Genomic DNA, 56,110 nt, shown 5'->3' on the forward strand with positions numbered 1-56,110 from the left:
AATACAACTCTGAGTTTGATCGTCAGAGCCTCCAGCGGGCCTGGAAATGGCAACAATGCCTCGATTGGGGTAACCGTTAGGTTGCCCGCTGGAACGGTGCCGTGTTTCGTGAAAGGGACATTGATTGAAACTGAAAGTGGCTGTCGCGCTGTTGAGGAACTCGCTGTTGGTGACAAAGTGCGTGCTTCCAGTGGTGAACTGCTACGCATCGAGTGGATCGGAGAGAAGACCCTGCAGGCAGAAGCTTTGAAGCGAAACCCCCAGTTACGTCCGGTTTGCATTCAGAAAGGTGCATTCGGAAAAGGACTGCCTGACCGAGATTTGTACGTTTCTCCACAACATAGGATTGTCGTGGAGGGTTGGCGCGCAGAGTTGCTGTTTGGAGAGCCAAAAGTTTTCGCCGCGGCAGTTCATCTCGTTAACGATCATACAATTCGCCAAGTAAATACTTATGATCCCGTTACATACTACCATATTGCTTGCTGTCGCCACGCGATACTGTTGTCGAATGGTTTGCCAACTGAAAGTTTGTTTTTAGGTGAAATGGCGGTGATGTCCTTCGATCGGGAAGATGCCGAGGAACTCCGTGAGCTATTTCCCGAACTGCGAAACGCGGCACCCGCTTTTGAGCAAACGCGCGTACGTTGCCTAAAACGCCCCGAAGCTGCTGCGTTACGCGATACGTTCGCGCACTGAACCCACTACCTAAAATTCCGGCTGTCCTTGATCTGGTCCCAGGCCCAGACAACCTCTTGCAGCTGCTCTTCCTGCGACCGGTCGCCGCCGTTCATATCGGGGTGCAACACCTTGATCAGCTTTTTATAGGTCTTTCGGATTTCGGCCTTGGACCAGCTGTCATTGGCTTCCAGAATCTCGATAGCGCGACGTTCGGTTGGGGGCAGGCGGCGGCCGCCTCCGCCTGTAGTGCGCCCTTTGTTCTGGGTACTGTTCGCGCCCAGCACCTGGTGCGGGTCTTCGATTCCCAAACGGGCCCAGGCACGTGCCTCGGGATCGCCCATGGGTTTGGTTTCACGCTCCCAGACTTTGTCCTTAGACTGTTGAGCATTCATTTCGGCCTCGGTCGTGCCGTCGAAGAAATTCCATTTCTGGTTATACTCGCGCACATGCTGCTGGCAGAACCAGAAGAAATCATCCAAAACATCCGGTGCTTTCGGGGCCCGAAATTTACCAGGCTCTTCACAGCCCTCATGGTCACAGATTCGCACCGAAGTTTCAGACGCGCCAGACATACCACGCCGTCCACGCGGGTTTTTTTTCTTCGCGCTGGAGACGGACATATCGAATCCAAATGGGTCTGATTTCGTCATGCTATGATCCTTAAGAACGCATCTTCTCGACTCGGAGGCAGCAGTTTAGTCTAAGCAGCCGAAAGTAGAAGAGGGGGGGCGGTAATATTTTTGCCGCTGAGCGTAAAAATGACCGTGACCGAAGAAATGCGAAGCCGCCTGCAATCGGCGTTTGATCCACATGAGCTTGAAATCGTTGACGACAGCGAAAGCCACCGCGGGCATGCCGGATTCCAAGAAGGTGGTGAAAGCCATTTCAACATCCGAATCCGCGCGGCTGCATTCGAGGGGCAATCTCGCGTTGCCCGCCACCGCGCAGTGCACAAGGCGCTTGGAGATATCGTGCCGCGGATCCATGCTTTGGCATTGGATATCGGTGTTTAGGCAGGCTTTTGTCACGCGGCCCGGAACGGTCGCACCCCTGCAGCGAAGACAATTCGCGGGTTTTGCCGTGATCGTTCAGAGATTGGCACAGGGTCGCGGGTTGGATAGGTGAAAGCCGGCCGGTAATTTTTCGGTGTTTTGGTGATTTCGACCGGTTTCTTGCAGTGATTGCAACAAATCAGGAAATTCAGTCTGAATGTGAAAACATTCCATGCATAACAGTTGCTCGAACGCGGGCCCTAATCTACCCTCCATTGACGGGATGTTTTTCAGGTATTTGGTTTTGAGAGTTCTTTTTGTGCAGGCTGGATTTGGGCCTGGGGGGGCAGAGAAAGTAATAGCCATGCTTTCAGGGCATTTTGCCCGGCGCGGTTGTGCTGTTCACGTTACCGGTTTTCAGATGCCGACCGATGGTCCCTATTTCCCGATGCATCTCAATGTTGAACTCAGCGTTGCAGAAAAGGTGACGGGACAGGCGTCACGTATTGCGCATATCCGCTCTGTCATAAAGAAATTTCGACCGGACGTTGTAATCTCATTCCTGACCAAGGTGAATGTTCAGACTCTTCTGGCCAGCGTTGGAACCGGGATTCCCGTTATCATTTCTGAACGCAATAATCCGCTGCGACAGGACGCACATCCCCTTTGGGCACCGCTTCAGGGGATTGCGGGGATAAAGGCAGCAAAGGTTGTCGGGCTGACACATCGCGGATTGGCGGATCTTCCCTTCACTTTGCGCAAGAAGGGGATGGTTATTCCGAACCCGATCCTCCCCTTTGAGCGAGTTGAATCCTCTGGCACGAGGCGGGGTGTGCAACTGGTCGCGGTTGGCCGCCTCGTTCGGCAAAAGGGGTTCGATATGCTGCTGCAGGCGATGCAGCGCATTCATTCCCAAGCTCCAGATACCAGGCTGATTATCTATGGTGAGGGCAGCGAGCGGGAAAATCTGCAGAAACTGCGCGATGATCTGGGGCTACAGTCGGTTGCTCGGCTGCCCGGCAATACGATCGAGGTCGGGGAATGGGCGCAGCGTGCGGACATTCTGGTAGCCACCTCGCGGTTCGAAGGGTTTCACAATGTCGTCGCTGAGGCGGCGGTCAGCGGGATACCGGTCGTGTCTTTCGATTGCGATTACGGTCCGTCAGAGTTCATTCAAAACGGACGGAACGGATATCTGGTTCCCGTCAACGATGTCAGTGGTTTGGAACAGGCAGTGCTGAAGCTGATCCATGAACCCGACCTCAGGGCGCAGATGTCCAAGGTGTCACCTACGCTAAAGGCCGATCTGTCCCCGGATCAGGTCTTTGCCCAATGGGACACGCTAATTCGCGACGTCACGAGCTGAGATTCAAAACGCTACTCCTGACAGCTGTTTTTGACAGATCCGGTTGGGGCAATCAGATTTTTTGACCTTCAGTCTCTGCAGTTTCGTCTTCCGATTTTTCTGTTTCAGCACCTTTCAGCGACAAAGGCGGCTCTTTGGCCTGTTCCGCAATGGGGGCCGGGGCCTGAACGGTATCGGGACCAGGAACAGGTTGAGCAAGAGCAACGCCATCCTTCGTTTCGGTCGGGCCAGGTGTCGGGGCAACAGGCACATCAATTTCACGGCGAAATATCAGCACATTGCGCCAGTTCACGGTGCTGCCAGTCAGGCCGGAGCGTTCCTCGCTGGGCAACAACTCGGCGCGTTGATATTCCCAGCCATCCTGCCCCATCTGGTTTAGCACTTGTTCAATAGAAGCAGCGAAACGTCCCTCGGCTGACTTTTCACCCTTGGTCTTGGCAGACTTTTGGGGGGAAGGGACAACTTTGTATTCGTAGCGGGGCATCGGAATTCCTACCTGTAAGTTCCGGGTAATCTAGCAGGTTGATCACAATGGGAAAGTCATCATAGCGCGGCGGGCGAATTCCGGCACATCTGCTGGTGCGGGCCTGGTGCCACAAATGACAAGCGGCGGGACTTTGCGCAAAGGCTAAAGTCCCGCCGCCGAAATCAGTAAAACCGAAAGATCTACGATCCCAGTTTCTTGGCAATCAGCTCGTTGACGGCCTTGGGATTTGCCTTGCCGCCAGTCGCCTTCATTACCTGACCAACGAACCAGCCGGCCAGTTTCGGGTTTACCTTGGCCTTCTCGACCTGTGCCGGATTGGCGGCGATGATCTCGTCCAAAGCGGCCTCGATCGCGCCAGTGTCGGTCACCTGCTTCATGCCGCGGTCTTCGACGATCTGCGCCGGATCTCCGCCTTCGGTATAGACGATTTCGAACAGGTCCTTGGCAATCTTGCCCGAGATCGCGTCCGAGGAAATCAGGTCGATGATACCGCCAAGCTGTGCAGGTGAAACCGGCGAGTCGGTGATCTCGTGATCTTCCTTTTTCAGGCGGCCAAACAGTTCGTTAATGACCCAGTTTGCAGCCAGTTTGCCATTGCGACCCTGCGCGACCTCTTCGAAATAGGCAGCCGATTCAACATCAGCAGTCAGCACCGATGCGTCATAGTCCGTCAGTCCGAACGTGCTGATAAAACGCGCTTTTTTATCGTCAGGCAGCTCGGGAAGGTTGGCGGCGATGTCGTCAACCCAGGCCTGCTCGATCTCTAGCGGCAGCAGGTCAGGGTCAGGGAAGTAGCGATAGTCATGCGCTTCTTCCTTGGACCGCATCGAACGCGTCTCGCCCTTGTCCGGGTCATACAGGCGGGTTTCCTGATCGACCTTGCCACCACCTTCGACGATGGCGATCTGGCGACGGGCCTCGACCTCAATGGCTTGCTGGATGAAGCGCATCGAGTTCATGTTCTTGATCTCACAACGGGTGCCAAGATGCGAGAAATCCTGTGTTTCCTGATACTTTTCATAGGCCCCCGGCAAACAGATCGAGACGTTCACGTCTGCCCGCAAATTGCCGTTCTGCATGTTGCCATCACAGGTGCCCAGATAGCGCAGGATCTGACGCAACTTGGCGATATAGGCGGCGGCCTCTTCCGGGCCGCGAATGTCGGGGCGGCTGACGATCTCCATCAGGCAAACACCGGTTCGGTTCAGGTCGACGAAGGACATATGCGGGTCCATGTCGTGGATCGACTTGCCCGCGTCCTGTTCCATGTGGATGCGTTCGATCCGCACCATGCGCGCGGTGCCGTCGCCCATCTCGACCAAAACTTCACCTTCGCCGACAATAGGCTGATAAAGCTGGGAAATCTGATAACCCTGCGGAAGGTCGGGGTAGAAATAATTCTTGCGGTCAAAAGCCGATTTCAGGTTGATATCGGCTTTCAGGCCCAACCCGGTGCGCACGGCCTGTTCGACGCAATATTCGTTGATCACCGGCAGCATCCCCGGCATTGCCGCGTCCACAAAGGCCACGTTCGAGTTCGGCTCGGCCCCGAATTGGGTCGATGCGCCCGAGAACAGCTTGGCATTGGACGAGACCTGCGCATGCACCTCCATCCCGATGACCAGTTCCCAATCGTGCTTGGCCCCGGCAATGGTTTTGGGCTTAGGCATTTCGTATGTCAAGTCGAGCATGGCGCGCCTCATTTCCGCAGAAGTCTAAGCCTGCGTATTAGGCTCGGCGCGCCAAAGGGGCAAGGGGGAATCAGTGTCCGGACAGGTGCAACCCTGTCGGAGTAAAGGTCACATCCATGCCGCTGCGCAGTTCCTCGCGAAACAGGTCGCCGATTGCCCGCAACGCATCGCGGTGCCCGCGGGCTGCAAACCGTTCGGGCGAGTTGATGCGGACCGAGTTATTGAACCCTTGTGCCGCATGGGCCCAGATCAGCGGATGCAGTTCGGTCAGGTGATCACGGATCAGCCAGTTGGCCGCGTCGTGGATCTGAGCGCGCACCGCGTCGGCCTTTTCATTCCCCCCAGGGCCGTTCTGGATGGTTATCGCACAATAGGCAGCCAGCATATTGACCATCTGCTGGTCGGGGCGGTTGCGCAGTATATCGTGCAAACCCTGCAGGAAGTATTCGATATCCAGCCGTGCGCAGGCTTCGTCGTCTAGGGCGATGGCATCAAACTGGACCCAAGTGTAGCCACCGGCGCCCCAAAGGTCATGGGTACGGGCTGCATTGCGCAGGGCCTGAACCTCAAGCTCTTCATAGCTGCCGAACCAGCGTGGCAGCAGATGAGTGCCCATTGCACGCATATGGCGTTGGTTATGCGGGTCCAACGTAATCAACTGTTCATACTGATCAGCCACGCGCAGATTGGACTTGCGCTGACCTGCCAGCAGAGCACAGCCAACAGCCGCAACCAGCACATTGTTGGGCGCGGCTTCGCGGCATTTTGGCAGGATATCGGCCGCGCGGTCGAAATGGGCGGTGCAGCGAGACCGGTGTAAGGGGGGAAGAACTGCGTTTGTCGCAGTGCCACGCCACGCCCAGGCCAGGTCAATATGCGCCATAGCCACAACAAGGGCGATCATCGGATCATCCTCATGCGCCCGCATTTCATCCTCTAGCTCAGAAATTCCGCCAAGAAGATCATAGTCTGACAATGCCCGATAATCGGACAGAGCGTGTTCGGCCGCCAGCACCACATCGGACCGAGCGCCGAATGCCAGCAAATCCGCGATTGGCATCCCATCGGGCGCAGTTTCGCGTGCGTCATCGGCGGCACGCATCTTTGCAGAAAGGTCTGCCCACCGATCCTGACGGGCCAGATCGCGGCCAAGTTCGATGACGTCCTGACCGATCAGTTCATCGGCCGAGACATTTGCGACGGGGATATTTACCGAACCCTGATCTGGCAGAGCAGCGGCCAGCACTGCATCGGCCGCGTCGAAATCTGACGCAATTTTCAAGGATGGATGTGGAACGCGGGCCTTTTGGGCCATCAGAAACCGGAACATGCTTACACTCGAAACAAAAAAAATCGTAACCTAGCTTTAAAGACTGGCCTCTATTTGGCTCAAATTCAAGCTACAACCGTCTTATTGTCGCTTTGTTCCGGTCAATGTGCCCTGAGGTTCGGGATCGTTTCAAAATGGGCCGAAATGATGCCGTTCAACCTTTAGACCAGCCTCTTTCAGGCGGGACTCGAGTTCCTTATGCGGAGGGGTCGACTCATCGGGCAGGCGAATCTGCTTTTCCGAGGTCAGCACCAGCGACATGCGCACCGAGAAATCCCAGCGTGTATCCAGACGCACATGGTCGATTTCGCTCAATCTTACGCCAGCCTCGCGCCGCCCCGAGAACCACCGCAGCCCATCCTGATCCAGCCGGAGCCCCGAACGGGTGTTTTGTGCAAAGTCCCATAATGCGGGCAGGGTGAACAGGGCCAGCAGGCCAATCAGCCACCAGACGGCATCAAAGGCGATGACCAACACAGCCAGCGCGGCATAGACCGACAGTAGAATTGCGATGACCTGCGGTGACCTGTTATGCCGTGTATAGGAATAGGGGGTCATGCGTTCAGGATGCGCGTCACCATTTCGGTCGTGTCCCGTGAAAGGTCTGGCGTTTCGGCGATGCGGGTCAGCTGGTTGCGGATAAGGGCCTGGCGATCTGCGTCATAGCGCTTCCACGTCTGGAATGCCGAACACATCCGCGCCGTGGTCTGCGGATTGACCGGATCCAGTTTGATCAGCCAGTCCGCCAGCAGAGAATAACCAGCTCCATCAGCACGGTGGAAACCGGCGTGATTCGTCGCCAATGCCCCTAGAACAGCCCGGAAACGGTTCGGGTTCTTCCAGTTGAAATCCAGATGCCCGGTCAGGTGGCTTACGATATCTGCAGTCTCTGCCGGGGCTGACATCGCCACCTGCAGGCCGAACCATTTGTCCATCACCAGCCGGTCATCTTGCCACCGGTCATAAAACGCGTTCAGTTCCTGTTCCCCTTTGCCCGCACGCAACAGGCAGGACAAAGCCGAAAGCTGAAGGGTCATGTTATCGGCGCGCTGATAATCCTCGGCCGCTTTTGCACCCCCGTCCAGCCGTGAGGTCAACGCCAGTGCGGCCCCACCCAGAGCCCGCTGGCCAGCTTGTTCTGCGTCCGGGCTAAAGGGGGCTTCGATGCTGGTTTCGCTGTGCAGGCGGGGCAGCAGATCCTGAACGTGCTGGGCCGTTACCTGCCTCAGCGTTTCAACAGCGGTCCAAATGGCCATCGGGTCGGGCGTGACACCCTGTTCATGCATCATCGCAGCAAGTTCAGATTGGGACGGCAACCCCAGCATCAAGGCGCGATAAGACGGGTCAAGATCGCTGTCGCGCAATACGGCGAGGATGCCATCGAGATAATCCGTTTCCGGTGCCGCATCCGTCAAGATCATCTTGATCAGCGTGTCTTCGGCTAAAGATCGCCCCGCCTGCCAGCGGTTGAACGGGTCGCTGTCATGAGCCAGCAAAAAGGCCCGCTCAGCGCTGCTCTGGTCATGTTCCAGAATCACAGGGGCCGAGAAATCGCGCAGGATTGAGGCCGTGGGTTTGGGCGGATTGGCACCGGACACGCGTTCCGGTCCTTCGCAACCCTGCAAGCGCCAGCCTTCTACTGTGTATTCGAAAGCAAAGCTTTGGATTTCCTGCGTGAACTCCAGAATGGTTGTGGGCATGGTTTCATCCCCGTTCGCGCCGATCAGCCCGACCGCAACGGGGATAACCTGCGGCAGTTTTTCTGTCTGTCCGGGGGTCGGGTCGGTGCGCTGTCTCAGCGTCAAGGTGTAGATGCCATCAGTCCATTCTTCGGTCACCGATACGCGCGGGGTGCCAGACTGGCTGTACCAGCGTTTGAACTGGGTCAGGTCGCGACCTGTGGTGTCTTCAAACACCTTGATCCAGTCCTCGATGGTGCAGGCCTGACCGTCATGCCGATCAAAATACAGCTCCAGCGCCTGCGCATAGGCCTCGTCACCTACCAGACGTTTCAGCATGCCGATCACCTCGGCGCCTTTTTCGTAGACCGTCGCGGTGTAGAAGTTGTTGATCTCCTGAAAGCTCTCTGGCCTCACCGGATGTGAAAGCGGGCCGTTATCCTCGGCGAACTGGCGCGCCCGCAGGTCTATGGCATCGTGGATGCGCTTCACCGGGGCTGAACGCATGTCCGAGGTGAACTGCGCATCGCGGTACACCGTCAGACCCTCTTTCAAGCACAGTTGAAACCAGTCGCGGCAGGTGATGCGGTTGCCAGTCCAGTTGTGGAAATACTCATGCGCGATGATCGCCTCGATCCGTTCGAAATTCATATCGGTGGATGTCTCAGGGCTGGCCAGCACGGCGGACGAGTTGAAAATGTTCAGACCCTTGTTTTCCATCGCCCCCATGTTGAAATCATCGACGGCGACGATGTTAAAGACATCCAGGTCGTATTCGCGGCCATAGACGTCCTCGTCCCATTTCATCGACTTCTTCAGCGCCTCCATACCGAAGGCGCATTTTCCCTCATCGCCCGGGCGCACCCACAGGTTCAGTTCAACCTTGCGGCCCGATTTGGTTGTGAACTGACCGGGATGTGTAATCAGGTCGCCTGCGACAAGGGCGAACAGATAGGCGGGTTTGGGCCAGGGGTCATTCCATTCGGCCCAGCCATCCCCCTTGCCGGTCGGGTTGCCGTTCGAGAGCAGAACCGGCAACGCGCCATTAATGCGTACGGTGAAGATCGACATCACGTCGGGCCGGTCGGGATAGAAGGTGATCTTGCGAAACCCCTCGGCCTCGCATTGGGTGCAATACATGCCGTTCGACATGTAGAGCCCCTCAAGCGCAGTGTTGTTGCCTGGGTCGATTTCGACCTCGGCTTCCCAGACAAATGCCGCGTCGGGAACAACCGCTGTCAGGCCGGTCTCTGTGACGTCTGGAGTGATCTCAACCCCGTCAACAGTAGCACGGATCAGTTTCAGTTGCTCACCATGCAGGAAAAACTGACGGTCTAAGGCATCAGGATTGGGCCGGAAGGCGATGCGCGAAGTCACTCGGGTCGCATTTGGGGCCAGATCAAAGGTCAGATGTACGCTGTCCACCAGATAACCAAACGGTGTGTAGTCTTTCAGAAAGATCGTCGTGGGGGCTGCGTCGCGCATCGGTGGCCTCGAATGGGTTGGTATCAGGCGCGACGTTATGGGTTGCTGCGATGGGCTGCAAGCGGTGCAAGTAAGCTTGCTCAATAGGCGATAAGCATCTGTCGATGTCGAAGTGGCCTGACGACCAAAGACCCAAACTGACCAAGACATGTTGCCTATCGGAAATATCCGCCCTAATTGGGGCCTGTATACAACGGCGTACATACGAGGGAATGTGGCATGAGCAGCAGACGGATGCGGAGCGGACTCAAGGTCGACGGGATTCTGACCGAATTCATAGAAGGGCATGCTCTGTCTGGAACAGGCGTTGCGGCTGACACCTTCTGGAACGGGCTTGCGCAGATGGTTCACGAGTTGGGCCCAAAGAACCGTACACTTTTGGCAAAGCGGGCCGATATCCAGGCGCGCGTCGATGCCTGGCATCTGGAAAACAATGGCCAGCCGCATAATGCTGCCGCCTATCAGGATTTCCTGCGCGAGATCGGCTATTTGGTGGCTGAAGGCGGGGATTTTCAGATCGAAACTGACAATGTGGATCCCGAGATCGCGTTGATTCCCGGTCCTCAGCTGGTGGTTCCTATTACCAATGCGCGTTTTGCACTGAACGCTGCGAATGCGCGCTGGGGCAGCTTGTATGACGCGCTTTATGGCACCGACGCGATGGGCGATCTTCCCGTCGGTGGTGGTTATGATGATGCGCGCGGAGCACGCGTGATTGCTTGGGCCAAAGCGTTTCTGGACGATGCCGCCCCGCTGGCCAGCGGATCGTGGGCTGAAATGTCAGAACTGCGCGTTGAAAATGGGGTTCTGGTGCCCGCGCTGGCAGATGCAGCGCAGTTTGTGGGTTTTGGCGGTGCCGCTGAAAACCCGGACTTTGTTCTGCTGAAGAACAACGGTCTGCATGTCAAAGTCGTGATTGACACCTCTAGCACCATTGGCGCCACCGACCCGGCCGGTATTGCTGACGTGCATCTTGAATCGGCGCTGTCGACGATCATGGACTGCGAAGATTCAGTCGCCTGTGTGGATGCCGAGGACAAGGTGGTTGCCTATGGCAACTGGCTGGGCCTGATGAAGGGTGATCTGACCGAAGAGGTCAGCAAAGGCGGCACGACTTTTTCACGCAAACTGGCCGATGACCTGACCTTTACCGCGGCGGACGGTGGCGCTGGTGTTCTTAAGGGCCGGTCGCTGATGCTGGTCCGCAATGTGGGGCACCTGATGACCAACCCCGCCGTTCTGGATGCCGAAGGGCGCGAGATCGGCGAAGGTCTGATGGACGCGCTGTGCACCACTCTCATTGCGATGCACGACCTGCAGCGCGATGGCGGCAACTCGGTCACTGGTTCGGTCTACGTGGTAAAGCCTAAGATGCACGGACCTGAAGAGGTTGCCTTTGCCGTCGAAATTTTCGATATGGTTGAAGACATCCTCGGCCTGCCGCGCAACACCGTAAAGCTCGGTATTATGGATGAAGAGCGCCGCACCTCGGCGAACCTCAAGGAATGTATCCGCGCCGCCAAATCGCGCGTGGCCTTCATCAACACCGGCTTTCTGGACCGGACCGGGGATGAAATCCACACTTCGATGGAGGCAGGACCAATGCTGCCCAAGGGCGACATCAAGAACACGCCGTGGATTGCGTCTTATGAAGATCGCAATGTTGATATCGGTCTGGCATGTGGCTTGAAGGGCAAGGCACAGATTGGCAAAGGCATGTGGGCGATGCCCGACCGTATGGGTGACATGCTGGACGCCAAGATCGGTCACCCGAAATCGGGTGCAACTTGCGCCTGGGTGCCGTCGCCGACTGCCGCGACTCTGCATGCAACACATTATCATAAGGTCAACGTCCTAGAGCGCCAGGACGAATTGGCTGCCGGTGGCGCACGTGGTACGCTGGATGATCTGCTGACCGTGCCTTTGCTGGGCGACCGCAACCTCAGCGATGATGAGATTGCGCGTGAGATCGAAAACAACGCGCAAGGCATCCTGGGCTATGTGGTTCGCTGGGTCGATCAAGGCGTTGGCTGTTCGAAAGTGCCGGACATCAATGATGTTGGCCTGATGGAAGACCGTGCCACCTGCCGGATTTCGTCTCAGGCCTTGGCCAACTGGCTGCATCATGGCACTGTCGATGAGGCGCAAGTCATGGCCGCGATGCGGAAAATGGCCGTAGTGGTCGATCGGCAGAATGATAGCGATCCGGCGTATCGCCCAATGGCTCCCGGTTTCGACGGCATCGCCTTCCAGGCGGCCTGTGATTTGGTTTTCAAAGGCCGTGTTCAGCCTTCGGGTTATACCGAACCTGTCCTGCACGCCCGCCGACTGGAGATGAAAGCCAGCCTTTAACCCAACAGAAATGACTGGATCGAATATGGTAATTTCTTTGCGCAAAGCCCGTACCCTTATCCGCAAAGCCCTTGAAAAAGGGCGCGAGTTGGGGCTGAAACCCCTCTCGGTCATCGTTCTTGATGCTGGTGGCCACGTCATCGCGTTTGAGCGTGAAGACGGTGCTGCCCCTGGTCGTTTTGCGATTGCGCAGGGCAAGGCCTATGGCTCGGTCATGCTGGGGATGGCGGGCACAGCCCAGATGCAACGCGCCGAGGCGCAGGCCTATTTCATGGCCGCCGTAAACGGTGTTTATGGCGGTCAGGTCGTGCCGGTTCCGGGTGGTGTTCTGCTACGTGACCGAAAAGGTGCCGTAATCGGCGCAGTCGGTGTGACCGGCGACACGTCGGATAACGACGCCATCGCTGCCATGGCCGGGATCGAAGCGGCCGGGCTGACTGGCGAAGTTTGACCTTTGGTGAACTCGGAGAGCCGGCAAAGGCTCTCCGATCTTTACGAGGCACAAGCGGCGCGCAAAGCGAATAGGGCCAATTCGGCGGTGGTCCGATCAGGCCCCTTGTTGTGCAGGGGTGAACAGAGACTTGCGCTGACACACAGGCTATGTGCTATTGCGCGCCTGTGACCCTGTCGATACCTTTCCCGGAACGTACGGAAAGAACTAGGAAAGAATAATGGCTCGACCTGTCGTCGGTATCATCGGCAATTCATATTTGATGAACGATCAATATCCGACTCATGCCGGCGGCACGATGAACTCGGACGCCGTGGCCAATGTCTCGGGTTGCTTGCCGATGCTGATCCCTGCCGACCCGCGGTATGTCTGTGTCGAGGAACTGCTTGAGGTCTGTGATGGTTTCCTGCTGACAGGGGGGCGTCCCAATGTTCACCCCGAGGAATATGGCGAACCTGCGACCGACGCGCATGGCGATTTCGACCGGGCGCGCGATGCGATCACGTTACCCTTGGTGCGGGCCTGTGTCGAAAGAGGGCAGCCCTTTTTCGGCATCTGCCGCGGCTTTCAGGAGGTCAACGTGGCCATGGGCGGAACGCTTTATCCAGAAATCCGCGATCTGCCGGGGCGCATGAACCATCGGATGCCCCCCGACGGCACCTTGGAAGAGAAATTTGCCCTACGCCATGTGGTCAACCTGACCGAGGGGGGCGTGTTTCATCGGTTGATGGGCGCTGCCGAGGTGATGACCAACACGCTGCACGGGCAGGGGATCAAAACTGTTGGACATCGCATTGTGATTGACGGCGCTGCACCAGACGGCACGCCCGAGGCGATTTATGTGCAGGACGCGCCCGGTTTCACCCTGTCGGTGCAATGGCACCCGGAATGGGACGCGGTCAATGACCCTGTCTCGCGGCCGCTTTTTGAGGCGTTTGGCGATGCGGCACGCGACTGGTCCGCAGGAGTGCGATCGGGATTGGTTAAACAAACCGCCTGAGTCCCTCCGCCGGCCCTGATTGAAGGGACCGGCGCTTTGCTATCAAACCAGCAGATTGAATTGATTGATCAACGGCAAGCTGCGGGCGCGCTTGCCGGTAAGGTCGAACAGGGCGTTGCCAAGTGCTGGCATCGACGGAGGCGTGCCCGGTTCACCCACACCACCCAGATGGCGATTGGTTTCCAGAATACGAACCTCGGTCACCGGGGCGTTATGCATCCGCAGCGCGTCATAGTCGGGGAAGTTATATTGCTCGACCTCACCGTCGGCGAAGGTGATCTCGCCCATCACGGCTGCTGACAGGCCATAGATCATGCCACCGAACATCTGCGCCTCGACCGTTCCGGGATCCAGCGCCAGACCCACATCGCAGGCGATCCACGCCTTTGCGATGCGAATGGTGCCGTCCTCATCGACCACTTCGACCACCTGCGCCACAGGCGTGCCAAAGCTGTAGGTCATTGCCACGCCACGACCAACACCGGCGGGCGTTTCACCCGTCCAGCCTGACATTTCCTTGACGGCTTGCAGGACAGCTGCCGACGGTGCGTGCTCGGTTTGGGCCAGCTCAAGACGGAACTCCAGCGGGTCACGACCGGCGGCCAGGGCCAGCTCGTCCATGAATGTCTCGTGGAAGAACCCGTTATGGCTATTGCCGACCGAACGCCAGAACCCGACAGGTACATGCAGATCGGCGATGTGGCCGCTGACGCGGTAGTTCGGCACGGCATAGGGCTGGTTAAAAAGACCTTCGACCAGGACCTTGTCGGGGCCAGCGCCGGGCAGGCCCGATATGCGTTCCACGGCCTGTTGCGTGCAGGATTGCGATGCAACCTTGGCGTCGATCAGAACTGCCTTGCCGTCTTTGACCGCGCCGCGCATCCGCGCCAGCGCGCCGGGGCGGTAGAAATCGTGGCGCATGTCCTCTTCACGGCTCCAGGTGGTCTGGACCGGAGTATTGGGCATGGCCATGGCGACCTTGGTTGCGATTTCGATGAAATCCAGCTCTCCGCGACGACCAAATCCGCCACCAAGATAGGTGGTGTGAATCTCGACCACTTCTTTATCCAGATTCGCCGTATTTGCAGCGCGGGTCAGAAGGAAGGTCGGCGCCTGGTTGCCACACCACAGCTTGAGCTTGGAACCGGTGAACAGCGCGGTGGCGTTCATCGGTTCCATCGTGGAATGTGCCAGATAGGGTACCTGATATTCAGCGGTAATTTCGGTGGCCCCGTCGGGCAGCGTGTCTACATCCCCATCATCGCGCATGGTCGAATTTGGCGAGTCGTCAAACGCCTCGGCAATCTTGGCGAAAATACCGTCGGTATCCGGCGGGTAGGGGGCGTCGGCCCAATCGACCTCTATGGCCTCAACCGCTTGAATGGCCAGCCAGGTGTTATTGGCAATAATCGCTACGCCGTTGCCCAGATCGACCACCTTCTCTACGCCGGGCATGGATTCCGCAGCGCTGGCGTCAAAGCCGTTCATCGCACCGCCTAGTTTCGGGTTCATCCGAACCGAGGCGAATTTCAGACCCTCGGGGCGCACGTCGATGCCGAACTCAGCCGTGCCCGTGGATTTTCCAACCATGTCGACTCGTGGCAGGTTCTGTCCCAGCAAACGCCAATCTGAGGGATCGCGCAGCTCGACCTGCATGGGCTCGATCTGTCCGGCGGCCTCAGCCAGTTCGGTATAGGGAATGCGCGTCCCGTCCGGCGCGATCACGGCGCCGTTTTCGGTCTTCAACTGGTCACGCTCCACGCCCAGACGATCAGCAGCGGCTTGTTTCAGTGTTTCGCGGGCGGTGGCCCCTGCCTCGCGCATACGTTCGAACCCGTCGCGCATCGAGGTCGATCCGCCGGTGACCTGCAGGCTGACAACCTTGCCCAGAACGCCTAGCGATTGTGCCAGATTGTGCTGGAAGTTCGAGATGTCATATCCCTTGTTCGGCAGGCTCTCACCCAAAATGGCCGAGTTGTAATAGGCGGCTGCCGCAGGCCCGTGAAGGACCCGGATATCGTCCAATTCGACGTCCAGCTCTTCGGCAATCAGGGCTACCCAAGTGGTCATTACGCCCTGTCCCATCTCGGCACGTGGCGCGAACAGGGTTACGCCCTGCTGATCAATCAGGATGAACGGGCTAAGCGCGGTTTCCCCATCGCCAGGCTTCAGCGGGTTGGCTGCCGGGCGGCTGACATAATAGGCGCCAAACGCGACGCCGCCAACAATGGCGGCTGAGCCGATGAGAAACGTGCGGCGAAGAATTTTTCCTACGGAGGCCATCGCTTATGCCTCCTTCAGTCTGGAGGCTGCGTCATGGATCGCGGCACGGATACGGGGATAGGTGCCGCAGCGGCACAGATTGCCCTGCATCGCATCGTCTATGTCCTGATCCGTGGGGCTGGGGTTCTCGGCCAATAGCGCGGCGGCCTGCATGACCTGACCCGACTGGCAATAACCGCATTGCGCAACCTGATGGTCAACCCAGGCCTGCTGTATCTTGGCCATCGCGTCCGGGCTGCCCAGACCTTCGATTGTGGTGACGTCACCCCAGACATCGGACAAGGCAACCTGGCAAGAGCGCACGGCTTCTCCGTCTATATGAACGGTACAGGCGCCGCATGCCGCAACCCCGCAGCCAAACTTGGTGCCGGTCAGTCCGATCTCGTCGCGCAGAACCCATAAAAGGGGGACATCCTCGGGTAGATCGACCTCATATGACGTCCCATTTATCTTTAAGCTGGCCGTCATAGCTGCGTCTCCCTCTTGGCATTTAGTGACGTTCTGACATAAATGGGTGTGAGTGTCAGAGTGTCAACTGACAAATTGAGTGAAAAGTGTCAAAAGGTACAGATGAGAGATTTCGTGCTAGACGCAAAGTGCCTTGCCATACTGGATTCGGCGCGTAAGGCATTCGCGGCTTACGGATTTAAAAAGACGTCGATGGATGAAATCGCAAAGGGCGTGGGGATCTCGCGCCCGGCATTGTATCTGTATTTCGACAACAAAGAGGCGATCCTGCGCAGACTCACCGAGTTGCACTATGAGGAGAAGATCGAAGCCGTTACGAAAGCCCTTCATGCAGACGGCTCGGTTTCGCAGATCATCGGCCAGGCAATCCACGTGCAGACCGATGGTATGGCTCAGATCATGTCCTCTCCACACGGGATGGAACTGTTGGATGCAGGAAAGTCGCTGGCCTCGGATATCATCACGCAGGGCGAGGCCCGGCTGCAATCTTTATATACCGGGTGGCTACAGAAAGAAGCGTCGAATGATCGTGTCCGTTTGTTTGATGGCGCAAGAGAGACTGCGGAGACCATTGCCTCTGCGCTGCGGGGAAACAAAATCAGCGCGACGGATTTTCAAGAATTTGACCGGATGAACTCGAACCTTGCCGCCATGATTGGTGCAGCGTTGGAAATCAGGTAACCCGCTGTCTGACTTTGTATTCCGGTGCGTCCCATAACCGGTTGGTCATGATGTCGGCCAGAATGTCCACCGCGCCGTTTACATCCTGCTCGTCGATATAAAGCGGGGTGAACCCAAAGCGCATGATGTCCGGAGCGCGGAAATCACCGATCACGCCGCGCGCGATCAAGGCCTGCATTGCGGCATAGCCATCGGCGAAACGGAATGAAACCTGACTGCCACGCTGCGCAGGGTCGCGGGGGCTGGCCAGTTTCAGGTCAGGGCAGGTGGCCTCGACGCCCGAAATAAACAGCTCGGTCAGTTCGATTGACTTGGCGCGCACGTCCATGATGTAGGCCATGTCCCAGATGTCCATCGCCGCAGACAGCGCGGTCATCTGGATGATCGGAGGTGTGCCGACACGCATCCGCTCGATACCCTGTCCGGGGCGGTAATCCAGATCGAACGTGAACGGGGCTTCATGGCCCAGCCACCCGGATAATGCAGGGCGCACGCGATCCGCATGGCGGGGCGCCACATAGATGAACGCCGGCGCGCCGGGGCCTCCGTTCAGATACTTATAGCTGCAGCCAACGGCAAAATCCGCTTTGCAACTGGACAGCTCAACCGGGATCGCCCCTGCGGAATGGGCCAAATCCCAAACGGTTATTGTGCCGTTCGCATGAGCCTGTTCCGTCAGCGCCTTCATGTCATGGATCCGGCCAGACCGGTAATCGACCTCGGTCAGCATCAGAACCGCGACGTCTTTGGTGATGTTTTCGGCAACATCCTCGGGTGCGACCACCCGTAATTCGTATTCCGATCCGAGTGAACGCAGCAGACCGTCGACCATATAAAGGTCCGAAGGGAAATTGCCGTTATCAGACAGCACAACCTTGCGGTCGGGGCAAAGCTCCAGCGCCGAGGCAACAGCCTGATAGACCTTGATCGACAGGGTATCGCCGGTCACGATGGTACCCGGTTCCGCACCGATCAACCGTCCGATACGGTCGCCAAGCCCGGTCGGAAGCCCCATCCACCCGGCCTTGTTCCAACCGGTGATCAGCATTTGACCCCATTCGTGTGTCATCATTCCACTCACCCGCTCGGCGGCAGCACGTGGCAATGGGCCAAGCGAGTTGCCGTCCAGATAAATGGTTCCATTCGGCAGATCGAACATGGCTTTGGTTGCAGCGAAATCAGTCATGGAGGTCCTGTGCAGAATTCTGACAAATGTCTGACTAAAGGGCTATCTGATCAGTTCTGCCGTGTCTACGCGTTCGGCCGAAAATGCACAGATGCGACCAACTGTGGTTTTGCTTTCGTGGATGCAAAGCGGTACATACCCCGACAAATGCGACATCCATACCGCAGGATCAGAGGAACAAGCATGAAGCGCAAACTCGACATTCCGCCCGCTTGGTTGGTGGCCTTTGCTGTTCTCGCCTGGCTGCAGGCGACCTATGCGTCCTTCGGTCTGTCGCTGGCCAGCGGGTTTACCGACCTGCTCAGCGGCCTTCTGATCGGGGGCGGCGTCGTTCTTGTCGTGCTGGCGATTGCCGAGTTTCGTCGGCATCGAACGACCGTCCTGCCGCATGAAACTCCATCGAGTCTGGTTCAAACAGGTATCTTCAAGCGCAGCCGCAATCCGATCTACGTTGGCGATGTACTTATTCTGGCCGGCTTGATTCTGCGTTTTGACGCGGTGCTGTCCTTGGTGTTGATGCCTGTTTTTGTCTGGATTTTGGAACGCAGGTTTATTGTGCCGGAAGAAAACCGTATGCGCCGTGCCTTTCGCACGGATTTCGCCAGATATGAAAGGCAAACCCGCCGCTGGATCTGAGGTTGACGGGATTTTACACGACGTAACAATGCTGCGCTTGCGAAATAATCTTGCGCAGTTAAAACTGGTTCTTCAGATAGAATGCCAACTATCCTTGCGAACTGACCGAAAATTAGGGGGACGCGCCGTTGAAGATTGGAACGCCAAAGGAAACATTTGACGGTGAGAACCGGGTCGCGATGACTCCGGATTCAGCCCGTCAACTGCAAAAGCTCGGGTATGAGTGCCTGATCGAGAAAGGGGCCGGCGCTGCGGCCGGGTTCTCGGACGCCACATATAAAGAGGCGGGTGTCGAGGTTATCGGAACCGCGGCGGCGCTGTGGAAAGCCGCCGACATCGTCGCCAAGGTACGTCAGCCAAATGAAACCGAGCTGAAGCGTCTTGCAAAGGGCAAGACATTGATCTCGTTCTTCAACCCCGCAGGGAATGAAAAGGGCATGGAGGCCGCCAAGTCCAAGGGCGCCAACGTGATCGCCATGGAAATGGTGCCGCGTATCAGTCGTGCCCAGAAGATGGACGCTCTGTCGTCGATGGCCAATATCGCGGGCTACCGCGCGGTGATCGAAGCGGGAAACAACTTTGGCCGGTTCTTCACCGGTCAAGTGACGGCTGCTGGTAAAGTACCGCCTGCCAAGGTTCTGATCGTAGGTGCCGGTGTGGCCGGTCTGGCCGCGATCGGGACATCGACCTCGCTGGGGGCAATCACCTATGCGTTCGACGTGCGCCCCGAAGTGGCCGAGCAGGTTGAATCCATGGGCGCCGAATTTGTCTATCTGGACTTCGAAGAAGACCAGCAGGACGGCGCGGCAACCGGCGGTTACGCCAGTGTTCAGTCCGATGAATTCCGCGAGGCACAGCTGGCCAAGTTCCGCGAACTTGCTCCGGAAATGGACATCGTGATCACCACCGCGTTGATCCCGAACCGCGAAGCGCCCGAGCTTTGGACCAAGGACATGGTCGAAGCGATGAAACCGGGTTCGGTGATCGTGGACCTTGCGGCGGAAAAAGGCGGCAACTGCAAGCTGACCGTTGCTGACGAGAAGATCGTGACCGATAATGGCGTGACCATCATCGGCTATACCGATTTCCCAAGCCGGATGGCGGCGCAGTCTTCGTCGCTTTACGCAACCAACATCCGTCACATGATGACAGACCTGACGCCTGAAAAGGATGGTCAGATCAACCATGACATGGAAGACGACGTGATCCGCGGCGCAACCGTGACGCATGAAGGTGAAATCACCTTCCCGCCACCGCCGCCGAAAGTTCAGGCGATTGCCGCTCAGAAAAAGCCTGAGGTCAGGGAGCTGACCCCGGAGGAGAAAAAGGCGCAGGAAGTTGCGGCCTTCAAGGCGCAAACCAAACAGCAGTTCACCTTGCTGGGTATCGGCGGTGCGCTAATGCTGTTGATCGGTCTGATTGCTCCGGCCAGCTTCATGCAGCACTTCATCGTCTTTGTGCTGGCGATCTTCGTGGGATTCCAGGTGATCTGGGGCGTCGCGCACAGCCTGCACACACCGCTTATGGCGATTACCAACGCGATCTCGTCGATCATCATCGTTGGCGCAGTGATGCAGATCGGATCCGGGTCGTTCCTGGTTATTCTGCTGGCGGCTCTGTCCGTTTTCATGGCCGGGATCAACATCTTCGGTGGCTTCCTCGTAACTCGGCGCATGCTTGCCATGTTCCAGAAATCTTAAGGAGGCCGGGCACATGGATTATGGCTTCACCACTGCCGCCTACGTTGTTGCGGCTGTTCTGTTCATCCTCTCGCTTGGCGGCCTGTCGAACCAGGAAAGCGCCAAGCGCGCTGTCTGGTATGGCATCGTCGGTATGGCGCTGGCGGTTTTCGCTACGCTGGTCGGCCCCGGTTCGGGCTTGTGGCTGCTGTCATTGCTGCTGATCATAGGTGGTGGTCTGATCGGTCAATATGTGGCGCAGCGCGTCCAGATGACCGAGATGCCACAGCTTGTGGCTGCGATGCATTCGCTGGTTGGTTTGGCGGCTGTGTTCGTGGGTTTCAACGCGCATTTTGAAATCAAGAATGTCGCCGAAGTTTTTGCGGTTGTTGATGCCGCCAAAGACGTCGACCTTTCCGACCTGGGCGCGTTTGCCAAGCTGATCGCCAAGAAGACAGCGGCAGAGCTGGCAATCCTGCACGTGGAACTGTTCCTGGGCATCTTCATCGGCGCGATCACCTTTACCGGTTCGGTCGTGGCTTATGGCAAGCTGGCTGGCAAGGTTACATCGACGGCAACCAAACTGCCCGGTGGTCACGCGCTGAATGCGTCTGCGGCGGGGCTCTCGCTGATCTGTCTGGTTTGGTACACGTCCACGGGCGGATTCCTGCCCCTGTTCCTGATGACGCTGGCCGCCTTGTTTATTGGTTATCACCTGATCATGGGCATCGGCGGTGCCGACATGCCGGTGGTTGTGTCGATGCTGAACAGCTATTCAGGCTGGGCGGCTGCGGCCATCGGCTTTTCGCTGGGCAACGACCTGCTGATCGTGGTCGGTGCGCTGGTGGGCTCGTCCGGTGCGATCCTCTCCTACATCATGTGTAAGGCGATGAACCGGCACTTTGTCAGTGTGATCCTGGGTGGCTTTGGTGGTCCGCAAGGTGAGCAGATGGCTGTCGAAGGCGAGCAGATTGCAATCGAGGCCGACGGTGTTGCCGCAGCCCTGAATGACGCCGACAGCGTGGTGATCATTCCGGGCTATGGCATGGCCGTGGCGCAGGCACAGCAATCGGTGTCCGAACTGGTTCGCAAGCTGCGGGCGCAGGGCAAGAATGTGCGCTTTGCGATCCACCCGGTTGCCGGTCGTTTGCCGGGCCACATGAACGTTCTGCTGGCCGAGGCCAAGGTGCCGTATGACATCGTTCTGGAAATGGATGAGATCAACGACGACTTCCCGGATACGGATGTTGCCATTGTGATCGGCTCCAACGACATCGTGAACCCTGCGGCGCAAGAAGATCCCAACAGCCCCATTGCCGGCATGCCGGTTCTGGAATGCTGGAAGGCCAAGCAGGTGTTTGTATCCAAGCGTGGTCAGGGCACCGGCTATTCGGGCATCGAAAACCCGCTGTTCTTCAAAGAGAACACCCGCATGTTCTATGGCGACGCGAAACAATCGCTGGACAAGCTGCTGCCAATGATCGATTGATCTAAAGCCTTAACCAAAATGCAAAGGGCGCCTTCGGGCGCCCTTTTCTTGTTTGTCATGTTGGGGGCTTTGCCTCCAAGCCCCCAATATTTTTTTGGCCAGATGAGGCGGGCAGAATGTGGTATCCTTGGGCTATTATAGAGAGACAAGGAGGTGCCCCATGGAAAAGGTCAACGGCATAGGTGGCATGTTTTTTCGCGCCAGAGATCCGGAAGCGTTGCGGGATTGGTACGAGACCCATCTTGGCGTTCATCATTACGATCCCGTCCCCTGGAAACAGCGCGAAGGCTATACGGTCTTTGCCCCGTTTGCGCAGGACACCGATTATTTTGGCCGCGCCGAGCAGCAGTGGATGATCAATTTTCGGGTTGATGATCTGTCTGCCATGACGACCCAGTTGCAAGCCGCAGGCATTGCCGTCGAGACCAATCCGGAATGGGATAGCGAGGTTGGAAAATTCGCACGTATTCACGACCCTGAGGGCAACCCAATCGAACTGTGGCAGCCAAATCAATGACATAAGGGGTTTGTATACCGTAGTATCCATGTAAGGTATTGAAATAAAAAGATAATTGATGTATTTTTGAACTGTCGTATAGTGCGCCGGACAACGCCGGAGCATTCAATGACGCCGATCGACGATCATCCATTGCGCTATTCGCTGGCCAACGAGCTGCATGCGCGCCCGTTTCCCGTGGCCTCGACGCCATGCACCGTTGCGTTTTTGGCCATCAAGAAACCCGTGGCGGCGGTTGCGCGGGACCGGAGCGAAGACATTGCCCATCTGGTCAATCTTCTGGACCGTCACGGTGCGCAGCACCCGCAGCCGGACGCGACGCATTACGCTGGTCAGATCGGGCGTCACTGGCTCAAGTGGGAGCAGCACACGGAATTTGTGACCTATACGGCGATCACCCGGAATGTCAGTGACCGGGCCTTCAACCCCGCTGATTTTGAGGCTTTCCCACCTGATTGGCTGATGGCCAGCCCGGGCCAGAGGATAACCTCGGCCATGGTTCGGGTGACTGAAAGACCAGATGATGAGGCGGTAAAAGCCGCGCTGGCCGAATGGTTCGAACCCGAAAGCCTTGCGGTTGCGCGCGTGCTGGATGATGCTGCGATTTGTGCCAGTGACTTTCGGATTGATCCGGCTGGGCATATGCGGTTCGCGCTCTTCGTGACCAAGGGAACAGGACAGCGCCGAACCGGACGCATCATCCAGCGCCTGTGCGAGATCGAAACCTACAAGGCCATGTCCATGTTGGGCTTTGCTCGAATCAAGCAACTGATGCCGAAAATCGGAGAGCTGGATGGAAAGCTGACCCGGCTTATGGGGCAGATGACAGATAACTCGGCGCATCCTGACGAACTACTGCCGGATCTGCTGTCTACATCCATCGAATTGGAAACGCTTTCTGCCCGATGCGCATTTCGCTTTGGGGCTACCGGGGCCTATGAAGCCATCGTGAACCAACGGATCGAAGTATTGCGCGAGGAAAGGTTCGAGGGCCGTCAGTCCTTTGCCGATTTCATGATGCGCAGGTATGAGCCCGCAATTCGTACTGTTAAAGCCACGGAAAGTCGGCTGCAGACCTTGTCCGACCGGGCGATCCGGGGGGGTGAGTTGCTGCGGACCCGGGTAGATGTGGAACGCAGCGCCCAGAATCAGGCATTGCTGGAAAGTATGGACCGCCGTGCTGATCTGGCCCTGAGGTTGCAGCACACAGTCGAGGGGCTTTCCGTGGTGGCGATTAGCTATTATGCGGTCTCACTGGCCAGCTATCTGTTGTACCCGTTGACCGCCACCGGGATCAGCAAGGGGATGCTGACCGCGGCGGCAACCTTGCCGGTTGTCCTGTGTGTCTGGCTGGGTATCAGGCATATACGAAAGCGGTTGGCCTAATCCGCGTTTGCTAAAACTTCCCTAGGCTGTAGAACTGACAGGGGCGGGCGCGGAGCAAAGGAAAATACGTGATCGGAATTATGGCCGCTTGGCGGGCCGTGGCGGCCATGTTCATTTTGAACGGCGCTTTGTTCGGGATCTGGGCCTCGCGTATTCCCGCAGTCAGGGATCACCTGGACCTATCGCACGAAGCGCTTGGCTATGGCTTGCTGTTCATGGCGGCTGGGGCTGTGTGTTCGTTCCCGGTTACCGGACGTCTGACAGATCGGTTCGGGGCTGTGGTGATCACACGGATCATCGCCATTCTTTATACCGCATCCCTTATCTTGCTGGCCTTTGCCGGAAGCTTTTGGGCATTGGCGTTTTTCCTGTTCGTATTCGGGGCCTTCCACGGCTCAATGGATGTGGCGATGAACGCCTGGGCAGCAGAGGTTGAGCGCGCTTATGACAGGCCCGTTATGTCGTCTTTTCACGCGATGTGGAGCCTGGGGGCCGGTCTGGGAGCGCTGAGCGGATTTGGTGCGATACAGATGGGCCTGACGGTGACACAGCACTTTTTGCTGGCCGGTGGCATCGTAGTTGGGCTGACACTGGCTCTGTCCCGTGTGCAGTGGAATTCACGCCGCGTTGCGCCCTCGGGCGGGGCGATATTTGCACTTCCGTCGGGTGCGTTGATACTTGTCGGGTTTATTGCCCTGTGCGGGGCATTGGGTGAAGGGGCCGTCGCGGACTGGAGCGCGATTTTCCTGCGGGATGTGACCGGTGCACCCGAAAGCGTCGCGGCGCTGGGATATGCCGTCTTTTCGGTGACAATGGTCGCGTTCCGTCTGGTGGGTGGTGTCGTGATCGCGCGGTTCGGACCAACCGCGACGGCCCGTTTCGGAGGGGTATGCGCCGCTTTGGGGGTGCTGGCTGTGGTATCGGCCTATGATGCCGGGATTGCTCTGGTTGGGTTTGGACTGATGGGGCTTGGATATGCAGTGATCATGCCGCTTGCGTTCAGCAGGGCGGCAAATGATCCGCATGTCCCGCCTGGTCAAGCCATCGCCAGCGTGGCCACATTAGGGTATGGCGGGTTGTTGATTGGCCCGCCCCTTATTGGGTTTCTGGCAGAGATGCTTACATTGCGTCTTGCATTCATGGCCTTGCTGCCGCTGGCTGTTTTCATTGTCCTGTTGTCAGGCGCGTTGCGTCCCGGTGACAGCGACGAACGATGATTTTGGGAGATACACATGCCGATCAAAAACCGCTTCGCAGAACTGCAGAGTGAAATCACGGAATGGCGGCGTGATATCCACCAAAATCCAGAGATCCTGTTTGAAACCCATCGCACCAGTGCGCTGGTGGCGGAAAAGCTGAAAGAGTTCGGCTGCGATGAGGTGGTCACCGGAATTGGCCGAACGGGCGTGGTGGGTGTGATCAAGGGCAAGGCGGACACGGGCGGCAAGGTTATCGGTTTGCGTGCCGATATGGATGCGCTGCCGATCCATGAGGCGACCGGATTGGACTATGCCTCGAATACCGATGGGGCGATGCACGCCTGCGGCCATGATGGTCATACTGCGATGTTGTTGGGGGCGGCGAAATACCTTTCGGAAACGCGGAATTTTGACGGGACAGTGGTGGTCATTTTCCAACCTGCCGAAGAAGGCGGCGGCGGTGGTCGTGAGATGTGTGAAGACGGGATGATGGATCGCTGGGGCATTCAGGAAGTATACGGAATGCACAACTGGCCCGGACGTCCGGTGGGCAGTTTCGCCATCCGTCCCGGCGCGTTTTTCGCGGCAACCGATCAGTTCGACATTGTGTTCGAGGGCAAGGGCGGTCACGCAGCCAAACCCCACGAAACCGTGGACACAACCGTTATGGCGGCGCAGGCGGTTCTGGCATTGCAGACCATCGCTTCCCGGAATGCCGATCCGGTGGATCAGGTGGTTGTGTCGGTGACTTCGTTTGAGACCTCTTCAACCGCATTCAACGTGATCCCTCAGACTGTAAAGCTGCGCGGTACGGTCCGTACAATGAGCCGGGACATGCGGGATATGGCCGAAAAGCGCGTGACCGAGATCTGCACCGGAGTGGCCGCCACATTTGGAGGAGCGGTTGAGGTGACCTATTACCGGGGCTACCCGGTGATGGTGAACAGTGATGATCAAACCGATTTCGCAGCGCGGGTGGCGCGGTCCGTCTCGGGCGATTGTGACCAGGCCCCGCTAATCATGGGCGGCGAGGATTTCGCCTTTATGCTCGAAGAACGCCCCGGCGCTTATATTCTGGTGGGTAATGGGGACACCGCAGCAGTTCACCATCCCGAATATAACTTCAACGATGAAGCCATCCCCGCGGGATGCAGCTGGTGGGCCGAAATCGTGGAGCAAAGGATGCCAGCGGCTTGACCCCAAGGGGTAGGCACCTGCGCTGCCCCTAATGCCCTTAGCCAGATGAAGGTTTGGTCTCCAGTTTCAACCGGGCGCACAGTGTCTCGACAATGGAATCGAGCGCGGATTTCTGCGTGTTGACGCAGGATTTCGCGGCAGCGCGCGCTGCATTCAGCGCGGCCTGATCGGTGAGCCAAATCGTGACCGCGTTTGTCAGGTCTTGCGCAGAGTTCACCTCAATCGCGCCACCGGTTTCGATGAGCGGCGCGAAGGTTTCGGCAAAGTTGAAGTATCCGGGACCGGTTATTACCGCCGCCCCAGCCTGCGCGGGTTCGAACGGGTTATGGCCGCCGATCTCGTGCAGCGAACCGCCCAGAAATACGATTGGGCACAGCGCATACCACGTGCCCGTCTCGCCCAGTGTGTCGGCAACATAGACCTGTGTTTCAGTTTCGATCCGCCCCTCCGATGTTCGGAAAACTGCGGATTGACCGGCCTGTTTCAACAGCGCGGCCACATCCTGTCTGCGTTCGGGGTGGCGCGGGATCAACAACAGCAGCAGGTCGGGCCAGCGTTCCAGCAATTTTGCATGGGCAGCCAGAACGATTTCTTCTTCTCCGGCATGGGTCGAGCTGGCGATCCACACAGGACGCCCTGCAATCTGGGTCTGAATATCTTCCAACACAGAATTATCGACCAGCAGCGGATCGGACATCGCTTTGAGGTTGGTTCCCGGTTGCACGCGGTCCGCCACAGCCCCCATGTCCACCAGATTAGCGGCGGTTTTGCCATTCTGGGTCAGGAACAGGCTGAAATTGTCCAAAATGAATCGTGCGGTTTGTGGACGTTTTTTCCAACTTTCGACGGATTTATCTGAAAGGCGCGCATTCAACAGGGCCAGAGGGATTCCCCGTCCAGCCGCGTCAACGATCAGGCGTGGCCAGATTTCGCTTTCGACAAATACTCCGGCTTCGGGGCGCCAGTGATCCAGAAATCGCCGGACCGGCCCTGCGGTGTCCAGCGGCGGATACTGGTGTCGCGTACGGGGTGGCATCCGTTTTTCGATCAGCGCCGCCGAAGTTGGGGTGCCCGAGGTAACCAGGAACTGGGCATCCGGCAGGCGTTCACCCAGCCGTTTGATCAGGCTGATGACCGACAGGGTTTCTCCCACACTTGCAGCGTGGAACCAGATCAATCGGCCCTTGGGGCGTGGTAGGCTGGCATGGCCGAGCCTTTCATGCTGGCGAATTGTCGGGACATCTGCCGCCAGGAGTTTCTTGCGCACGGTGCGCCAAGCCAAAGGTGCAGCAACGGCGGTCAGGCTGCAATACAAACGGTAAAGCAGCGTCGGCTGGCCAGAGGGGGCGGTCATGTCAGCCGCCCGTATGGCTCATGTGGCGGCTCATCTTGCCATCGACCGCCTGGCGGGAATAGTCGAAGTCGTGGCCTTTGGGCTTAAGATTTATCGCCGCGCGGATGGCCTGTTCCAGCGGCGCCTCGGTATCGAGATGATCTCGCAGGGGGGCACGCAGATCGGCCATATCCTCTTGCCCCAGACACATATACAGCTCACCCGTACAGGTCAGGCGGACGCGATTGCAGCTTTCGCAGAAATTATGCGACAGCGGTGTGATAAAGCCGATCTTCTGGCCCGTTTCTTCAAGCCGCGCATATCGCGCGGGTCCACCAGTGCGTTCTGCCAGATCGGACACGGTATAGTGGCTTTCGTATTCCTTGCGGACATCCTTGAGCGACCAGTACTGATCCAGACGGTTCTCGTTCCCGATATCGCCCATCGGCATCACCTCGATCCAGGTCAGATCCATGTCGCGCTCAGCGCACCATTGGGTGATTGTTGGAAGTTCGGCCTCGTTGAACCCCTTCAGGGCCACAGCGTTGATCTTGACCCGCAGGCCAGCCTTTTGGGCAGTATCAATTCCGTTCAGAACCTGTTTCAACCGGCCCCAACGGGTGATCTGGCTGAATTTCTCATCATCCAACGTGTCCAGCGACACATTCACCCGGCGCACGCCCGCCGCATAGAGATCGTCAGCAAAGCGGTGCAGTTGCGAGCCATTGGTTGTCAGCGTCAGCTCTTTCAACGCGCCGCTGTCCAGATGCCGGGTCATGGCATTGAAGAATGACATGATGTTTCGGCGGACCAGCGGCTCGCCCCCGGTGATGCGCAGCTTTTCCACGCCCATCTTCACGAAGGTCGTGCACATACGGTCCAGCTCTTCCAGCGTCAGCAGGTCCTTTTTCGGCAGGAACTTCATGTCTTCGGACATGCAGTAAACACAGCGAAAATCACAGCGATCCGTAACGGAGACGCGGAGATAGGTGATGGCACGTGCGAACGGGTCGATAAGCGGAGCTGTCATGAGTCATACGTAAAGCGGCGACTGGCCTGCGACAAGCCAGAACTGTGCTTTGTGCTGGCACAGTCCTGTGAGGGGGGCTAAGTTCAGGCCATGAAATACACTCTGCTGACCATTTGTATCCTTGTTGCGGGCTGTGACACTGTCCGCTCGACAACTGATCGGGTTTTCGGTCGCGACAAACCTGCGGCTGAACCAGAGGTCGCCGCGGAAGCTGACGTCACCGAATCCGTTCCGGTCCCCGCAACCGCCGCTGGTTGGGTTGGTGCCAAGACCACCATTGCCAGCTTAGGTGATCCGACAACGCCGGGACGCTGGATGGAAACGCCTTTGGTCGAGACAGAGTTCACGGGGCGCGTTGTCGTGCCCAGAACAGGGGCGCAGGCCTATATCACGCTGGTCCCGGCCCGTGGGCCCGAAAGCGGCGGCAGCAGGCTGTCGCTGGATGCGATGCGGGCGCTGCTTTTGCCTTATGACGAACTTGTCGAGCTGGATGTTTATTCCAACTGACCTTTCAGATATTTGCCAGCTTCACGCCGGGCAAAGGGCTTCATGGCCGCACTATGGTCGCGCAGAAAGTTAACCACTCGGTCCGCGTCATGTTTCGACAGCTCGCGCAGCCACCATGCGATTGCTTTCTGGATGAACCAGTCACGGTCAGACACATAACCCGCTGCCCAGCCAAGAATACGGTCGCGCCGGTCCAGATCATCTGGCTTGGGGTGGTTCTGTTTGGTCCAGGGCAGGGTGGCAACCAGCGCGGCGCGCCGTGTCCACATGTGGTCTGACGCGGTCCAGAGTTCGACCTGATCCAACCGCTCCGGGTCGGCGGACAAGCGTTTCTGCATCGCCATACAGGCGTGATCCGCCGCCGCCCAGGCATCAAAATCAGGCAACCAGCTTTGCAGCAATGCCCAAGCAGCCTCATCGGGGCGGAAACGGGCTTGGGTCAGCAACTTGGCTGCGGCAAGACGGCCCTCGTGGATATCGGTCTGCCAGAGGGCGTCAGCCAGATCCACCCGCGCAGCAACGTCCAGTTCCTGTCGCCATAGTTTGGTCAGGTCGTTCAGAACCGGATTTGCAACGCCCAGATAGAGGCGTTCGACCTTGTGATAAGCCGCCATCTGCACGGCGCGCTCTGGGTCGGCATGGGCGCGGATCTGGTCAAGATAGGTGACGGGCGTCATAGGTCCGCAGCGCGTGTTGGCCTGCCGTCGATCGTCTGATGGTTCCGCTCAACCCAATAATCGCGGATATCGTCATCGGACTTACCGTCGACCCATTTCTGCATCGTGTCACGTTCGGACTGGTATTCCATGAACGGTACGGCATATCCGCAAGAGGTCTGAACCATGTCAATCGCAAGGTCATAGATCTGGCGGGCGCTGCGGTGGTAGGGAAACAGCCCGGCCAACGCGTCCCAGCCCTCATCCCCGGCATGCAATGTACGCGCGGTGCCATAGGTGCGCAGGATCAGCGGGCGTGTGGTGAAGGAACACCACATCAGGGTCATGCGATTGACCTCAAGCAAATGCCCGGCGGTTTCGTTGCCACTGCCGGTCAGGTTCATCCAGATAATCCGATTGGGCCCCAGTACCCGCAGCGAGTCCATCCCTTTGGGAGAGATGTTGACCCGTCCTTCAGGTCCGGCGGTGCCGACGAAGAACAGATGCTGATCCTCGATAAACTTGCGATGGGCGTTATCCAGCGCCGGAAATTGCTTGGACATGCGTCACTCCACCGTTACGGATTTCGCCAGATTGCGCGGCTGGTCCACATCCGTGCCCTTGGCCACCGCCGTATGATAGGCCAGCAGCTGAGCGGGCACCGAATAGAGGATCGGCGCAAGGCTGGGGTGCACATGCGGCATGCGGATCGTGCTCCAGACCCCGTCTTCCGCCTCGGCGATGCCGTCATCATCGGACACCAGGATGACTTTACCCTTGCGTGCCATGACCTCTTGCATATTCGACACGGTTTTGTCGAACACCGTGTCTCGCGGGGCCAGAACCACCACGGGCATGTGTTTGTCGATCAGGGCAATGGGGCCGTGCTTTAGCTCACCCGAAGCATAACCTTCGGCATGGATATAGCTGATTTCCTTGAGTTTCAACGCCCCTTCCATCGCCAGCGGGTACATCAGGCCGCGTCCCAGAAACAGAACATCGCGCGCCTCGGACAGGCGCTGGGCGGATTTCCTGATGGCCCGGTTCTGATCCAACGCGGTGTTCAGCACCGAAGGCAGCCCGCGCAACGCGGCGGCGTGATCGGCAAGTTCCTCGTCGCTCAACGTGCCACGGTCCGCGGCAGCCTTGAGCGCCAGCATCAGCAACACGCTCAGCTGACAGGTGAAGGCTTTGGTCGAGGCGACGCCTATCTCGACCCCGGCATGGATCGGCAGGGCGATGTCGCTTTCACGTGCGATCGAGCTTTCTGGAACATTGACGACTGAGACGACCTTGTCCGCTTTGCCGTCGCAATACCGCAGGGCGGCCAGCGTGTCGGCGGTTTCACCCGATTGGCTGACAAACAGCGCCATAGTGCGTTCCGGGATCGGAGGTTCGCGATAGCGAAATTCGCTGGCGATATCGACTTCGACCGGTATTCTGGCAAGTTGCTCGAACCAGTATTTGGCGGTCAAACAGGCGTAGAAAGCAGTCCCGCAAGCGACCATCGTCAGACGGTCTAGCTTGGTGAAATCCAGATCTCCCGGCAGAACGACCTGATCCCCGGCAGAGGGCAGGTAGGACCGGATCGCCTCGGCAACCACAATCGGCTGTTCCGCGATTTCCTTGGCCATGAAATGCTTGTGCCCGGCCTTGTCAGCGCGGCTGTGATCCACTTTGATCTTGCGGGTTTCGCGATTGGCAAGCTCACCTGCTTCGTTGCGGATTTCCAGCGATGTGCGGGTCAGAACCGCACGGTCACCTTCTTCCAGATAGGTGATGCGATCCGTCATCGGCGCTAGCGCGATGGCGTCCGAGCCGACAAACATCTCTCCGTCCCCGTGCCCGATTGCCAGTGGCGAGCCTTTGCGCGCGGCCACGATCAGGTCATCTTCGCCGTCAAACAGAAAGGCCAGGGCAAATGCGCCGACCAACCGGTCGATGGTTTTATTGGCGGCCTCAACCGGGGGCAGCCCCGATTTGAGGTAATGTTCGGCCATCAGGGCGACGGTTTCCGTGTCGGTTTCGGTTTCGAACCCGATCCCGTGTTCCGCCAGCTCTGTCCGCAGCTCCCGATAGTTTTCAACGATGCCGTTGTGAACAACGGCAACCGGCCCGGCCCGGTGGGGATGGGCATTCGAAACTGTCGGCGCGCCATGGGTGGCCCAGCGGGTATGGCCGATACCGGATTTACCTGGAAGCGGGTCATGCACCAGAAGGTCGCTGAGGTTTACCAGCTTGCCTACAGCCCGACGCCGACCCAGGGATCCGCCATTGACCGTAGCAATGCCTGCACTGTCATACCCCCTGTACTCCAGCCGTTTTAGGGCCTCGACCAGGATAGGGGCAGCTTCGTGCTTGCCCAATACACCTACAATCCCACACATCTGTCAGGCTCCTTTGTCGCGACGAGCCTTCTTCGCCGTCAACATGTCAAACAATTTACGCGCATAACCGGGCTTGTTGTCCTGCTTGGCGCGCGCAACGGCCAAAGCATCCGCTTCCACATCGCGCGTCACCACGGTTCCGGTGGCCGTCATCGCGCCGTCACCAATGGTGACAGGTGCCACTAACATGGTGTTCGATCCGATAAAGACGTTCTGGCCGATGGTTGTTTGGTGCTTCATTACGCCATCGTAATTGCAAGTGATCGTACCCGCGCCGATATTCGTCGCCGCCCCAACCGTTGCGTCCCCGATATAGCTGAGATGGTTGACCTTCGCGCCTTCGGCGATCTCAGCATTCTTGATCTCAACAAAATTACCGACGCGGGTGTTTTCTGCCAGCTCAGCGCCGGGGCGCAGCCGGGCATAGGGGCCAACGATGGCACCGCGGCTGACATGGCAGCCCTCAAGATGAGAAAATGCCCGGATCGTCGCGCCGCTTTCCACCGTGACACCGGGGCCAAAGACCACATTGGGTTCTATCACCGTGTCGCGGCCAATGACGGTGTCGGCGGCCAGATAAACGGTTTCCGGCGCCATCAGCGTGACCCCCAGATCCAGCAGTTCGGCGCGGGCACGGGCCTGAAAAACCGCATCCGCAGCGGCCAGGTCAACGCGCGAGTTCACACCCAGCGTTTGTGCCTCGTCACAGGCGACTGCGGTGACATTCAGGCCACGGGATCGGGCGATTGCCACGACATCCGGCAGGTAATATTCACCGGCGGCATTGTCATTTCCCACGCTGTTGATCAGCGAAAACAGCAATTCTGCGTCACAGGCTAAAAGGCCAGAATTACAAAGTGTTAAATCGCGCTCTTTATCCGAGGCGTCTTTGTATTCGACGATGCGTTCAAGGGTCTGTCCGTTCATGACCAACCGGCCATAGCGTGCAGGATCTGCGGCCTCAAAACCCAGAATAACCAGATCGTTCTTGGTCCGCGCTTCGATCATACGTTCCAACGTATCGGGTTGCAAAAAGGGCGTGTCCCCGTACAGAACAACCACGTCGCCGTTGAAACCCTGCAGCGCTTCACGCGCCTGTGCGACAGCATGGGCGGTGCCCAGCTGTTCGGCCTGAATGGCGATTTGTGCGGTCTCGTCCTCGGCCAGGGTTGCTTTGGCAACGGCTTCGGACCCGTGCCCGGTGACAATGACGGTCCGCTCGGGCGACAGAACAGCACCAGCGCGCATGGCATGGACCAGCATAGGCGCCTGAGCAATCGGGTGCAGGACTTTCGGGATATCCGAATTCATCCTGGTGCCTTTACCGGCAGCAAGGATGACAAGGGCGATACTCATGAAATCGTTTTCTCTTTGTGTTTTGTTGCAGTCCGTTTTATCCGCTGAGGGTAAAGTCGCAAGCGGTTCAGCCATCAAACTAGATTGCCGTTTGCAACAAGACGTGGCGAAAACCCGCCGAGGCAGGAGGCGTAATGCGAACAGTCATCTTTGATCTGGACGGGACACTGGCGGATACTTCCGGGGATTTGCTGGAGGCCGCAAACCATTGTTTTCGCGATATGGGGCACGGCGATGTGCTGGTCCACGGGCAGGATGCTGGCATCGCTTTGCGTGGTGGGCGGATGATGCTGACCCACGGTTTGAAGCGGGTTGGGGCCTATGACGAGCAGGCTGTTCACGCTTATTACCCGATGCTTTTAGAAGCGTACTCGGAGGCGATTGACACCCATACCCGGTTTTATCCAGGCGCGCTGGACGCGGTTGGAAAGTTGAAAGAGGCCGGCTATGGCGTTGGTATCTGCACTAATAAACCCGAGGCTCTGGCACATCAGCTGCTGACCCAAATGGGTGTGCGCGACCGGTTTGGCTCACTCGTCGGCGCGGATACTTTGCCGGTTCGCAAACCCGATCCGGAGCCCCTGCGTGAAGCTGCCCGCCGGGCCGGCGGACACCCGGATCTGTGCGTTCTGATCGGGGATTCCGACACCGACCGGAATACGGCGCGTGCTGCAGGTGTACCCTCGGTGCTTGTAACATTCGGGCCATCTGGCGACGACATGGCTGCGCTGAAACCCGAAGCGCTGTTGCATCATTTTGATGACCTGCCGAAACTTGTTTTTGATTTGGTCGGAGCTGCAGCCTGACCCCTTGACCCCGGCCCATCGCGGCCGCAAGAGCGAAAAGATGACTGAGAAGTTTACTGGCAATTTCACCCAGCAGGAACCAATCCCGGATGAGGCGATCGAGGCGGCTCTGGCCGTTTTGCGTCATGGCCGGCTGCACAGATATAACGTGTCGCCCGGCGAACTGGCCGAGACCGCCCTGTTAGAACAGGAATTTGCCGCGCAGACCGGCGCAAAATATTGTCTGGCGGTCTCCTCGGGCGGCTATGCACTGGCGACAGCATTGCGCGCGATAGGGGTGCAGCCCGGAGATACGGTTCTGACCAACGCTTTCACCCTGGCGCCGGTGCCGGGGGCGATTGCCTCGATCGGAGCCAAGCCGGTATTTGTCGGTGTGACCGAAGCGCTGACGATTGATCTGGATGATCTCGAAAGCAAACTGGATCAGTCTGATGTGCTGATGCTCAGCCATATGCGTGGGCATCTGTGCGACATGGATCGGTTGATGCAAATCTGCGATGCCGCCGGTGTGGCCGTGATCGAAGATTGCGCGCACACGATGGGCGCCGCATGGCGCGGGCAAAAATCCGGACGGCAGGGCGTTATCGGGTGTTATTCCTGCCAGACCTACAAGCACATAAATTCCGGTGAAGGCGGGTTGTTGATTACCGATGACGAGGAACTGGCTGCCAAGGCGACGGTCCTTTCAGGATCCTACATGCTGTATGAGCGCCACCTTGCAGCGCCGGGCCCGGAGGTGTTCGAGCGGATCAAGTACACCACGCCCAATGTCTCAGGGCGCATGGACAATTTGAGGGCCGCGATCCTTAGGCCGCAGCTTCGCAATCTGGAACAACAGATTGACCGGTGGAATGAGCGCTATGTCGAGATCGAAAAAGGGCTGCGCGGCACGCCGGGACTTACCATTGTCGAACGGCCCGAGGCGGAAACTTATGTGGGCTCGTCGATTCAGTTCTTGCTGCTGGACTGGTCACCCGAACGGATTGCTCTTGTGATGCAGCGCTGCGCGGCGCGTGGTGTGGATCTGAAATGGTTCGGCGGAGCAGAGCCCACCGGGTTTACTTCGCGCTATGACAGTTGGCGATATGTGGAAAGCGCGCCTCTGCCTGCGAGTGACCGCATTTTGACCGGGATCATGGATATGCGGGTGCCATTGACTTTTTCACTGGATGATTGCCGGTTGATCGCACGGATCATTCGCTCCGAGGTCGGCGCGGTGTTCCAATCCTGATCACATTTCCTGTGATTCGAGCGGGGATTTTTGGTTCTTCCGCAGCCGCTCGACCAGTCGTTTTTGCAGCCGATTTTCAGGGATCGGATAAGACGGCACTGTATTCTGGGCTTCCAGCAGATTTGGAAGGATCATTTGGATTTCTTCGCGGGCCTGCGCCGTAACGGATGCCAGCGACGTGTCGGTCAGCAACAGGCTTTCGCTCGGGGCGCCATTTGCAAAAACGATTTCGTGATTGTCGAACAGCAGGTGGTAATACACAACCTGATCAAGGCTGTTGTCTATCTCGATTCCCGGCAATTCCGACAGCTTGATGGCCGCGACCAGCACATCCGGCGATCCGAACATGCGCTGCGCCACCGCCGAAGAGATTTGCATTCTGTGCTGCCGGGAAACCAGAAGATCCTGTTTCGGCAAACCGTCCCCTAATGCGGATTTCGCGATTCGAACCGGTTTCAGGTTTGGATTGATTGCCAGATCGGTTGCCGAAAGATGCCGCTGTCCGATCCATCTGACAGGTTTCAGCCCCGATCGGGTCAGCACAAGATCACCTTCACGCAAGGTTTCAACGGGATGTTCCCCGAGTTCCGTCTCGATCAGGGTGCCCTGACAAAAACACACCAGTAACTCGATGTTATCGACAATGGCGCCAAGGCTATCATTGAGGCCAAGTTCGGTAAGGCGCAGGGTATAGTCACCGGCGGAAGGGAAATCGACCTGCATGGTGAATGTGGAAAAGCTGTTCGCAGTCGGCAGAACGGTCATCGAGGCGATAACGACGCCGTTGCTGTCCAGAATCTCGACTGTAAATCCTTCGCTGCCTGCATTTGAGTTAGATGCCGTCCTAAGTGCGGAATCCAGGCTAAGCTCGCCGGATTTGGGGTCATCCAGCGTAAAGGTTTGCTCCATCACCGTGACTTGGCTTGCGTTGCCATCCATTTCGGCCACACGATTCGATGAACCATTCCCGAGATAGGCACCCTCAGTGTGGTCAGCTTCGATATCCGTACCAGACCAATTTGCGGAACCGCTATTAAAAGTACCATTTACGATGACATTGGTTGGGGCCATTCGCAGAATCCTTGAAGCAAAAAAACTTAACGGCTTAGGCGATCTAATCGTCGAGTATGGTGAATTTGTGACGCTCCGGATCGGCTCGCGGGTGAACCTTTTTCGGTCAGCGCTTGACCCGGGTTCATGGTCATGGCAGATTATTTGAACAATCGTTCATTTACTGGGAGGGTTCGATGTTCACGGCGGCCATGCAATTCGATCTGGGTGAAGATGTGAACGCACTGCGTGAAATGGTGCATCGCTGGGCGCAAGAGCGGGTGAAGCCGATGGCCGCGAAGGTCGATGCCTCGAACGCGTTTCCCAATGAACTTTGGCGCGAGATGGGTGAGTTGGGCCTGCTAGGAATTACCGTGCCCGAGGAATATGGTGGCGCGGCCATGTCCTATCTGGCCCATACCGTCGCGGTTGAAGAAGTGGCGCGGGCCTCTGCCTCAATCTCATTGTCATACGGGGCGCATTCAAACCTGTGCGTCAATCAGATCAAGCTGAACGGCAGCCCCGAGCAAAAGGCGAAATATCTGCCTCGGTTGATTTCCGGCGAACATGTGGGCGCGCTGGCCATGTCTGAGGCGTCCGCCGGATCAGACGTCGTTTCGATGAAGCTGAAGGCGGAAAAGCGCAATGATCACTACCGGCTGAACGGAAGCAAATACTGGATCACGAACGGGCCGGACGCGGATACTCTGGTCGTTTACGCCAAGACGGATCCTGATGCTGGATCCAAAGGGATCACCGCCTTTCTGGTCGAAAAAGAGATGACGGGCTTTTCGACCTCGCCCCATTTCGACAAGCTGGGCATGCGCGGATCAAACACGGCGGAATTGATTTTTGATGACGTCGAGGTGCCCTTTGAAAATGTTCTGGGCGAAGAGGGTAAGGGTGTCGCGGTTCTGATGTCAGGGCTGGATTACGAACGCGTTGTGCTCGCCGGGATCGGAACTGGAATCATGGCCGCCTGTCTGGACGAAGTCATGCCGTATTTGGCCGAGCGCAAGCAGTTCGGCAAACCGATTGGCAGCTTTCAGCTGATGCAAGGCAAGATTGCTGACATGTACACGGCCATGAATTCAGCCCGGGCTTATGTCTACGAGGTCGCCAAGGCCTGTGACCGCGGGGATGTGACCCGGCAAGATGCGGCAGCGTGCTGTCTGTATGCTTCGGAACAGGCCATGACGCAGGCCCATCAGGCAGTTCAGGCTATGGGCGGCGCGGGGTTCCTGTCGGATTCGCCGGTCAGCCGCATATTCCGCGACGCCAAGCTGATGGAAATCGGCGCCGGCACCAGCGAAATCCGCCGGATGCTGATCGGACGGGAACTGATGAACGAAATGCTCTGAGCAAAAAAAAACGCCCCGCCGACTAGGGAACGGCAGGGCGTTCTGTGTAAAGGATCAGAAGCGGTGAACGTAGGATACGCCGACCAGCCAAGGATCGATTTCAGCGGTGCCGATATCGGCACCGTTCAGTGTGACATCCGAGTCGATATCGAACCAGCGAACGTTCAGACGAACAGCGCCTTTTTCGGTGACCATATAGTCCAGACCAGCCTGCAGTGCGAGGCCGACCGAGTTGTCGAGCTCGAGATCACCCAGAGCCGATTTTTCGTCGAAGAAGATGGTATAGTTGATGCCCGCGCCGACATAGGGTTTCCAGACCGAGTTGGTCGGGAAGTGATAGTTCAGCGACAGTGTGGGCGGCAGGTGTTTGACGGTCCCTGCGTCGAGGCTGCCACCCAGTGTGACCTCATGGCTGAACGGTGTGGCGGCCAGCAGCTCGATACCCAGATTATCCCGAACGAAATACTCGGCAGTAAAGATCGGGCGTGTGTCGGAATCGACATCTGCATCCAGCCCGGCGAGGGACCCATTGTCGGATTTCGGGTCGAGATAGCCGACACCGACACCAACGGTCCAGTCGCCCTGATTTTGGGCGAAAACGGGCGCAGCAAACGCGACGAGCGCGGTCGAAAGAGTCAAAGCGGCGAGTTTCTTGGTCATTTTACGGCCTTTGGATTTGTTGATGACCGGGTTTTGCATGAAGCAGAGCCCGCCGACTCTGATCTGCATCAAATTCCCGTGACCGTCTTTGGTGGCTCGATTCAGAAAAGACATAGAAAAACAAAGGGTTTCGGTAATGTGTCCCGCTGAAGGCATACCTGGTTTGCATCAGGGTGGGGGCTGGGATCTGCCGGACCGGTTGAACATGGCGCGGCAATGCTTGGAACAACCCCCAGAGCAGACGGCGATCATCGACCTGACCGGGGGTGAGGGCAAGGTCGTCTCGTTTGCACAACTCGGACGCTTGGCCGATGACATCGCACACGCCTTGCTCGATCGGGTGCGGCCTGGGGATCGCGTTGGAGTACTGCTCAGTCAGTCACCCGGCTGCGCGGCGGCGCATCTTGCGATCTGGAAGATCGGCGCGATTTCGGTGCCTTTGTTTAAATTGTTCAAACATGACGCGCTGGCCTCGCGTGTCGCGGATGCAGGGGCGCAACTGGTGTTGACAGACGCAGAGGGTGCTGCACTGCTGGGGGATTTGGCCGTACCGGTTCGGGTCGATCAGATAGCTCCGTCTGATGATCCGGTGCCCTTTGCGGATACCGGCCCCGAGGATCCGGCAGTTCTGATCTATACTTCCGGCACAACCGGCAGCCCCAAAGGCGCGCTGCATGGGCATCGGGTTTTGACCGGCCATTTGCCGGGGGTCTCGATCAGCCACAACCATCTGCGCGAAGGTGACTTTCTGTGGACGCCCGCCGACTGGGCATGGATTGGCGGGTTGTTCGATGTGTTGATGCCAGGGCTGGCGCTGGGCATTCCGGTGGTCGCGGCCCGGCTCGAGAAATTCACCCCCGAGGCCTGTGCGGATGTGATCGCACGTGGCGGGGTACGGAACGTGTTCTTTCCGCCTACCGCATTGCGGATGCTCAAGGCCACGGATCAGGCGATCCCCGGTCTGCGCTCGGTCGCTTCCGGAGGGGAGCCGCTGGGTGCCGAGATGTTGGAATGGGGGAAGCATGCGTTCGGCCTGACGATCAACGAATTCTACGGCCAGACCGAATGCAACATGGTGGTGTCTTCCTGCGCTCAGGATTTTCCCGTGCGCCCGGGTTGCATCGGTAAACCGGTTCCGGGGCATGAAGTTGCAGTGATCGACCAGGATGGCCAGCCCACAGATCAAGAGGGCGACGTGGCCATCCGCCAAGGCTCGGCCTCGATGCTGCTGGAATACTGGAACCGACCTGAGGCCACGGCCGAGAAGTTCCGCGGCGATTGGCTGATAACCGGAGATCGCGGCGTGTGGGAGGGTGAGTACTTACGTTTTGTTGGCCGCGATGACGATGTGATCACTTCCGCCGGGTATCGCATCGGCCCCGCCGAGATCGAGGATTGCCTACTGACCCACCCGGCGGTGGCGACAGTTGGTGTGGTCGGCAAGCCCGATCCGTTGCGGACCGAGATCGTGAAGGCGTATGTGGTGTTGAAACCGGGAGCCACGGTTGCGGAGCGAGAGTTGCAGGATTGGGTCAAGGATCGTCTGGCGCAGTATTCCTATCCGCGCGAGGTGGCGTTTCTGGAGGAACTGCCGATGACTGTGACGGGGAAAGTGATCCGGAAGGAATTGAAGGCGCGGGCGGCGTTGGAGGTCAGAAGATGAGTTTCAGAAACTCCGCGTCATTTGGAAAGCGCATCGAATATTGGGTTATCGGGCTGCTGCTAAAAGATGGCTTCGATGTATTTGTACCGCTTGTCGATGATGATGGCATTGACGCGATCATCCGAGGCAGAGCAGGACAAAAGATCGACCTGCAAATCAAAGCACGTTCGGGTCAGGTGAAATTTGGTTCTTCCGCTTTGTTCGGCGTCGGGCAGTCTCATCCGAAGGAACGAGATGGTTATTACTTTTTGTTCTATTCAGAACGTCTCGACGAAATGTGGCTAATGTCGTCAGCGGATTTCATAAAGAACTGCGTGACCACTTCCTCTGGAAAAAATGCAGGACATCGGAGTATTTGGATGAATGGGCGCTCGAAAGTCAGAAATCAAGAATATCCGAACCCAAGGTTTGATACATGGCGCATTTCAATGCAGGGCCAACCCGACTTTTCGCGATTGAGACAGGCGCTAGGGGAATAAGATGAAACTCACATCAAAAGCCATACCCACCTCTGAGGGTTTCAAGGCAAACCGCGCGGCTCATCTCGACGCGCTGGAGCAAATCTCTGCCGCTGCCGAAGCTGCCCGCATGGGCGGAGGCGAGAAATCCCGTGCGCGGCATGAATCGCGGGGCAAGATGCTGCCCCGGCGCCGGGTTGCGAACCTGCTGGACCCAGGGTCCCCGTTTCTGGAAATCGGCGCGACGGCGGCGCATAGGATGTATGGTGATGCAGCGCCAAGCGCTGGTGTGATTGCGGGCATTGGCCGGGTGCAGGGGCGCGAGGTCATGGTGGTTTGCAACGACGCCACCGTGAAGGGCGGCACTTATTATCCGATGTCGGTCAAGAAACACCTGCGCGCGCAGGAGATTGCCGAGGAAAGCCAACTCCCCTGTATCTATCTGGTTGACAGCGGCGGGGCGAACCTGCCCAACCAGGACGAGGTCTTTCCCGACCGCGACCACTTTGGCCGCATCTTCTATAATCAGGCCCGAATGAGTGCCAAAGGAATCCCTCAGATCGCGGTGGTCATGGGTTCGTGTACGGCGGGCGGGGCCTATGTGCCCGCGATGTCGGATGTGACGATCATCGTCAAAGATCAGGGCACGATCTTTCTGGCCGGTCCGCCTTTGGTCAAGGCCGCGACCGGAGAGGTCGTCAGCGCCGAGGATTTGGGCGGTGGCGACGTCCATACCCGCCTGTCCGGCGTGGCCGATTACCTGGCTGAGGACGACGCCCACGCGCTGGCTTTGGCGCGGCAGGCGGTGGGATCTCTGAACCTGCGCAAACCGCAGACCGTGGATTGGGCCAGCCCCGAAGACCCGGCTTATGACCCCGAGGAAATTCTGGGCGTTGTTCCCGCCGACCTGCGCACGCCCTATGATATCCGCGAGGTGATCGCGCGGCTTGTCGATGGCTCGCGATTTGACGAATTCAAACCGCGCTTTGGTGAGACGCTTGTGACCGGGTTTGCCCATGTCAAAGGCTGCCCGGTTGGGATCATCGCCAACAACGGCGTGCTGTTTTCCGAGGCCGCCCAAAAGGGCGCGCATTTTGTTGAGCTGTGTTCGCAACGCAAAATCCCGCTGGTCTTCCTGCAAAATATCACCGGCTTTATGGTGGGCCGCAAATACGAAAACGAAGGCATTGCGCGGCACGGGGCAAAGATGGTGACAGCCGTTGCTACGACTTCGGTACCCAAGATCACCATGCTTGTCGGGGGCTCGTTCGGGGCCGGGAACTATGGCATGGCGGGGCGGGCCTATCAGCCCAGGTTCCTGTGGACTTGGCCGAACTCGCGTATTTCCGTAATGGGGGGCGAGCAAGCGGCGGGCGTGCTGGCCACCGTCAAACGAGACGGGATCGAGCGACAGGGTGGCAGTTGGTCGGCTGAGGAAGAGATCGAATTCAAGCGCCCAACATTGGATATGTTCGAGGAACAATCTCACCCACTCTATGCCTCGGCGCGCCTATGGGATGATGGCATCATCGACCCGCGCAAAAGTCGCGATGTTCTGGCCTTGTCGCTGAGTGCCGCCCTGAATGCCCCGATTGAGGAGACACGTTTCGGCGTGTTCAGGATGTAAGATGAACGTTTCTTTGAATGATGTCATGGCCCGCTATCCGGGTGCTCAGACTTTCAAGTTTGGTGACAACGCAACGTTGAGCGCAGAACTTTTGGCCTTAGTGCGTGCAGGAAGGAAAACAGCGACCTGCGGTGCTTTGCGAGACTATCCCGAAGGCAGTGCGGATACTCCGGTCGTTGGGCGGCGCGATATCGCTTTGGACTGGGATGGTCGTCCCGCGCTGGTGATCGAAACGAATGAGGTAACGACCTGCCGATATTGCGATGTGACCGAGGATTTCGCGCTGGCCGAGGGCGAGAATGAGACGCTTGAAGGATGGCGCGAAGATCACCGCCGGTATTTCGAGCGAAACGGCGGGTTTGATCCCGAAATGGAATTGCTCTGCGAGCGGTTCCGACTTGTCGAAGATCTCGGGGTTGAGGGATAAGCCATGTTCAATAAAATCCTGATTGCTAGCCGAGGCGAGATTGCCTGTCGGGTGATGGAAACGGCTCAGAAAATGGGTGTGTCCTGTGTTGCAGTGTACTCGGACGCGGACGCCTCGGCCAAGCATGTGCGAATGGCGGATGAGGCGGTGCATATCGGTGGCGCGGCCCCGGCGGACAGCTATTTAAAGGGTGATGTGATCATTCAGGCAGCGCTGGATACGGGCGCGCAGGCGATTCATCCGGGCTATGGGTTTCTGTCTGAAAACCCCGGTTTCGTTGACGCGGTTGAGGCTGCGGGTCTGATCTTTATCGGGCCCTCGGCGGATGCGATCCGCAAGATGGGCCTCAAAGACGCGGCAAAAGTGTTGATGGAGCTGGCGGGCGTGCCCGTGGTTCCGGGTTATCACGGCGATAACCAAGACCCTGATCATCTGGCGGGCGCGGCCCAGACCATCGGATATCCAGTGCTGATCAAGGCCGTTGCGGGGGGCGGCGGCAAGGGGATGCGGCTGGTAGAGCACCCCGAAGACTTTACTGAGGCTCTAGACAGTGCGCGGGGAGAGGCGAAAACCGCCTTTGGCAACGATGCCGTTCTGGTCGAAAAATTCGTTTCCAAGCCCCGGCATATCGAGGTGCAGGTGTTCGGCGATGGCACCCAGGCGGTGCATCTGTTCGAACGCGATTGTTCGCTGCAGCGGCGGCACCAGAAGGTGATCGAAGAAGCTCCGGCGCCCGGAATGACGGTTGAAATGCGTGAGGCCATGGGGCAGGCGGGCGTGCGCGCCGCCGAGGCGATTGGCTACAAAGGCGCAGGTACGGTTGAGTTCATCGTTGATGCATCGGACGGGCTGCGCCCGGATCGGTTCTGGTTCATGGAGATGAACACGCGCTTGCAGGTGGAACACCCCGTGACCGAGGCGATTACCGGCGTTGATCTGGTCGAATGGCAGTTGCGAGTCGCCTCGGGTGAGGCGTTGCCAAAAACGCAGGATGACCTGACGATCAACGGGCATGCGTTCGAAGCCCGGCTTTACGCCGAGGACGTGCCCAAAGGGTTTTTGCCCGCAACAGGTACGCTGACACATCTGCGCTTTCCTGCGGAATGCCGCGCCGATAGCGGAGTGCGGTCCGGCGATACAATCAGCCCCTGGTACGATCCGATGATTGCCAAGGTCGTGGTGCATGGCCCGACGCGTGCAGTGGCGCTGGAAAACCTGCACCGGGTTCTTCGGCGGACCGAGGTTGCCGGGACGGTCACGAATCTCTCGTTTCTTGGCGCGCTGACCCGGCACCCCGGATTTGTGGCGGGCGATGTCGATACCGGGCTGATCGGTCGGGATATCGACGGGCTGGTCCGAACTTCTGATGCGCGCGCGGGCTTGATTGTTGCAGCAGCCATGACGGCGCTTGATCTGGTCGAGACCGGGCCCGACACGGGTTTCAGCCTGTGGGCGCCGCTGCACCGGGCCGTCCAGTTGAAGTACGATAGCGAGCTCATTGATCTAGACGTACAGGTCGAAGGACCTGACCGGCAGGTCTGGCAGATCAAGGACACAACGGTTCTGGCGCAACGGCGCAATGGAGGCTGGTACATTGATGATCGCCCGATGCCGCCCGTGGCACTGGCTGGTGCGACAATCACAGTATTCGATGACTATGGGCAAGTGTTTGAGCATGTCGATCCGCTGGATCGCGATGCAAGCGCCTTGGGCGATACCAATGTGGTCGAGGCGCCGATGCCCGGTCTGGTCAAGGCCATGTTCGCCACCGTAGGGCAAGCCGTTTCAGAAGGTGATCGACTGGCCATTCTGGAAGCGATGAAAATGGAACATTCCTTGCTGGCTGCCCGTGATGGCGTGATCGCCGAGGTGCTGGCCGAAACGGGCGCTCAGGTCGAGGCCGGCGCGGCGCTGGTCCGGCTGGAGGAGGAATGATCTGTCCCGCTGCGCCGCAACGTGGCACAGTCGGGACAACACGGCATAACGGGAGGCGAAAGCTATGGGTGAACGGGTCGACATTTTTGAAGTAGGGCCACGTGATGGGCTGCAGAACGAACAGCGGGAAATTCCTGTTGCCGAGAAGGTCGCTCTGATCGATTGCCTGAGCAAGGCGGGCTTCAATCGGATCGAAGTTGCCAGTTTTGTGTCTCCGAAATGGGTGCCCCAGATGGCTGGCAGTGCCGATGTTCTGGCCGGGATCCAGCGGGTTGGTAAGGTGCGCTATGCGGCGCTGACGCCAAATATGCGCGGGTACGAGGACGCCTTGTCTGCCAAAGCGGATGAGATTGCCGTATTCGCGTCTGCCTCGGAAGGGTTCTCGAAGGCCAATCTCAACGCGACCATCGCCGAATCCATTGAGAGGTTCAAACCGATCCTAGAGGCTGCGCGCCATATTGACCTGCCAGTGCGCGGTTACGTGTCCTGCGTGACCGACTGCCCCTATGATGGTCCGACCCCACCCGAGAAGGTGGCCGAGATTGCGGACACACTATTTGCGCTGGGTTGCTATGAGGTATCGCTGGGAGATACGATCGGGCAGGGAACACCGGACACTATCGCCCATATGCTTCTGGCGGTGCGTGAGACGGTGCCTGTTACCCGCTTGGCGGGACATTTCCACGACACCAATGGTCGGGCCATCGACAATATCGACGCTGCATTGACGCTGGGCGTGCGGACATTTGACTCAGCAGTCGGGGGGCTGGGCGGTTGCCCCTATGCACCCGGCGCCGCAGGGAACGTGGCCACCGAAGCCGTGGTCGCGCATTTAGAGCGTCTTGGATATGAAACGGGACTTGATCTGGGGATCGTGGAACAAGCGGCACAAATGGCACTGGCCATGAGGGCGGAGTAGGCGATGTTTGAAACGATCTCGGTCACGGTTGATCCACGTGGCGTTGCAACCCTGACGCTGAACCGCCCGGAAAAGCATAATGCGATGTCCGCGCAGATGATCCGGGAACTGACACAAGCGGCAGTACAGTTGGGCAGCGATGGAACTGTGCGCGTCGTCGTTCTGACCGGAGCAGGCAAAAGCTTTTGTGCCGGTGGGGATCTGGGCTGGATGCAGGACCAGATGGCAGCGGATCCTCAGACACGCTTTGTCGAAGCACGCAAACTGGCCGAGATGTTGCAGGCGTTGAACGTGATGCCCAAACCGCTGATCGGAGCGTTACAGGGCAACGCCTTCGGTGGCGGCGTGGGCCTTGCCGCCGTCTGCGACGTGGCAGTAGGTGTCGAGACCCTGAAAATGGGCCTGACCGAGACGCGACTGGGTCTGATCCCGGCCACCATCGGCCCCTATGTTGTCGCTCGGATGGGGGCGGCACGTGCGCGGCGGGTCTTTATGTCGGCCCGATTGTTTGACGCGGCCGAGGCCGTCGATTTGGGCCTGTTGGCCAAAACGGTCTCAGCAGAAGATCTGGCGGACGCTGTCGAGGCCGAGGTTGAACCCTATTTGTCATGTGCGCCTGGTGCGGTGGCCTCGGCCAAGGCCTTGGTCCATAGTCTGGGGCCGCGTGTTGACGATCCCGTTATCGACCAAACGATCCGGGCGCTGGTTGCGCGCTGGGAAACCGACGAGGCGCATGAGGGAATCAGCGCATTCTTCGACAAGCGAAAACCTGTATGGAATAGTTAGGTTTACGTTCTGTCGGTCTGGGCGTTTCACGGATCAAAGTTCGGCTGGAATGAAACGGAATATTAGGGTGCCATGCGGTTGTGTTTGGTTGACCCTCTGACCCCGCGCGGATAGAGAATGTCCAGTCAACACGCTAATTGACGGCGCTCCCCTACGGGGCACGCGCAGGAAAGGAGCTATTCGTGGAAGACCTGCTGCGGGAGTACCTCCCGATCCTGGTGTTTCTGGTCGTCGCTGCGGGCCTTGGAATCGTCCTGATTCTTGCCGCTGTGGTGCTGGCCGTCCGCAATCCCGACCCTGAAAAGGTCAGCGCTTATGAATGCGGCTTCAACGCCTTCGACGATGCGCGGATGAAATTCGACGTCCGATTCTATCTGGTCGCGATTCTTTTCATCATCTTCGATCTGGAAATTGCGTTCCTGTTCCCTTGGGCCGTGGCTTTCAAAGACATCAGCGATGTCGGATTCTGGTCCATGATGGTGTTCCTGGGCGTTCTGACCATCGGCTTTGCCTATGAGTGGAAGAAGGGGGCCCTGGAATGGGAGTGATGACGGGTGCAAACACCGCTGGCGTCGATAAAGAAGTCGCCACCCAGGCCCTGAATGCCGAGCTGCAGGACAAAGGGTTCCTGCTAACTTCGACCGAGGATATCATCAATTGGGCGCGCACCGGATCGTTGCACTGGATGACCTTCGGGCTGGCCTGTTGCGCAGTTGAGATGATGCACACCTCGATGCCGCGTTATGATGCAGAACGGTTTGGTATCGCGCCACGCGCGTCCCCACGTCAGTCGGATGTGATGATTGTGGCCGGAACGCTGACCAACAAAATGGCGCCTGCGCTGCGTAAGGTCTATGACCAGATGCCCGAGCCGCGCTATGTGATCTCGATGGGATCCTGCGCCAACGGTGGCGGGTATTACCATTATTCCTATTCTGTTGTGCGCGGATGTGACCGCATTGTGCCGGTCGATATCTATGTGCCTGGATGCCCGCCAACGGCTGAGGCGCTGTTGTATGGTCTGATGCAGCTGCAGCGCAAAATCCGCCGCACCGGCACCATTGTACGCTGAGGAGAGGGCAATGAGCGAAGCACTCAAAGAACTCGGCGCGCAGCTGGAACTCAAACGGACCGATTGCGTTCTGTCCTGGGATGTCACCCATGATGAGTTGAACGTGGACGTGGCCCCGTCGAACCTTGTGGAATTTATCGAATTTCTGAAGGGCGATGCCAGTTGCAAGTTCTCGACCCTGGTGGACATCACAGCCGTTGACTATCCCGAGCGGGCCAAGCGGTTCGATGTGGTCTATCACTTCCTGTCGATGTACCAGAACCAGCGTATCCGCCTGCGCGTGTCGATCCGTGAGGATGACATGGTGCCGTCGATTGTCGACGTTCACCCCTCGGCCAACTGGTTCGAGCGCGAGGTGTTCGATATGTTCGGCATCCTTTTCTCGGGCCATCCTGATCTGCGGCGAATCCTGACCGACTATGGCTTTCGTGGCTATCCGCTGCGCAAGGATTTCCCGACCACCGGTTATACCGAAGTCCGTTATGACGAGGCGCAAAAGCGTGTGGTCTATGAGCCGGTCAATCTGGTGCAGGAATACCGTCAGTTTGATTTCATGTCTCCGTGGGAGGGTGCGAATTACATCCTGCCCGGCGATGAGAAACAGGAGAGCGAATAATGGGTGGCATTTGGTGGCTGATCCTATCTGCACTGACCATCATCCCGATGGTGAAGATTTTGCCGTTCTTCGGGATTAACAAATACTGGTGCCTGCTCTGTCTGATCCCTTTTGGCACGATCGCGTTGCTGTGGTGGGTCGGGCTGAAACTGCAAGAGCTGGAGCGCCGCTGAGATGATGATGCTGGGAGAACTGATCGTGCTGGGTGCGCTGGGGGTCCTTCTGGCGGGGGCTGCAGCCAAGGCGGCCGAGGCCGAAAAGGTCCGGGTTCGGGCTGATGCAAAAAAGAATAAGCGGGGGCGTTGATGGACGGCTCAAGATACGATGACGGCAGCACGGACGCGCTGAGCGGAGAACAGAAGATCCGCAATTTCAACATTAACTTTGGTCCGCAACACCCTGCGGCACACGGAGTTTTGCGTCTGGTGCTTGAGCTGGACGGCGAAATTGTCGAGCGTTGCGACCCGCACATCGGTTTGCTGCACCGTGGCACCGAAAAGCTAATGGAAAGCCGGACGTATCTGCAGAACCTGCCGTATTTCGACCGTCTGGACTATGTGGCGCCGATGAACCAGGAACATGCCTGGTGTCTGGCCATCGAAAAGCTGACCGGGGTCGAGGTGCCGCGCCGCGGCTCATTGATCCGGGTACTGTATTCCGAGATCGGGCGCATTCTGAACCACTTGCTGAACGTGACCACCCAGGCGATGGATGTGGGCGCGTTGACCCCGCCGCTCTGGGGCTTTGAAGAGCGCGAAAAGCTGATGGTGTTCTATGAACGCGCCTGCGGCGCCCGTCTGCACGCGGCCTATTTCCGCCCCGGCGGTGTGCATCAGGACCTGCCGCCGGAACTGCTGGACGATATCGAGGCGTGGAGCCACGAATTCCCCACCATTCTCGACGACATTGATGGTCTGCTGACCGAAAACCGCATCTTCAAACAGCGCAACGCCGATATTGGCGTGGTGACCGAGGATGACATCCAGAAATACGGTTTCTCGGGTGTCATGGTACGCGGATCGGGGCTGGCCTGGGATTTGCGCCGCGCGCAGCCCTATGAATGCTATGACGAATTCGAGTTCCAGATTCCGGTCGGCAAGAACGGCGACTGCTATGACCGCTATCTCTGCCGCATGGAAGAGATGCGCCAGTCCTTGCTGATCATCCGTCAGGCCATCGCCAAAATCCGCGAATGCCCCGGAGATGTGCTGGCCCGCGGCAAGATCACCCCGCCCAAACGCTCGGATATGAAAACCTCGATGGAAAGCCTGATCCATCACTTCAAGCTGTATACCGAAGGCTTCCACGTGCCCGCGGGCGAGGTCTATGCCGCCGTCGAGGCCCCGAAGGGCGAATTCGGCGTCTATCTGGTCGCCGATGGCACCAACAAGCCTTACAGGGCCAAACTGCGCGCGCCGGGCTTCCTGCACCTGCAAGCCATGGATCACATCGCCGGAGGCCACCAACTGGCCGACGTCGCAGCCATCATCGGCACCATGGACGTTGTGTTCGGGGAGATTGATCGGTGAAGAAGCTCTTAGCGTTTACCTTAGCTATCCTTCCTATGGGCCATGCGGTATCGGCGGCGCCTTTGAGTGATTTTTGCCTCTTTCTATCCCCAGACATTCTGGAGAAAGTAGCCGACTGTAGGGCAACGAAAGGTTGTTATCCGGTTGACGAGTTTCCGGAGGTGTTCGAGCACTACAGATCGCTTGAAGAGCGCGCTTCGAACTATGTGTTGAGCAAACTTAGCTCATCAGAAAGCTGCATGGTGTATTCTAGATTGTTGGCGGGGTCAGGCGTTGAGAACTGTCCCGCCGGACAAGAGCCATTTTTGTGGGCCATTTTTGATCTAGTGGACGCCAAAGTGATCTCGTCCAATAATTCAAATGATCCAAATTTATGGAAACTTGGATTGGCAGAAAATGGGGAATGTGCTTAATGCTCCGCCGCCTTCATCCAGAACAACCCGAAAGCTTTGCCTTCACCGCTGCCAACCAGCAATGGGCCGAAGCGCAGATCACCAAGTATCCCGAGGGCCGTCAGGCCAGCGCGGTGATCCCTCTGCTATGGCGCGCGCAAGAACAAGAGGGCTGGCTGAGCCGTCCGGCGATTGAATCTGTCGCTGACATGCTGGGCATGGCCTATATCCGCGTGCTCGAAGTTGCCTCGTTCTACTTCATGTTTCAGCTGCAGCCGGTTGGCTCGGTGGCGCATATTCAGGTCTGCGGGACTACCTCTTGCATGATCTGCGGGGCCGAGGATTTGATTGCGGTCTGCAAGGACAAGATCGCCGCCAAGCCGCATGCTTTGTCCGCCGATGGCAAGCTGAGTTGGGAAGAGGTCGAATGCCTGGGCTCTTGCACCAACGCGCCGATGGCGCAGATCGGCAAGGACTATTACGAAGACCTGACCGCTGAGGGTTTTGGCAAGATCATCGACGATCTGGCCGCTGGCAAAGTGCCGACACCGGGCCCTCAGAACGGGCGCTATGCGGCAGAGCCTCTGAAGGGGCTGACCAGCCTGTCCGAATATGACAGCGGCCGAACCCAGTATAATGCCAGCGTTCAGTTGGCGACTGATCTGGGGGATACCGTCAAACGCATCGACGGGACCGAGGTTCCGATCCTTACGCCATGGCTGGGCAAGGATGGCAAGGCAGCGGCGACAAAGGCTGCTCCGAAACCTCCCAAGGCCCCCGCACCTGCCAAACCTGCGGTGAAACAAGCGGCTGAAGCGAAGGCGGTCAAAGAAGACCAGCCCGACACGCTTTCGGCTGCGCGGGACGGCAAGTCGGACGATCTGAAGCTGCTTAAAGGTGTCGGGCCTAAGCTTGAGAAGACGCTGAACGAGCTGGGCTTCTATCATTATGATCAGATCGCCAAATGGACGCCCGAGCAGGTTGCCTGGGTTGATGCGCGGCTGAAGTTCAAAGGCCGGATCGAGAGAGACGGCTGGATTGATCAGGCCACCAAGCTGGCGGCGGGTGAAGAAACCGAGTTCGCCAAGCGGGTCAAGGACGACGGTACATACGAAGACTAGGATGTGTGCCCGCTCTGGGCATTTAGGACAAGATGGACAAGGACAAGGAACAGGCCATGGCCCGCAAGGGTCGACATATCGGGGTGGTCATCGCCGTGACCATGCTGATCTGGCTTGCCATGACGATGTTCATTGGCCCTGCGATGGAACTGCCGGGACGCTATGCGCTGTTGTTTGATTTTGCCGCGCTGGCCGGTTTCATCTATGCGGGCGTCAACATATTTCAACTCTGGCGCATGCGTCAGGACAGCTGAAGGTAATACATGATGCTGAAGGATCAGGACAGGATCTTTACCAACATCTACGGGATGCACGAGCGTACATTGCGCGGTGCACAGGCCCGGGGGCATTGGGACGGCACCGCTGGCCTGATCGGCAACGGGCGCGACTGGATCATCCAGACGATGAAGGATTCAGGGCTGCGCGGCCGGGGCGGTGCGGGTTTTCCAACCGGTCTGAAGTGGTCCTTCATGCCCAAGGAAAGTGACGGTCGCCCGTCCTATCTGGTGGTGAACGCGGATGAATCCGAGCCTGGCACCTGCAAAGACCGTGAAATCATGCGCCACGATCCGCATACGCTGATCGAAGGCTGCCTGATAGCCTCTTTCGCGATGAATGCGCATACTTGCTATATCTACCTGCGCGGGGAATACATCCGCGAGCGTGAGGCGCTGCAGGCCGCGATTGACGAAGCCTATGACGCCGGTTTGTTGGGCAAGAACGCCGCTGGGTCAGGCTGGGATTTCGACTTGTTTCTGCATCACGGGGCGGGCGCCTATATCTGTGGTGAAGAAACTGCCCTGATCGAAAGCCTTGAGGGCAAAAAGGGCATGCCGCGGATGAAGCCACCGTTCCCGGCGGGCGCAGGTCTGTATGGGTGCCCGACCACGGTGAACAATGTGGAATCCATTGCGGTAGTGCCGACGATCTTGCGTCGCGGGGCCGACTGGTTCGCAGGCTTTGGCCGTCAGAACAATGCAGGCACCAAGCTGTTTGCGATCTCGGGCCATGTGAACAACCCCTGTGTGGTCGAAGAGGCGATGTCGATCCCGTTTGAACAGCTGATCGAAACCCATTGCGGCGGCATTCGCGGCGGCTGGGACAATTTGCTGGCGGTTATTCCGGGTGGTTCGTCGGTGCCCTGTGTGCGCGGTGAGAACATGCGCGACGCGATCATGGACTTTGACCACCTGCGCAACGATCTGGGCTCGGGCCTGGGTACGGCTGCCGTGATCGTGATGGATAAATCCACCGATATAATCAAAGCGATCTGGCGATTGTCGAAGTTTTACAAACATGAAAGCTGCGGTCAGTGCACGCCGTGTCGCGAAGGCACCGGATGGATGATGCGCGTCATGGACCGCCTTGTGCGCGGTGAGGCCGAGTTGGAAGAGATCGACATGCTGTTTGACGTAACCAAACAGGTGGAAGGCCACACGATCTGTGCCCTCGGTGATGCGGCAGCCTGGCCAATCCAGGGCCTGATCCGCAATTTCCGGGAAGAAATCGAAGACCGCATCAAGGCCCAGAAATCGGGCCGCACGGGTGCGATGGCAGCGGAGTGATTCAAATGGAAGTATTCTTGGACTATGGCCATGCACTTGCATCGGTGATGATCTTCACCCTAGTCGTCCTGTTCCTAGCCCCATTTTCGGCAATGGCCAAACAGGGTAAGGGGCTGGCGCCAGGCGCCACGCCCGAGCAAGATTATTCAGACAGGGCTTATCGCCTGAACCGTGCCTATCTGAACGGCACTGAAACGCTTCCTGCTTTTGCGGCGGTGACGATCGCGGCAATTTTGGTGGGGGTCAGCCCGTTTTGGGTAAACTTGCTCGCCTCGGTGGCACTGGTTTCGCGTCTGGCAATGCTGTTTGTTCATCTGCGTGGACTGGGTAAACCGAACTCTGGCTTGCGTTCGGTTCTTTACGTGGTTGCCTGGCTTTGCATGTTCGTGATGGGGATCATGGCATTGGTGGCGGCGTTTTAATGATTGAACGAACTGTTGATCTTGTGACCAGAACCAAGAATGTTTCCCTCATCGGCGCAGTTTTACTGCTGGTGGCGGTTTCGGCCTGCGGGCTGATTAAGCCTTCGGAAGATCGTATTCTATTCGATGGCAAGTCGTTCAGAGCCAAAGCAAAGCACATCAACAAAAAAGCGTCTCCTTCGGATTTCACCGTTGTGATCAAAGGAGTATCTGCCTCATTGGATGGTGCACGCGAGGCCGGCCGTTATGAGGGCACCAAGTTTTGCATCGCGAATTTCGGATCCTCCAGGATCGACTGGAAGGTCGGGCCGGATACCGAACCACAAAACCTTCAGATCAACGATGACAGACTAACCTTTGCCGGGAGCTGCCGCCGTCCATGAAGCGGGTTTTTGCATATCACGCCGTGACAGGCCCATTGCTATTGCATAGCAATGCTGGCCTCCGTCGTCTTGGTCTTTCCAAGACGAAAGGATTTGTCATGTCTGGTATCAAAATGCTTGCCGTTGCAACGGCGCTGACACTGCCTGCGGTTGCTTTGGCTAAACCTCCCTTGCGCGAAGTCAAAGAGATCGACAACGAACTCTATTACATCGCTATCGCGAACGAAATTTCGGAATACTGCCCCTCCATCAGCGGGCGGCGTATGAAGGCGATTGGTGTGATGTGGGGCTTGCGGTCGAAGGCGAACCAGTTGGGCTATTCCGACAGTGAAATCCGCTCTTATGTCGATTCGGATGCAGAAAAAGACCGAATGCGCGCCAAGGGCGAGGCCTATCTGGCCCAAAATGGCGTGTCGTATGACCGGCCGAATTCCTTCTGTACGCTTGGTCGCGCGGAAATTGAAAGAAACAGCGCCATCGGCGTGTATTTGAGGGCGAATTGAGTATGGGTTTCAGAGCTTTGATGACGGGCTTTGCTGGTGTTTTGCTTTTGGTCTTAGCTGGATGCGAGTCAACATCCAGCCAAGCTTTGGACGCTGACACATCTCGCGCTCAGTTTCGTACACAGGTTCCGCAGAGCCTCTATGATGTGGCCTTTGCCAACGCTATGGCAGAGCAGATTGCAGGCGGTTGTCCGAATTTGTCGCTCAATCGATCGCAGATCAGGCAAAGCATGAAAACGGTAGCTGACGACCTAGAAGCCAAGGGGTATCGGGAAAGTGATTTTGTCTATCTCGAAAGAAATTTGCCGCGGAAGCGGATACAGGACGACGCTATTCGTTATATCCAAGGAAACGGCATCGTGATTGGCGTTCCAGATACGATGTGCTCGGCAGGGCGAAGCGAAATCGCCAAAAAATCTGCTATCGGCACATTCCTGAAAGGGTAGTTTAAATCATGTCTGACCTCCGCAAAGTTAACATCGACGGACAGGAAATCGAAGTCGATGGTGCGATGACCCTGATTCAGGCCTGCGAACAGGCCGGGGTTGAAGTGCCGCGCTTTTGCTATCACGAGCGTCTGTCGATTGCCGGGAACTGCCGGATGTGTCTGGTCGAAGTTGTTGGGGGGCCGCCTAAACCTGCGGCCTCTTGTGCCATGCAGGTGCGCGATCTTCGTCCGGGGCCGGAAGGGCAAGCACCGGTGGTCAAAACCAACTCGCCCATGGTCAAGAAGGCCCGCGAAGGAGTGATGGAGTTCTTGCTGATCAACCACCCGCTGGATTGCCCGATCTGCGATCAGGGTGGCGAGTGCGATCTGCAGGATCAGGCGATGGCTTATGGGATGTCGGGCACGCGGTTTAAGGAAGCCAAGCGCGCGGTCGATGATCTGGATCTGGGTCCGCTGGTTGGTACCGCGATGACCCGCTGCATCAGTTGCACCCGCTGCGTGCGCTTTACAACCGAAGTGGCCGGGATCACTCAGATGGGTCAAACCGGACGGGGCGAAGACGCCGAGATCACGTCATATCTGAACCAGACGCTGGATTCGAATCTGCAAGGTAATATCATCGACTTGTGCCCCGTCGGGGCGCTGACCTCGAAACCCTATGCTTTTACCGCGCGCCCTTGGGAACTGACCAAGACCGAAAGCATCGACGTGATGGATGCATTGGGTTCGAACATTCGTGTGGATACCAAAGGGCGCGAAGTCATGCGCTTTTTGCCGCGCAATCATGATGGCGTGAACGAAGAATGGATCAGTGATAAGACGCGGTTTGTGTGGGACGGCCTGCGTCGTCAGCGGCTGGACAAGCCATACTTGCGTGAAAACGGTAAGCTGCGCCCGGCGACGTGGCCCGAGGCGTTGACCAAAGCGGCCGAGGCGTTGAAAGGGGCTGAAAAGCCCGCCGGTATCGTGGGCGACTTGGCCCCGGTCGAGGCTACGTTTGCTCTGAAGCAGATGATTGAAGGGCAGGGCGGGGTTGTCGAATGCCGTACCGATGGCGCCAAGTTGCCAACGGGCAACCGCGCGGCCTATGCCGGGACCGCTGCGATCGAAGATATCGACAGCGCCGAGCGCATTCTGCTGATCGGAACCAACCCGCGTGATGAGGTGCCGGTGCTGAACGCGCGCATTCGCAAAGCCTGGGCGCATGGGGCTGAGATTGCTGTGGTCGGTCCAGCAGTCGATCTGACCTATGATTACCACCATGTCGGCGATGATCGTGCGGCATTGCAGCAGGTGGTGGATATGGGCGGAGATGATGAGGTCAAGGGCAAACGCTCGTTGGTCGTCATTGGTCAGGGTGCATTGCAGGAAGCGGATGGCGCTGCGGTTTTGGCCGCTGCGCAAACCATTGCGGCGAATACCGAAAGCGGTTTGATTGTCCTGCACACAGCCGCCTCACGTGTTGGTTCTATGGATGTCGATGCCACCAACGAAGGTGGCATGGATACAATCAGCGCGGCGGATGTGATCTATAATCTCGGTGCCGATGAAGTTGAAATCGGCGACGGCGCCTTTGTCATCTATCAGGGCAGCCATGGCGATCGAGGTGCGCACCGCGCCGACGTGATCCTGCCG

The 56,110-nt window shown here is 57.9% G+C and carries 57 protein-coding genes (2 of these 57 only partly in view); 40 read left to right on the plus strand and 17 right to left on the minus strand.

Going from position 1 to position 56,110, the window contains the following annotated elements:
- Positions 1-696: the 3' portion of a Hint domain-containing protein gene (locus tag AC2FGB_RS09995; RefSeq protein WP_142634979.1), read on the plus strand. Its footprint begins 207 nt before the window's first position; only the last 696 of its 903 coding nucleotides appear in the window; the start codon falls outside the window, past its left edge; the stop codon is at positions 694-696.
- A 5-nt stretch (positions 697-701) separates the two neighbouring features.
- Here the strand turns inward: AC2FGB_RS09995 and AC2FGB_RS10000 are convergent, their stop codons facing one another.
- A complete protein-coding gene (locus AC2FGB_RS10000) occupies positions 702-1,328 on the minus strand; it encodes a J domain-containing protein (RefSeq protein WP_142634977.1) in 627 nt (208 codons plus the stop codon).
- Positions 1,329-1,436: 108 nt separating this feature from the next.
- Between AC2FGB_RS10000 and AC2FGB_RS10005 the strand changes: the two genes are divergently transcribed.
- Positions 1,437-1,691 carry a BolA family protein gene (locus AC2FGB_RS10005; protein ID WP_142634975.1) on the plus strand — a complete coding sequence of 85 codons (255 nt, stop codon included), beginning with the start codon at positions 1,437-1,439 and terminating at the stop codon, positions 1,689-1,691.
- A gap of 262 nt (positions 1,692-1,953) precedes the next feature.
- Positions 1,954-3,036 (plus strand): glycosyltransferase family 4 protein, encoded by a 1,083-nt coding sequence (locus AC2FGB_RS10010; RefSeq protein ID WP_496689726.1) that lies wholly within the window; start codon positions 1,954-1,956, stop codon positions 3,034-3,036.
- Positions 3,037-3,088: 52 nt separating this feature from the next.
- Here AC2FGB_RS10010 and AC2FGB_RS10015 read toward each other — a convergent pair whose 3' ends face one another.
- From AC2FGB_RS10015 to pepN, 5 genes are all read right to left on the minus strand, one after another.
- On the minus strand, positions 3,089-3,520 hold the full coding sequence (locus tag AC2FGB_RS10015) for a DUF4177 domain-containing protein (RefSeq protein WP_496689727.1): 432 nt from the start codon (positions 3,518-3,520) through the stop codon (positions 3,089-3,091).
- Positions 3,521-3,702: 182 nt separating this feature from the next.
- Complete coding sequence (gene gatB, locus AC2FGB_RS10020; RefSeq protein WP_271950243.1) at positions 3,703-5,214, minus strand: Asp-tRNA(Asn)/Glu-tRNA(Gln) amidotransferase subunit GatB; 1,512 nt, start codon at positions 5,212-5,214, stop codon at positions 3,703-3,705.
- A 70-nt stretch (positions 5,215-5,284) separates the two neighbouring features.
- Positions 5,285-6,496, minus strand: a complete 1,212-nt coding sequence (locus AC2FGB_RS10025) for a hypothetical protein (RefSeq protein ID WP_496710122.1) — start codon at positions 6,494-6,496, stop codon at positions 5,285-5,287.
- A gap of 177 nt (positions 6,497-6,673) precedes the next feature.
- On the minus strand, positions 6,674-7,102 hold the full coding sequence (locus tag AC2FGB_RS10030) for a hypothetical protein (RefSeq protein ID WP_496693943.1): 429 nt from the start codon (positions 7,100-7,102) through the stop codon (positions 6,674-6,676).
- A complete protein-coding gene (gene pepN, locus AC2FGB_RS10035; protein WP_496693942.1) occupies positions 7,099-9,708 on the minus strand; it encodes an aminopeptidase N in 2,610 nt (869 codons plus the stop codon). Before pepN ends, AC2FGB_RS10030 begins: the two co-directional genes overlap by 4 nt.
- A gap of 219 nt (positions 9,709-9,927) precedes the next feature.
- Here pepN and AC2FGB_RS10040 point away from each other — a divergent pair, with 219 nt between their 5' ends.
- The 3 genes from AC2FGB_RS10040 to AC2FGB_RS10050 all read left to right on the plus strand — a co-directional run bounded on the left by AC2FGB_RS10040 (position 9,928) and on the right by AC2FGB_RS10050 (position 13,511).
- A complete protein-coding gene (locus AC2FGB_RS10040; protein ID WP_496689728.1) occupies positions 9,928-12,060 on the plus strand; it encodes a malate synthase G in 2,133 nt (710 codons plus the stop codon).
- Between the two features lie 25 nt (positions 12,061-12,085).
- Positions 12,086-12,511 (plus strand): GlcG/HbpS family heme-binding protein, encoded by a 426-nt coding sequence (locus AC2FGB_RS10045; protein WP_271950308.1) that lies wholly within the window; start codon positions 12,086-12,088, stop codon positions 12,509-12,511.
- 220 nt (positions 12,512-12,731) lie between these two features.
- Positions 12,732-13,511 (plus strand): gamma-glutamyl-gamma-aminobutyrate hydrolase family protein, encoded by a 780-nt coding sequence (locus AC2FGB_RS10050; protein ID WP_142634959.1) that lies wholly within the window; start codon positions 12,732-12,734, stop codon positions 13,509-13,511.
- A gap of 42 nt (positions 13,512-13,553) precedes the next feature.
- Here AC2FGB_RS10050 and AC2FGB_RS10055 read toward each other — a convergent pair whose 3' ends face one another.
- On the minus strand, positions 13,554-15,794 hold the full coding sequence (locus tag AC2FGB_RS10055; protein WP_496693941.1) for a xanthine dehydrogenase family protein molybdopterin-binding subunit: 2,241 nt from the start codon (positions 15,792-15,794) through the stop codon (positions 13,554-13,556).
- Between the two features lie 3 nt (positions 15,795-15,797).
- On the minus strand, positions 15,798-16,262 hold the full coding sequence (locus AC2FGB_RS10060) for a (2Fe-2S)-binding protein (protein WP_496690871.1): 465 nt from the start codon (positions 16,260-16,262) through the stop codon (positions 15,798-15,800).
- A gap of 114 nt (positions 16,263-16,376) precedes the next feature.
- Between AC2FGB_RS10060 and AC2FGB_RS10065 the strand changes: the two genes are divergently transcribed.
- Positions 16,377-16,943: a TetR/AcrR family transcriptional regulator gene (locus AC2FGB_RS10065; protein ID WP_496693940.1), complete on the plus strand. Its 567-nt coding sequence runs from the start codon at positions 16,377-16,379 to the stop codon at positions 16,941-16,943.
- Here AC2FGB_RS10065 and kynU read toward each other — a convergent pair.
- The gene (gene kynU, locus AC2FGB_RS10070) at positions 16,936-18,129 is read right to left on the minus strand and encodes a kynureninase (protein WP_496693939.1); all 1,194 of its coding nucleotides are present in this window, start codon (positions 18,127-18,129) and stop codon (positions 16,936-16,938) included. The genes AC2FGB_RS10065 and kynU overlap by 8 nt on opposite strands.
- A gap of 183 nt (positions 18,130-18,312) precedes the next feature.
- Here kynU and AC2FGB_RS10075 point away from each other — a divergent pair, with 183 nt between their 5' ends.
- The 7 genes from AC2FGB_RS10075 to AC2FGB_RS10105 all read left to right on the plus strand — a co-directional run bounded on the left by AC2FGB_RS10075 (position 18,313) and on the right by AC2FGB_RS10105 (position 26,232).
- Entirely contained in the window at positions 18,313-18,765 is a 453-nt protein-coding gene (locus tag AC2FGB_RS10075; RefSeq protein ID WP_496693938.1) for a methyltransferase family protein, read from the plus strand.
- Between the two features lie 128 nt (positions 18,766-18,893).
- Positions 18,894-20,465: a Re/Si-specific NAD(P)(+) transhydrogenase subunit alpha gene (locus AC2FGB_RS10080; RefSeq protein ID WP_142634946.1), complete on the plus strand. Its 1,572-nt coding sequence runs from the start codon at positions 18,894-18,896 to the stop codon at positions 20,463-20,465.
- Positions 20,466-20,478: 13 nt separating this feature from the next.
- Positions 20,479-21,933 carry an NAD(P)(+) transhydrogenase (Re/Si-specific) subunit beta gene (locus AC2FGB_RS10085; RefSeq protein WP_271950227.1) on the plus strand — a complete coding sequence of 485 codons (1,455 nt, stop codon included), beginning with the start codon at positions 20,479-20,481 and terminating at the stop codon, positions 21,931-21,933.
- Between the two features lie 160 nt (positions 21,934-22,093).
- On the plus strand, positions 22,094-22,450 hold the full coding sequence (locus AC2FGB_RS10090; protein WP_496689734.1) for a VOC family protein: 357 nt from the start codon (positions 22,094-22,096) through the stop codon (positions 22,448-22,450).
- Positions 22,451-22,558: 108 nt separating this feature from the next.
- Entirely contained in the window at positions 22,559-23,836 is a 1,278-nt protein-coding gene (locus AC2FGB_RS10095) for a DUF3422 family protein (RefSeq protein WP_142634941.1), read from the plus strand.
- 68 nt (positions 23,837-23,904) lie between these two features.
- Complete coding sequence (locus AC2FGB_RS10100) at positions 23,905-25,053, plus strand: MFS transporter (RefSeq protein ID WP_496693937.1); 1,149 nt, start codon at positions 23,905-23,907, stop codon at positions 25,051-25,053.
- Positions 25,054-25,068: 15 nt separating this feature from the next.
- Positions 25,069-26,232, plus strand: coding sequence for a M20 aminoacylase family protein (locus tag AC2FGB_RS10105; RefSeq protein WP_496689736.1), 1,164 nt, complete (start codon positions 25,069-25,071; stop codon positions 26,230-26,232).
- Between the two features lie 37 nt (positions 26,233-26,269).
- Here the strand turns inward: AC2FGB_RS10105 and AC2FGB_RS10110 are convergent, their stop codons facing one another.
- Both AC2FGB_RS10110 and moaA read right to left on the minus strand, forming a co-directional pair.
- Positions 26,270-27,586, minus strand: coding sequence for a 3-deoxy-D-manno-octulosonic acid transferase (locus AC2FGB_RS10110; RefSeq protein WP_496693936.1), 1,317 nt, complete (start codon positions 27,584-27,586; stop codon positions 26,270-26,272).
- Position 27,587: 1 nt separating this feature from the next.
- Positions 27,588-28,595 (minus strand): GTP 3',8-cyclase MoaA, encoded by a 1,008-nt coding sequence (moaA, locus tag AC2FGB_RS10115; protein WP_142634932.1) that lies wholly within the window; start codon positions 28,593-28,595, stop codon positions 27,588-27,590.
- Positions 28,596-28,685: 90 nt separating this feature from the next.
- Between moaA and AC2FGB_RS10120 the strand changes: the two genes are divergently transcribed.
- Positions 28,686-29,102 (plus strand): hypothetical protein, encoded by a 417-nt coding sequence (locus AC2FGB_RS10120; RefSeq protein WP_496693935.1) that lies wholly within the window; start codon positions 28,686-28,688, stop codon positions 29,100-29,102.
- Here AC2FGB_RS10120 and AC2FGB_RS10125 read toward each other — a convergent pair.
- The 4 genes from AC2FGB_RS10125 to glmU are packed head-to-tail and all read right to left on the minus strand — an operon-like array spanning position 29,090 to position 33,501.
- Positions 29,090-29,779: a DNA alkylation repair protein gene (locus tag AC2FGB_RS10125; protein WP_496693934.1), complete on the minus strand. Its 690-nt coding sequence runs from the start codon at positions 29,777-29,779 to the stop codon at positions 29,090-29,092. The two genes, AC2FGB_RS10120 and AC2FGB_RS10125, sit on opposite strands and share 13 nt — an antisense overlap.
- Positions 29,776-30,321 carry a pyridoxamine 5'-phosphate oxidase family protein gene (locus AC2FGB_RS10130; protein WP_496693933.1) on the minus strand — a complete coding sequence of 182 codons (546 nt, stop codon included), beginning with the start codon at positions 30,319-30,321 and terminating at the stop codon, positions 29,776-29,778. Before AC2FGB_RS10130 ends, AC2FGB_RS10125 begins: the two co-directional genes overlap by 4 nt.
- Before the next feature lie 3 nt (positions 30,322-30,324).
- Positions 30,325-32,145, minus strand: coding sequence for a glutamine--fructose-6-phosphate transaminase (isomerizing) (gene glmS / locus AC2FGB_RS10135; protein WP_496693932.1), 1,821 nt, complete (start codon positions 32,143-32,145; stop codon positions 30,325-30,327).
- A 3-nt stretch (positions 32,146-32,148) separates the two neighbouring features.
- Entirely contained in the window at positions 32,149-33,501 is a 1,353-nt protein-coding gene (gene glmU / locus AC2FGB_RS10140; protein ID WP_496693931.1) for a bifunctional UDP-N-acetylglucosamine diphosphorylase/glucosamine-1-phosphate N-acetyltransferase GlmU, read from the minus strand.
- A 134-nt stretch (positions 33,502-33,635) separates the two neighbouring features.
- On the opposite strand from glmU, the gene AC2FGB_RS10145 reads away from it, so the two are divergent.
- Together AC2FGB_RS10145 and AC2FGB_RS10150 are read left to right on the plus strand one after the other, a co-directional pair.
- Positions 33,636-34,307: an HAD-IA family hydrolase gene (locus AC2FGB_RS10145; protein ID WP_142634920.1), complete on the plus strand. Its 672-nt coding sequence runs from the start codon at positions 33,636-33,638 to the stop codon at positions 34,305-34,307.
- 40 nt (positions 34,308-34,347) lie between these two features.
- Positions 34,348-35,538, plus strand: a complete 1,191-nt coding sequence (locus AC2FGB_RS10150; RefSeq protein ID WP_271950215.1) for a DegT/DnrJ/EryC1/StrS family aminotransferase — start codon at positions 34,348-34,350, stop codon at positions 35,536-35,538.
- Here AC2FGB_RS10150 and AC2FGB_RS10155 read toward each other — a convergent pair whose 3' ends face one another.
- Positions 35,539-36,609, minus strand: a complete 1,071-nt coding sequence (locus tag AC2FGB_RS10155) for a Hint domain-containing protein (protein WP_496689743.1) — start codon at positions 36,607-36,609, stop codon at positions 35,539-35,541.
- Positions 36,610-36,785: 176 nt separating this feature from the next.
- Between AC2FGB_RS10155 and AC2FGB_RS10160 the strand changes: the two genes are divergently transcribed.
- The gene (locus AC2FGB_RS10160; protein ID WP_271950212.1) at positions 36,786-37,949 is read left to right on the plus strand and encodes an isovaleryl-CoA dehydrogenase; all 1,164 of its coding nucleotides are present in this window, start codon (positions 36,786-36,788) and stop codon (positions 37,947-37,949) included.
- Positions 37,950-38,003: 54 nt separating this feature from the next.
- Here the strand turns inward: AC2FGB_RS10160 and AC2FGB_RS10165 are convergent, their stop codons facing one another.
- Entirely contained in the window at positions 38,004-38,609 is a 606-nt protein-coding gene (locus tag AC2FGB_RS10165; protein WP_142635181.1) for an OmpW/AlkL family protein, read from the minus strand.
- A 136-nt stretch (positions 38,610-38,745) separates the two neighbouring features.
- Here AC2FGB_RS10165 and AC2FGB_RS10170 point away from each other — a divergent pair, with 136 nt between their 5' ends.
- The 22 genes from AC2FGB_RS10170 to nuoG form a co-directional block, all read left to right on the plus strand.
- Positions 38,746-40,272 (plus strand): AMP-binding protein, encoded by a 1,527-nt coding sequence (locus AC2FGB_RS10170; RefSeq protein ID WP_496693930.1) that lies wholly within the window; start codon positions 38,746-38,748, stop codon positions 40,270-40,272.
- Entirely contained in the window at positions 40,269-40,751 is a 483-nt protein-coding gene (locus AC2FGB_RS10175) for a DUF4365 domain-containing protein (protein ID WP_281994878.1), read from the plus strand. Before AC2FGB_RS10170 ends, AC2FGB_RS10175 begins: the two co-directional genes overlap by 4 nt.
- A gap of 1 nt (position 40,752) precedes the next feature.
- Positions 40,753-42,357, plus strand: coding sequence for a carboxyl transferase domain-containing protein (locus AC2FGB_RS10180; protein ID WP_496693929.1), 1,605 nt, complete (start codon positions 40,753-40,755; stop codon positions 42,355-42,357).
- Position 42,358: 1 nt separating this feature from the next.
- The gene (locus AC2FGB_RS10185) at positions 42,359-42,784 is read left to right on the plus strand and encodes an ASCH domain-containing protein (protein WP_496693928.1); all 426 of its coding nucleotides are present in this window, start codon (positions 42,359-42,361) and stop codon (positions 42,782-42,784) included.
- 3 nt (positions 42,785-42,787) lie between these two features.
- Complete coding sequence (locus AC2FGB_RS10190) at positions 42,788-44,719, plus strand: acetyl/propionyl/methylcrotonyl-CoA carboxylase subunit alpha (protein ID WP_496693927.1); 1,932 nt, start codon at positions 42,788-42,790, stop codon at positions 44,717-44,719.
- A 64-nt stretch (positions 44,720-44,783) separates the two neighbouring features.
- Complete coding sequence (locus AC2FGB_RS10195) at positions 44,784-45,638, plus strand: hydroxymethylglutaryl-CoA lyase (RefSeq protein ID WP_496689748.1); 855 nt, start codon at positions 44,784-44,786, stop codon at positions 45,636-45,638.
- Positions 45,639-45,641: 3 nt separating this feature from the next.
- Entirely contained in the window at positions 45,642-46,424 is a 783-nt protein-coding gene (locus AC2FGB_RS10200) for a crotonase/enoyl-CoA hydratase family protein (RefSeq protein ID WP_496689749.1), read from the plus strand.
- A gap of 182 nt (positions 46,425-46,606) precedes the next feature.
- Complete coding sequence (locus AC2FGB_RS10205) at positions 46,607-46,972, plus strand: NADH-quinone oxidoreductase subunit A (protein WP_496690852.1); 366 nt, start codon at positions 46,607-46,609, stop codon at positions 46,970-46,972.
- Positions 46,963-47,496 (plus strand): NuoB/complex I 20 kDa subunit family protein, encoded by a 534-nt coding sequence (locus AC2FGB_RS10210; protein WP_037307875.1) that lies wholly within the window; start codon positions 46,963-46,965, stop codon positions 47,494-47,496. The genes AC2FGB_RS10205 and AC2FGB_RS10210 overlap by 10 nt, the downstream gene beginning before the upstream one ends.
- 10 nt (positions 47,497-47,506) lie before the next feature.
- Entirely contained in the window at positions 47,507-48,112 is a 606-nt protein-coding gene (locus tag AC2FGB_RS10215) for an NADH-quinone oxidoreductase subunit C (protein ID WP_271950203.1), read from the plus strand.
- Positions 48,112-48,285 (plus strand): hypothetical protein, encoded by a 174-nt coding sequence (locus AC2FGB_RS10220; protein ID WP_170433422.1) that lies wholly within the window; start codon positions 48,112-48,114, stop codon positions 48,283-48,285. Before AC2FGB_RS10215 ends, AC2FGB_RS10220 begins: the two co-directional genes overlap by 1 nt.
- 1 nt (position 48,286) lies before the next feature.
- Complete coding sequence (locus AC2FGB_RS10225; protein WP_271950199.1) at positions 48,287-48,418, plus strand: hypothetical protein; 132 nt, start codon at positions 48,287-48,289, stop codon at positions 48,416-48,418.
- Positions 48,418-49,641: an NADH-quinone oxidoreductase subunit D gene (locus AC2FGB_RS10230; protein WP_271950197.1), complete on the plus strand. Its 1,224-nt coding sequence runs from the start codon at positions 48,418-48,420 to the stop codon at positions 49,639-49,641. The genes AC2FGB_RS10225 and AC2FGB_RS10230 overlap by 1 nt, the downstream gene beginning before the upstream one ends.
- Entirely contained in the window at positions 49,638-50,054 is a 417-nt protein-coding gene (locus tag AC2FGB_RS10235) for a hypothetical protein (protein WP_496693926.1), read from the plus strand. The genes AC2FGB_RS10230 and AC2FGB_RS10235 overlap by 4 nt, the downstream gene beginning before the upstream one ends.
- Positions 50,054-51,154 carry an NADH-quinone oxidoreductase subunit NuoE gene (nuoE, locus tag AC2FGB_RS10240; protein WP_496693925.1) on the plus strand — a complete coding sequence of 367 codons (1,101 nt, stop codon included), beginning with the start codon at positions 50,054-50,056 and terminating at the stop codon, positions 51,152-51,154. The genes AC2FGB_RS10235 and nuoE overlap by 1 nt, the downstream gene beginning before the upstream one ends.
- A gap of 32 nt (positions 51,155-51,186) precedes the next feature.
- A complete protein-coding gene (locus tag AC2FGB_RS10245; RefSeq protein ID WP_271950193.1) occupies positions 51,187-51,408 on the plus strand; it encodes a DUF5337 domain-containing protein in 222 nt (73 codons plus the stop codon).
- A gap of 12 nt (positions 51,409-51,420) precedes the next feature.
- The gene (nuoF, locus tag AC2FGB_RS10250; RefSeq protein ID WP_142635179.1) at positions 51,421-52,719 is read left to right on the plus strand and encodes an NADH-quinone oxidoreductase subunit NuoF; all 1,299 of its coding nucleotides are present in this window, start codon (positions 51,421-51,423) and stop codon (positions 52,717-52,719) included.
- Positions 52,720-52,724: 5 nt separating this feature from the next.
- Positions 52,725-53,141 carry an MAPEG family protein gene (locus AC2FGB_RS10255; RefSeq protein ID WP_271950191.1) on the plus strand — a complete coding sequence of 139 codons (417 nt, stop codon included), beginning with the start codon at positions 52,725-52,727 and terminating at the stop codon, positions 53,139-53,141.
- The gene (locus AC2FGB_RS10260) at positions 53,141-53,524 is read left to right on the plus strand and encodes a hypothetical protein (RefSeq protein WP_142634885.1); all 384 of its coding nucleotides are present in this window, start codon (positions 53,141-53,143) and stop codon (positions 53,522-53,524) included. The genes AC2FGB_RS10255 and AC2FGB_RS10260 overlap by 1 nt, the downstream gene beginning before the upstream one ends.
- 98 nt (positions 53,525-53,622) lie before the next feature.
- Positions 53,623-54,027 carry a DUF5333 domain-containing protein gene (locus AC2FGB_RS10265; protein WP_271950189.1) on the plus strand — a complete coding sequence of 135 codons (405 nt, stop codon included), beginning with the start codon at positions 53,623-53,625 and terminating at the stop codon, positions 54,025-54,027.
- A gap of 20 nt (positions 54,028-54,047) precedes the next feature.
- The gene (locus AC2FGB_RS10270; protein WP_271950187.1) at positions 54,048-54,473 is read left to right on the plus strand and encodes a DUF5333 family protein; all 426 of its coding nucleotides are present in this window, start codon (positions 54,048-54,050) and stop codon (positions 54,471-54,473) included.
- An 8-nt stretch (positions 54,474-54,481) separates the two neighbouring features.
- Positions 54,482-56,110, plus strand: partial view of an NADH-quinone oxidoreductase subunit NuoG gene (gene nuoG, locus AC2FGB_RS10275; protein WP_496693924.1) — the 5' portion only. 393 nt of this gene lie beyond the right edge of the window; only the first 1,629 of its 2,022 coding nucleotides appear in the window; its start codon is at positions 54,482-54,484; its stop codon lies off the right edge, out of view.

The sequence above is a fragment of the Ruegeria sp. CDSC021 genome, assembly GCF_059610845.1.

What these genes read in the sequence shown, in the direction of transcription:
- AC2FGB_RS10000 (WP_142634977.1), bottom strand. Translation starts at nt 1,328, where the DNA reads ATGACGAAATCAGACCCATTTGGATTCGATATGTCCGTCTCCAGCGCG.
- AC2FGB_RS10005 (WP_142634975.1), top strand. Translation starts at nt 1,437, where the DNA reads ATGACCGTGACCGAAGAAATGCGAAGCCGCCTGCAATCGGCGTTTGAT.
- AC2FGB_RS10010 (WP_496689726.1), top strand. Translation starts at nt 1,954, where the DNA reads ATGTTTTTCAGGTATTTGGTTTTGAGAGTTCTTTTTGTGCAGGCTGGA.
- AC2FGB_RS10015 (WP_496689727.1), bottom strand. Translation starts at nt 3,520, where the DNA reads ATGCCCCGCTACGAATACAAAGTTGTCCCTTCCCCCCAAAAGTCTGCC.
- gatB (WP_271950243.1), bottom strand. Translation starts at nt 5,214, where the DNA reads ATGCTCGACTTGACATACGAAATGCCTAAGCCCAAAACCATTGCCGGG.
- AC2FGB_RS10030 (WP_496693943.1), bottom strand. Translation starts at nt 7,102, where the DNA reads ATGACCCCCTATTCCTATACACGGCATAACAGGTCACCGCAGGTCATC.
- pepN (WP_496693942.1), bottom strand. Translation starts at nt 9,708, where the DNA reads ATGCGCGACGCAGCCCCCACGACGATCTTTCTGAAAGACTACACACCG.
- AC2FGB_RS10040 (WP_496689728.1), top strand. Translation starts at nt 9,928, where the DNA reads ATGAGCAGCAGACGGATGCGGAGCGGACTCAAGGTCGACGGGATTCTG.
- AC2FGB_RS10045 (WP_271950308.1), top strand. Translation starts at nt 12,086, where the DNA reads ATGGTAATTTCTTTGCGCAAAGCCCGTACCCTTATCCGCAAAGCCCTT.
- AC2FGB_RS10050 (WP_142634959.1), top strand. Translation starts at nt 12,732, where the DNA reads ATGGCTCGACCTGTCGTCGGTATCATCGGCAATTCATATTTGATGAAC.
- AC2FGB_RS10055 (WP_496693941.1), bottom strand. Translation starts at nt 15,794, where the DNA reads ATGGCCTCCGTAGGAAAAATTCTTCGCCGCACGTTTCTCATCGGCTCA.
- AC2FGB_RS10060 (WP_496690871.1), bottom strand. Translation starts at nt 16,262, where the DNA reads ATGACGGCCAGCTTAAAGATAAATGGGACGTCATATGAGGTCGATCTA.
- kynU (WP_496693939.1), bottom strand. Translation starts at nt 18,129, where the DNA reads ATGACTGATTTCGCTGCAACCAAAGCCATGTTCGATCTGCCGAATGGA.
- AC2FGB_RS10075 (WP_496693938.1), top strand. Translation starts at nt 18,313, where the DNA reads ATGAAGCGCAAACTCGACATTCCGCCCGCTTGGTTGGTGGCCTTTGCT.
- AC2FGB_RS10085 (WP_271950227.1), top strand. Translation starts at nt 20,479, where the DNA reads ATGGATTATGGCTTCACCACTGCCGCCTACGTTGTTGCGGCTGTTCTG.
- AC2FGB_RS10090 (WP_496689734.1), top strand. Translation starts at nt 22,094, where the DNA reads ATGGAAAAGGTCAACGGCATAGGTGGCATGTTTTTTCGCGCCAGAGAT.
- AC2FGB_RS10095 (WP_142634941.1), top strand. Translation starts at nt 22,559, where the DNA reads ATGACGCCGATCGACGATCATCCATTGCGCTATTCGCTGGCCAACGAG.
- AC2FGB_RS10105 (WP_496689736.1), top strand. Translation starts at nt 25,069, where the DNA reads ATGCCGATCAAAAACCGCTTCGCAGAACTGCAGAGTGAAATCACGGAA.
- AC2FGB_RS10110 (WP_496693936.1), bottom strand. Translation starts at nt 27,586, where the DNA reads ATGACCGCCCCCTCTGGCCAGCCGACGCTGCTTTACCGTTTGTATTGC.
- moaA (WP_142634932.1), bottom strand. Translation starts at nt 28,595, where the DNA reads ATGACAGCTCCGCTTATCGACCCGTTCGCACGTGCCATCACCTATCTC.
- AC2FGB_RS10120 (WP_496693935.1), top strand. Translation starts at nt 28,686, where the DNA reads ATGAAATACACTCTGCTGACCATTTGTATCCTTGTTGCGGGCTGTGAC.
- AC2FGB_RS10125 (WP_496693934.1), bottom strand. Translation starts at nt 29,779, where the DNA reads ATGACGCCCGTCACCTATCTTGACCAGATCCGCGCCCATGCCGACCCA.
- AC2FGB_RS10130 (WP_496693933.1), bottom strand. Translation starts at nt 30,321, where the DNA reads ATGTCCAAGCAATTTCCGGCGCTGGATAACGCCCATCGCAAGTTTATC.
- glmS (WP_496693932.1), bottom strand. Translation starts at nt 32,145, where the DNA reads ATGTGTGGGATTGTAGGTGTATTGGGCAAGCACGAAGCTGCCCCTATC.
- glmU (WP_496693931.1), bottom strand. Translation starts at nt 33,501, where the DNA reads ATGAGTATCGCCCTTGTCATCCTTGCTGCCGGTAAAGGCACCAGGATG.
- AC2FGB_RS10145 (WP_142634920.1), top strand. Translation starts at nt 33,636, where the DNA reads ATGCGAACAGTCATCTTTGATCTGGACGGGACACTGGCGGATACTTCC.
- AC2FGB_RS10150 (WP_271950215.1), top strand. Translation starts at nt 34,348, where the DNA reads ATGACTGAGAAGTTTACTGGCAATTTCACCCAGCAGGAACCAATCCCG.
- AC2FGB_RS10155 (WP_496689743.1), bottom strand. Translation starts at nt 36,609, where the DNA reads ATGGCCCCAACCAATGTCATCGTAAATGGTACTTTTAATAGCGGTTCC.
- AC2FGB_RS10160 (WP_271950212.1), top strand. Translation starts at nt 36,786, where the DNA reads ATGTTCACGGCGGCCATGCAATTCGATCTGGGTGAAGATGTGAACGCA.
- AC2FGB_RS10165 (WP_142635181.1), bottom strand. Translation starts at nt 38,609, where the DNA reads ATGACCAAGAAACTCGCCGCTTTGACTCTTTCGACCGCGCTCGTCGCG.
- AC2FGB_RS10170 (WP_496693930.1), top strand. Translation starts at nt 38,746, where the DNA reads ATGTGTCCCGCTGAAGGCATACCTGGTTTGCATCAGGGTGGGGGCTGG.
- AC2FGB_RS10175 (WP_281994878.1), top strand. Translation starts at nt 40,269, where the DNA reads ATGAGTTTCAGAAACTCCGCGTCATTTGGAAAGCGCATCGAATATTGG.
- AC2FGB_RS10180 (WP_496693929.1), top strand. Translation starts at nt 40,753, where the DNA reads ATGAAACTCACATCAAAAGCCATACCCACCTCTGAGGGTTTCAAGGCA.
- AC2FGB_RS10185 (WP_496693928.1), top strand. Translation starts at nt 42,359, where the DNA reads ATGAACGTTTCTTTGAATGATGTCATGGCCCGCTATCCGGGTGCTCAG.
- AC2FGB_RS10190 (WP_496693927.1), top strand. Translation starts at nt 42,788, where the DNA reads ATGTTCAATAAAATCCTGATTGCTAGCCGAGGCGAGATTGCCTGTCGG.
- AC2FGB_RS10195 (WP_496689748.1), top strand. Translation starts at nt 44,784, where the DNA reads ATGGGTGAACGGGTCGACATTTTTGAAGTAGGGCCACGTGATGGGCTG.
- AC2FGB_RS10200 (WP_496689749.1), top strand. Translation starts at nt 45,642, where the DNA reads ATGTTTGAAACGATCTCGGTCACGGTTGATCCACGTGGCGTTGCAACC.
- AC2FGB_RS10210 (WP_037307875.1), top strand. Translation starts at nt 46,963, where the DNA reads ATGGGAGTGATGACGGGTGCAAACACCGCTGGCGTCGATAAAGAAGTC.
- AC2FGB_RS10215 (WP_271950203.1), top strand. Translation starts at nt 47,507, where the DNA reads ATGAGCGAAGCACTCAAAGAACTCGGCGCGCAGCTGGAACTCAAACGG.
- AC2FGB_RS10220 (WP_170433422.1), top strand. Translation starts at nt 48,112, where the DNA reads ATGGGTGGCATTTGGTGGCTGATCCTATCTGCACTGACCATCATCCCG.
- AC2FGB_RS10225 (WP_271950199.1), top strand. Translation starts at nt 48,287, where the DNA reads ATGATGATGCTGGGAGAACTGATCGTGCTGGGTGCGCTGGGGGTCCTT.
- AC2FGB_RS10230 (WP_271950197.1), top strand. Translation starts at nt 48,418, where the DNA reads ATGGACGGCTCAAGATACGATGACGGCAGCACGGACGCGCTGAGCGGA.
- nuoE (WP_496693925.1), top strand. Translation starts at nt 50,054, where the DNA reads ATGCTCCGCCGCCTTCATCCAGAACAACCCGAAAGCTTTGCCTTCACC.
- AC2FGB_RS10245 (WP_271950193.1), top strand. Translation starts at nt 51,187, where the DNA reads ATGGACAAGGACAAGGAACAGGCCATGGCCCGCAAGGGTCGACATATC.
- nuoF (WP_142635179.1), top strand. Translation starts at nt 51,421, where the DNA reads ATGCTGAAGGATCAGGACAGGATCTTTACCAACATCTACGGGATGCAC.
- AC2FGB_RS10255 (WP_271950191.1), top strand. Translation starts at nt 52,725, where the DNA reads ATGGAAGTATTCTTGGACTATGGCCATGCACTTGCATCGGTGATGATC.
- AC2FGB_RS10260 (WP_142634885.1), top strand. Translation starts at nt 53,141, where the DNA reads ATGATTGAACGAACTGTTGATCTTGTGACCAGAACCAAGAATGTTTCC.
- AC2FGB_RS10265 (WP_271950189.1), top strand. Translation starts at nt 53,623, where the DNA reads ATGTCTGGTATCAAAATGCTTGCCGTTGCAACGGCGCTGACACTGCCT.
- AC2FGB_RS10270 (WP_271950187.1), top strand. Translation starts at nt 54,048, where the DNA reads ATGACGGGCTTTGCTGGTGTTTTGCTTTTGGTCTTAGCTGGATGCGAG.